General features: G+C 45.6%; 57 protein-coding genes, 1 pseudogene and 2 riboswitches (1 of these 60 cut by a window edge). Of the genes and pseudogenes, 23 read left to right on the top strand and 35 right to left on the bottom strand.

Translation table 11 applies throughout. The annotated features are described in order from the left end of the window. A protein-coding gene (locus AC5JL3_RS34090; RefSeq protein WP_496078682.1) for a TspO/MBR family protein crosses the window boundary here: on the top strand, positions 1 to 361 show its 3' portion. Its footprint begins 116 nt before the window's first position; 361 of the gene's 477 nt are visible here — the last part of the coding sequence; the start codon falls outside the window, past its left edge; it ends in the stop codon at positions 359 to 361. 32 nt (positions 362 to 393) lie between these two features. Here AC5JL3_RS34090 and AC5JL3_RS34085 read toward each other — a convergent pair whose 3' ends face one another. Both AC5JL3_RS34085 and AC5JL3_RS34080 read right to left on the bottom strand, forming a co-directional pair. Continuing rightward, entirely contained in the window at positions 394 to 1,092 is a 699-nt protein-coding gene (locus AC5JL3_RS34085) for a pentapeptide repeat-containing protein (protein ID WP_496078681.1), read from the bottom strand. A gap of 89 nt (positions 1,093 to 1,181) precedes the next feature. Next, the gene (locus AC5JL3_RS34080; protein ID WP_496078680.1) at positions 1,182 to 2,627 is read right to left on the bottom strand and encodes a choice-of-anchor Q domain-containing protein; all 1,446 of its coding nucleotides are present in this window, start codon (positions 2,625 to 2,627) and stop codon (positions 1,182 to 1,184) included. Between the two features lie 501 nt (positions 2,628 to 3,128). Between AC5JL3_RS34080 and AC5JL3_RS34075 the strand changes: the two genes are divergently transcribed. Continuing rightward, positions 3,129 to 3,932, top strand: a complete 804-nt coding sequence (locus tag AC5JL3_RS34075; RefSeq protein ID WP_496078679.1) for an efflux RND transporter periplasmic adaptor subunit — start codon at positions 3,129 to 3,131, stop codon at positions 3,930 to 3,932. Here the strand turns inward: AC5JL3_RS34075 and AC5JL3_RS34070 are convergent. Beyond that, on the bottom strand, positions 3,929 to 4,960 hold the full coding sequence (locus AC5JL3_RS34070) for a DUF4351 domain-containing protein (RefSeq protein ID WP_496078678.1): 1,032 nt from the start codon (positions 4,958 to 4,960) through the stop codon (positions 3,929 to 3,931). The genes AC5JL3_RS34075 and AC5JL3_RS34070 overlap by 4 nt on opposite strands. 114 nt (positions 4,961 to 5,074) lie before the next feature. On the opposite strand from AC5JL3_RS34070, the gene AC5JL3_RS34065 reads away from it, so the two are divergent. The 4 genes and pseudogenes from AC5JL3_RS34065 (at position 5,075) to AC5JL3_RS34050 (ending at position 7,455) form a co-directional block, all read left to right on the top strand. After that, entirely contained in the window at positions 5,075 to 5,800 is a 726-nt protein-coding gene (locus AC5JL3_RS34065) for a Uma2 family endonuclease (RefSeq protein ID WP_496078677.1), read from the top strand. A gap of 146 nt (positions 5,801 to 5,946) precedes the next feature. Continuing rightward, a complete protein-coding gene (locus tag AC5JL3_RS34060; RefSeq protein WP_496075661.1) occupies positions 5,947 to 6,774 on the top strand; it encodes a sulfotransferase family protein in 828 nt (275 codons plus the stop codon). Between the two features lie 96 nt (positions 6,775 to 6,870). After that, a pseudogene (locus tag AC5JL3_RS34055) lies at positions 6,871 to 6,927 on the top strand (hypothetical protein); the annotation flags it as partial. A gap of 24 nt (positions 6,928 to 6,951) precedes the next feature. After that, positions 6,952 to 7,455: a WD40 repeat domain-containing protein gene (locus AC5JL3_RS34050; RefSeq protein ID WP_496078676.1), complete on the top strand. Its 504-nt coding sequence runs from the start codon at positions 6,952 to 6,954 to the stop codon at positions 7,453 to 7,455. A 118-nt stretch (positions 7,456 to 7,573) separates the two neighbouring features. Here the strand turns inward: AC5JL3_RS34050 and AC5JL3_RS34045 are convergent, their stop codons facing one another. After that, positions 7,574 to 8,176: a hypothetical protein gene (locus tag AC5JL3_RS34045; RefSeq protein ID WP_496078675.1), complete on the bottom strand. Its 603-nt coding sequence runs from the start codon at positions 8,174 to 8,176 to the stop codon at positions 7,574 to 7,576. Positions 8,177 to 8,287: 111 nt separating this feature from the next. Here AC5JL3_RS34045 and AC5JL3_RS34040 point away from each other — a divergent pair, with 111 nt between their 5' ends. Together AC5JL3_RS34040 and AC5JL3_RS34035 are read left to right on the top strand one after the other, a co-directional pair. Then, a complete protein-coding gene (locus AC5JL3_RS34040; protein ID WP_496078674.1) occupies positions 8,288 to 8,743 on the top strand; it encodes a sensor histidine kinase in 456 nt (151 codons plus the stop codon). A gap of 76 nt (positions 8,744 to 8,819) precedes the next feature. Further along, positions 8,820 to 9,704, top strand: a complete 885-nt coding sequence (locus AC5JL3_RS34035; protein ID WP_496078673.1) for an alpha/beta hydrolase — start codon at positions 8,820 to 8,822, stop codon at positions 9,702 to 9,704. Here the strand turns inward: AC5JL3_RS34035 and AC5JL3_RS34030 are convergent. Both AC5JL3_RS34030 and AC5JL3_RS34025 read right to left on the bottom strand, forming a co-directional pair. Beyond that, positions 9,693 to 10,601 (bottom strand): YihY/virulence factor BrkB family protein, encoded by a 909-nt coding sequence (locus tag AC5JL3_RS34030; RefSeq protein ID WP_496078672.1) that lies wholly within the window; start codon positions 10,599 to 10,601, stop codon positions 9,693 to 9,695. The genes AC5JL3_RS34035 and AC5JL3_RS34030 overlap by 12 nt on opposite strands. Positions 10,602 to 10,797: 196 nt before the next feature. Next, positions 10,798 to 11,034 (bottom strand): hypothetical protein, encoded by a 237-nt coding sequence (locus AC5JL3_RS34025; protein WP_496078671.1) that lies wholly within the window; start codon positions 11,032 to 11,034, stop codon positions 10,798 to 10,800. A gap of 202 nt (positions 11,035 to 11,236) precedes the next feature. On the opposite strand from AC5JL3_RS34025, the gene AC5JL3_RS34020 reads away from it, so the two are divergent. After that, positions 11,237 to 11,851: a Uma2 family endonuclease gene (locus AC5JL3_RS34020; protein WP_496078670.1), complete on the top strand. Its 615-nt coding sequence runs from the start codon at positions 11,237 to 11,239 to the stop codon at positions 11,849 to 11,851. A gap of 59 nt (positions 11,852 to 11,910) precedes the next feature. On the opposite strand, the gene AC5JL3_RS34015 is transcribed toward AC5JL3_RS34020, so the two are convergent. Next, complete coding sequence (locus AC5JL3_RS34015) at positions 11,911 to 12,534, bottom strand: Eco29kI family restriction endonuclease (protein WP_496078669.1); 624 nt, start codon at positions 12,532 to 12,534, stop codon at positions 11,911 to 11,913. Between the two features lie 24 nt (positions 12,535 to 12,558). Beyond that, positions 12,559 to 13,749, bottom strand: coding sequence for a DNA cytosine methyltransferase (locus AC5JL3_RS34010; protein WP_496078668.1), 1,191 nt, complete (start codon positions 13,747 to 13,749; stop codon positions 12,559 to 12,561). A 200-nt stretch (positions 13,750 to 13,949) separates the two neighbouring features. Between AC5JL3_RS34010 and AC5JL3_RS34005 the strand changes: the two genes are divergently transcribed. Next, complete coding sequence (locus tag AC5JL3_RS34005; protein ID WP_496078667.1) at positions 13,950 to 14,843, top strand: hypothetical protein; 894 nt, start codon at positions 13,950 to 13,952, stop codon at positions 14,841 to 14,843. A gap of 20 nt (positions 14,844 to 14,863) precedes the next feature. Continuing rightward, entirely contained in the window at positions 14,864 to 15,307 is a 444-nt protein-coding gene (locus tag AC5JL3_RS34000; protein WP_496078666.1) for a hypothetical protein, read from the top strand. 97 nt (positions 15,308 to 15,404) lie between these two features. Here AC5JL3_RS34000 and AC5JL3_RS33995 read toward each other — a convergent pair whose 3' ends face one another. From AC5JL3_RS33995 to psaC, 3 genes are all read right to left on the bottom strand, one after another. Then, positions 15,405 to 15,530 carry a hypothetical protein gene (locus AC5JL3_RS33995; protein ID WP_496078665.1) on the bottom strand — a complete coding sequence of 42 codons (126 nt, stop codon included), beginning with the start codon at positions 15,528 to 15,530 and terminating at the stop codon, positions 15,405 to 15,407. A 123-nt stretch (positions 15,531 to 15,653) separates the two neighbouring features. Beyond that, positions 15,654 to 17,570, bottom strand: a complete 1,917-nt coding sequence (gene glmS, locus AC5JL3_RS33990) for a glutamine--fructose-6-phosphate transaminase (isomerizing) (RefSeq protein ID WP_496078664.1) — start codon at positions 17,568 to 17,570, stop codon at positions 15,654 to 15,656. Positions 17,571 to 17,895: 325 nt separating this feature from the next. Then, positions 17,896 to 18,144 carry a photosystem I iron-sulfur center protein PsaC gene (gene psaC / locus AC5JL3_RS33985; RefSeq protein ID WP_190432475.1) on the bottom strand — a complete coding sequence of 83 codons (249 nt, stop codon included), beginning with the start codon at positions 18,142 to 18,144 and terminating at the stop codon, positions 17,896 to 17,898. Between the two features lie 407 nt (positions 18,145 to 18,551). On the opposite strand from psaC, the gene AC5JL3_RS33980 reads away from it, so the two are divergent. Together AC5JL3_RS33980 and AC5JL3_RS33975 are read left to right on the top strand one after the other, a co-directional pair. After that, positions 18,552 to 19,085 carry an Hsp20/alpha crystallin family protein gene (locus tag AC5JL3_RS33980; RefSeq protein WP_496078663.1) on the top strand — a complete coding sequence of 178 codons (534 nt, stop codon included), beginning with the start codon at positions 18,552 to 18,554 and terminating at the stop codon, positions 19,083 to 19,085. A gap of 261 nt (positions 19,086 to 19,346) precedes the next feature. Next, the gene (locus AC5JL3_RS33975; protein ID WP_496078662.1) at positions 19,347 to 20,120 is read left to right on the top strand and encodes a sporulation protein; all 774 of its coding nucleotides are present in this window, start codon (positions 19,347 to 19,349) and stop codon (positions 20,118 to 20,120) included. A 610-nt stretch (positions 20,121 to 20,730) separates the two neighbouring features. Here the strand turns inward: AC5JL3_RS33975 and AC5JL3_RS33970 are convergent. From AC5JL3_RS33970 to AC5JL3_RS33915, 12 genes are all read right to left on the bottom strand, one after another. After that, positions 20,731 to 20,916 carry a chlorophyll A-B binding protein gene (locus AC5JL3_RS33970; RefSeq protein ID WP_496078661.1) on the bottom strand — a complete coding sequence of 62 codons (186 nt, stop codon included), beginning with the start codon at positions 20,914 to 20,916 and terminating at the stop codon, positions 20,731 to 20,733. Between the two features lie 44 nt (positions 20,917 to 20,960). Then, complete coding sequence (locus AC5JL3_RS33965) at positions 20,961 to 21,140, bottom strand: chlorophyll A-B binding protein (protein ID WP_496078660.1); 180 nt, start codon at positions 21,138 to 21,140, stop codon at positions 20,961 to 20,963. Positions 21,141 to 21,203: 63 nt separating this feature from the next. Further along, positions 21,204 to 21,383 (bottom strand): chlorophyll A-B binding protein, encoded by a 180-nt coding sequence (locus AC5JL3_RS33960; protein ID WP_496078659.1) that lies wholly within the window; start codon positions 21,381 to 21,383, stop codon positions 21,204 to 21,206. A 238-nt stretch (positions 21,384 to 21,621) separates the two neighbouring features. Further along, positions 21,622 to 22,341, bottom strand: coding sequence for a universal stress protein (locus AC5JL3_RS33955; RefSeq protein ID WP_496078658.1), 720 nt, complete (start codon positions 22,339 to 22,341; stop codon positions 21,622 to 21,624). Between the two features lie 136 nt (positions 22,342 to 22,477). Beyond that, positions 22,478 to 22,604, bottom strand: a riboswitch (cyclic di-AMP (ydaO/yuaA leader). A 57-nt stretch (positions 22,605 to 22,661) separates the two neighbouring features. Then, entirely contained in the window at positions 22,662 to 23,501 is an 840-nt protein-coding gene (locus AC5JL3_RS33950) for an ABC transporter ATP-binding protein (protein WP_496078657.1), read from the bottom strand. Between the two features lie 101 nt (positions 23,502 to 23,602). After that, the gene (locus AC5JL3_RS33945; protein WP_496078656.1) at positions 23,603 to 25,024 is read right to left on the bottom strand and encodes an ABC transporter substrate-binding protein; all 1,422 of its coding nucleotides are present in this window, start codon (positions 25,022 to 25,024) and stop codon (positions 23,603 to 23,605) included. 102 nt (positions 25,025 to 25,126) lie between these two features. Continuing rightward, entirely contained in the window at positions 25,127 to 25,981 is an 855-nt protein-coding gene (gene ntrB, locus AC5JL3_RS33940; protein WP_496078655.1) for a nitrate ABC transporter permease, read from the bottom strand. A gap of 103 nt (positions 25,982 to 26,084) precedes the next feature. Continuing rightward, positions 26,085 to 26,241, bottom strand: a riboswitch (cyclic di-AMP (ydaO/yuaA leader). 293 nt (positions 26,242 to 26,534) lie between these two features. Then, positions 26,535 to 27,785, bottom strand: a complete 1,251-nt coding sequence (locus tag AC5JL3_RS33935) for a pentapeptide repeat-containing protein (protein ID WP_496078654.1) — start codon at positions 27,783 to 27,785, stop codon at positions 26,535 to 26,537. Next, positions 27,778 to 28,428: a hypothetical protein gene (locus AC5JL3_RS33930; RefSeq protein ID WP_496078653.1), complete on the bottom strand. Its 651-nt coding sequence runs from the start codon at positions 28,426 to 28,428 to the stop codon at positions 27,778 to 27,780. Before AC5JL3_RS33930 ends, AC5JL3_RS33935 begins: the two co-directional genes overlap by 8 nt. Beyond that, positions 28,425 to 28,625, bottom strand: a complete 201-nt coding sequence (locus AC5JL3_RS33925; protein WP_496078652.1) for a hypothetical protein — start codon at positions 28,623 to 28,625, stop codon at positions 28,425 to 28,427. Before AC5JL3_RS33925 ends, AC5JL3_RS33930 begins: the two co-directional genes overlap by 4 nt. A gap of 136 nt (positions 28,626 to 28,761) precedes the next feature. Further along, entirely contained in the window at positions 28,762 to 29,532 is a 771-nt protein-coding gene (locus AC5JL3_RS33920) for a pentapeptide repeat-containing protein (protein WP_496078651.1), read from the bottom strand. After that, the gene (locus tag AC5JL3_RS33915; RefSeq protein WP_496078650.1) at positions 29,525 to 30,199 is read right to left on the bottom strand and encodes a hypothetical protein; all 675 of its coding nucleotides are present in this window, start codon (positions 30,197 to 30,199) and stop codon (positions 29,525 to 29,527) included. The genes AC5JL3_RS33920 and AC5JL3_RS33915 overlap by 8 nt, the downstream gene beginning before the upstream one ends. A gap of 253 nt (positions 30,200 to 30,452) precedes the next feature. On the opposite strand from AC5JL3_RS33915, the gene AC5JL3_RS33910 reads away from it, so the two are divergent. Next, complete coding sequence (locus AC5JL3_RS33910) at positions 30,453 to 30,896, top strand: DUF4332 domain-containing protein (protein ID WP_496078649.1); 444 nt, start codon at positions 30,453 to 30,455, stop codon at positions 30,894 to 30,896. Between the two features lie 27 nt (positions 30,897 to 30,923). Here the strand turns inward: AC5JL3_RS33910 and AC5JL3_RS33905 are convergent, their stop codons facing one another. Continuing rightward, positions 30,924 to 31,538 carry a TetR/AcrR family transcriptional regulator gene (locus tag AC5JL3_RS33905; RefSeq protein ID WP_192219160.1) on the bottom strand — a complete coding sequence of 205 codons (615 nt, stop codon included), beginning with the start codon at positions 31,536 to 31,538 and terminating at the stop codon, positions 30,924 to 30,926. Between the two features lie 545 nt (positions 31,539 to 32,083). On the opposite strand from AC5JL3_RS33905, the gene AC5JL3_RS33900 reads away from it, so the two are divergent. The 3 genes from AC5JL3_RS33900 (at position 32,084) to AC5JL3_RS33890 (ending at position 37,258) form a co-directional block, all read left to right on the top strand. Continuing rightward, positions 32,084 to 33,781 carry a sodium/glutamate symporter gene (locus AC5JL3_RS33900; protein ID WP_496078648.1) on the top strand — a complete coding sequence of 566 codons (1,698 nt, stop codon included), beginning with the start codon at positions 32,084 to 32,086 and terminating at the stop codon, positions 33,779 to 33,781. A 257-nt stretch (positions 33,782 to 34,038) separates the two neighbouring features. Then, positions 34,039 to 35,637 (top strand): M16 family metallopeptidase, encoded by a 1,599-nt coding sequence (locus AC5JL3_RS33895; protein ID WP_496078647.1) that lies wholly within the window; start codon positions 34,039 to 34,041, stop codon positions 35,635 to 35,637. A gap of 136 nt (positions 35,638 to 35,773) precedes the next feature. Beyond that, entirely contained in the window at positions 35,774 to 37,258 is a 1,485-nt protein-coding gene (locus tag AC5JL3_RS33890; protein ID WP_496078646.1) for a M16 family metallopeptidase, read from the top strand. Positions 37,259 to 38,223: 965 nt separating this feature from the next. Here AC5JL3_RS33890 and AC5JL3_RS33885 read toward each other — a convergent pair. Both AC5JL3_RS33885 and AC5JL3_RS33880 read right to left on the bottom strand, forming a co-directional pair. Continuing rightward, positions 38,224 to 39,003 carry a photosystem II electron transport protein, Sll1252 family gene (locus AC5JL3_RS33885; RefSeq protein WP_192219156.1) on the bottom strand — a complete coding sequence of 260 codons (780 nt, stop codon included), beginning with the start codon at positions 39,001 to 39,003 and terminating at the stop codon, positions 38,224 to 38,226. Between the two features lie 123 nt (positions 39,004 to 39,126). Further along, complete coding sequence (locus AC5JL3_RS33880; RefSeq protein WP_496078645.1) at positions 39,127 to 39,642, bottom strand: hypothetical protein; 516 nt, start codon at positions 39,640 to 39,642, stop codon at positions 39,127 to 39,129. A 343-nt stretch (positions 39,643 to 39,985) separates the two neighbouring features. Here AC5JL3_RS33880 and serA point away from each other — a divergent pair, with 343 nt between their 5' ends. Continuing rightward, positions 39,986 to 41,569: a phosphoglycerate dehydrogenase gene (gene serA / locus AC5JL3_RS33875; RefSeq protein ID WP_496078644.1), complete on the top strand. Its 1,584-nt coding sequence runs from the start codon at positions 39,986 to 39,988 to the stop codon at positions 41,567 to 41,569. 125 nt (positions 41,570 to 41,694) lie between these two features. Next, complete coding sequence (prmA, locus tag AC5JL3_RS33870) at positions 41,695 to 42,585, top strand: 50S ribosomal protein L11 methyltransferase (protein ID WP_496078643.1); 891 nt, start codon at positions 41,695 to 41,697, stop codon at positions 42,583 to 42,585. Positions 42,586 to 42,678: 93 nt separating this feature from the next. On the opposite strand, the gene AC5JL3_RS33865 is transcribed toward prmA, so the two are convergent. The 4 genes from AC5JL3_RS33865 to AC5JL3_RS33850 all read right to left on the bottom strand — a co-directional run bounded on the left by AC5JL3_RS33865 (position 42,679) and on the right by AC5JL3_RS33850 (position 46,610). Further along, positions 42,679 to 43,671, bottom strand: a complete 993-nt coding sequence (locus AC5JL3_RS33865; RefSeq protein WP_496078642.1) for a Gfo/Idh/MocA family protein — start codon at positions 43,669 to 43,671, stop codon at positions 42,679 to 42,681. Between the two features lie 179 nt (positions 43,672 to 43,850). Beyond that, positions 43,851 to 44,558 (bottom strand): ROK family protein, encoded by a 708-nt coding sequence (locus AC5JL3_RS33860; protein WP_496078641.1) that lies wholly within the window; start codon positions 44,556 to 44,558, stop codon positions 43,851 to 43,853. Between the two features lie 308 nt (positions 44,559 to 44,866). Continuing rightward, on the bottom strand, positions 44,867 to 45,772 hold the full coding sequence (locus AC5JL3_RS33855; RefSeq protein WP_496078640.1) for a S1 RNA-binding domain-containing protein: 906 nt from the start codon (positions 45,770 to 45,772) through the stop codon (positions 44,867 to 44,869). 88 nt (positions 45,773 to 45,860) lie between these two features. Further along, positions 45,861 to 46,610: a dienelactone hydrolase family protein gene (locus tag AC5JL3_RS33850; protein ID WP_496078639.1), complete on the bottom strand. Its 750-nt coding sequence runs from the start codon at positions 46,608 to 46,610 to the stop codon at positions 45,861 to 45,863. Between the two features lie 739 nt (positions 46,611 to 47,349). On the opposite strand from AC5JL3_RS33850, the gene AC5JL3_RS33845 reads away from it, so the two are divergent. Next, the gene (locus AC5JL3_RS33845; RefSeq protein ID WP_496078638.1) at positions 47,350 to 48,333 is read left to right on the top strand and encodes a GntR family transcriptional regulator; all 984 of its coding nucleotides are present in this window, start codon (positions 47,350 to 47,352) and stop codon (positions 48,331 to 48,333) included. Between the two features lie 68 nt (positions 48,334 to 48,401). Here AC5JL3_RS33845 and AC5JL3_RS33840 read toward each other — a convergent pair whose 3' ends face one another. Next, positions 48,402 to 48,554 (bottom strand): hypothetical protein, encoded by a 153-nt coding sequence (locus tag AC5JL3_RS33840; protein ID WP_496078637.1) that lies wholly within the window; start codon positions 48,552 to 48,554, stop codon positions 48,402 to 48,404. Positions 48,555 to 48,615: 61 nt separating this feature from the next. Between AC5JL3_RS33840 and AC5JL3_RS33835 the strand changes: the two genes are divergently transcribed. Both AC5JL3_RS33835 and AC5JL3_RS33830 read left to right on the top strand, forming a co-directional pair. Further along, complete coding sequence (locus AC5JL3_RS33835) at positions 48,616 to 49,284, top strand: nitroreductase family protein (protein ID WP_496078636.1); 669 nt, start codon at positions 48,616 to 48,618, stop codon at positions 49,282 to 49,284. A 363-nt stretch (positions 49,285 to 49,647) separates the two neighbouring features. Then, complete coding sequence (locus AC5JL3_RS33830) at positions 49,648 to 50,610, top strand: DMT family transporter (protein WP_496078635.1); 963 nt, start codon at positions 49,648 to 49,650, stop codon at positions 50,608 to 50,610. Positions 50,611 to 50,749: 139 nt separating this feature from the next. Here AC5JL3_RS33830 and AC5JL3_RS33825 read toward each other — a convergent pair whose 3' ends face one another. From AC5JL3_RS33825 to AC5JL3_RS33810, 4 genes are all read right to left on the bottom strand, one after another. Continuing rightward, entirely contained in the window at positions 50,750 to 51,400 is a 651-nt protein-coding gene (locus tag AC5JL3_RS33825) for a Uma2 family endonuclease (RefSeq protein WP_496078634.1), read from the bottom strand. Between the two features lie 87 nt (positions 51,401 to 51,487). Beyond that, a complete protein-coding gene (locus tag AC5JL3_RS33820; RefSeq protein WP_496078633.1) occupies positions 51,488 to 52,204 on the bottom strand; it encodes a hypothetical protein in 717 nt (238 codons plus the stop codon). A 327-nt stretch (positions 52,205 to 52,531) separates the two neighbouring features. After that, complete coding sequence (locus tag AC5JL3_RS33815) at positions 52,532 to 54,751, bottom strand: pentapeptide repeat-containing protein (RefSeq protein WP_496078632.1); 2,220 nt, start codon at positions 54,749 to 54,751, stop codon at positions 52,532 to 52,534. Positions 54,752 to 54,786: 35 nt separating this feature from the next. Beyond that, complete coding sequence (locus AC5JL3_RS33810) at positions 54,787 to 55,134, bottom strand: hypothetical protein (protein WP_496078631.1); 348 nt, start codon at positions 55,132 to 55,134, stop codon at positions 54,787 to 54,789. A gap of 350 nt (positions 55,135 to 55,484) precedes the next feature. Here AC5JL3_RS33810 and AC5JL3_RS33805 point away from each other — a divergent pair, with 350 nt between their 5' ends. Then, on the top strand, positions 55,485 to 55,910 hold the full coding sequence (locus AC5JL3_RS33805; protein WP_496078630.1) for a hypothetical protein: 426 nt from the start codon (positions 55,485 to 55,487) through the stop codon (positions 55,908 to 55,910). Positions 55,911 to 55,990 lie beyond the last annotated feature (80 nt).

The following is a 55,990-nucleotide window of genomic DNA, read 5'->3' as shown; positions in this document are numbered from 1 at the left end:
GCTATTCTTCGAGCCAGCTATCCCGTTCATCTGGACGATCATTTTTGCATGTGGCGCACTCTCAGCTATCCTCGTCTGGGAAAGTGACCCTGGAAGCCTTAATACATGGCTGTTTATGGGAGTTTACTTGCTAATAGAAGTTGTTACGGTTGCCTATATTCCTGTGACATTGAGAACGAAAAGCCTGACAGCTGGCACAATCTTAGGCGGCTTGGGTGCCATCTTAGGGATTTTGCTGACATTGGCTGTGTCCCCAATTTCCGGAACAGCCGCTCTATTGCTCCTCCCTTATGTGCTTTGGAGTCCAATTGGTACCTATACGACTAGAGAGATGATTGACCTAAATCCTGATGCTGCATAGTATTATCAGGCATCGTCGTTTTGCTTGAGTTGTTAAGCGTTGTGGACTGTGCCATCAGGTAGGATTACTCCAGACAAGTTAGCACCTGTTAGCTTAATCATAAGTCTGTCTTTGGTTCCAATCTTAGCTCCCCTTAAGTCAGCACCACTGAGGTCAGCACCACTGAAGTCTGCGCCAATTAAGTTAGTTTCTCGTAAGTTGGCATGACTTAGATTGGCTTGAAATAGATTGGCTCTAAAGAGATTCGCTCTCTCTAAATTTGCCCCAGTAAGATTTACCTTATGTAAAAAGGCATCGCTGAGGTTTGCGTTACTAAGATCGGCGTTAGTCAAGTTTCTGCCTGACAAATCCTTTTCTTTCAGGTCAGCATTCCGAAAATCAGCTCCACTTAAATCAGGATTTGGAGGTTTCGGTTGGGAGTAGGACTCAGAGGACGATTGCTTCTGCTGTCGGGGTGGTGTTTTGCGATCGCTTGCTTGAGAACGCTTGGCTGAAGGTTGCGATTTGGGCGTTTTCGTTCGTTGATGCTGTTGAAGCGATCGCAACTGATCACGCGCTTGGTTGATTTCCTTGAGTTTTTCTTGCGCCTTGTCTCGTAGTCTTTTGTTATCTTCAGGAACGCGATCAGGGTGCCAAATAAACGCCAAGTCCTTATATGCCTGGTTCACTTCAGCCAGTGATGCTCCAGGCTCTAACCCCAATACTCTGTAGCATTGATCTAAATCGTCCATCAACACTATCCTACCAATTCGTTGTGGTTTGAGGAGTGTTTTCGAGGCAAAGGCATACCTTTGCCTCGAATGGCTAGCAACATCTTAAATTATTCCGCCTCAAAAGCACCGATGTCACACGCGCCGCCCTGGGGTCTAGCAACACCTCGTTGATCAGTTGCAGGACAGGCGGCATTGTTCGCCGCATCAATCGCTGGACTACCTGGTAGTAGTGCCACCGTCTCAGTCGAACCTCCATTATTAGCGAGAGAAGCAAGAAGTGGGTCAGCGATGGGGATACCTGCACCGCATTCAGCGTCATTGGGATTGTTAGCAGCAAATTGCAGATTGTTGCCACCATTAGTTAAGGCATCCAAGCAATTATTTTTGATAATCGAGTTACCACCATTACTTGCCGTGTTGTTGGCAATGATCACATTGGTAATCGTGGTTGCTGTCCCTCCAAAAATTCCCCCACCTTCAAATCCCGCAGAATTATTTGCGATCGTGCTGTTGGTAATATTGATTGTGCCACCCGTTCGCATAATCCCGCCGCCTATTCCACTTCCATCAGCACTAATCGCTTGATTCCCAAAAATTGTGCTGTTGGTAATATTCACTGTTAGACCGTTACCACTCCAAAGACCACCCCCCTGACTACTCGCTGTATTTCCAGAAAGGGTGGTATTAACAAGACTAAGGGCAGTATTTGCGCCCCCACCAACGCTGAAAATTCCTCCACCGAATCCTTGATTACCCGTGCCAGTCACGCTATTACCAGACAATGTTGAATTTTCAATTGTGTTGGTATTGTTGTTATAGAGTTGACTAAAGATCGCACCTCCTTGAAGAACAGCCGTGTTATTGGTGAAGCTACTACTGCGGATAATAATTTTTCCGTTATCCCCCTTAGCCCCATCAATGAAAATTGCACCACCACCGCCCCCTGAGCCAGAACGAACGGATTGATTGCCTGTAAATGTACTGTTAACAACAGTTAAATCACTCAATAAGTTGTGAATGGCACCACCATTTCCAGCTTGATTTCCATCAAAGGAACTCCTCTCGATAATTGCCGTTCCCTCACTTTGAATATAAATTGCACCCCCACCATCGAATTCTCCCTGTTTCGTAGATATGTTATTGCTAAATGTGCAATCAACAACTCTTAGCTTTCCTTGAAACCCACTGGAAATACCGCCTCCCTGGTCAGTTGTAAAACCATTGGCAATCGTGAGGTTCTTAACAGTAAATTCGATGCCGTTTTGAGTGGAAAAAATTCGATTTCGTCCTCTACCACTCAGTGTGATTAAGCTTTGACCATTAGTCATACCATCGATTAAGGTATTATTCGCAACTACCTTTTCTCTAGTTACTGGAATTGTGTGAGGACTTGCACCGCAATTGAAATAAACATTGCCACCACCCGCTAAAGCTTTATTCAAAGCCGCTTCTGTACAGCTTGCAGGTGTTCCTGTGCCAACTATCCCAGCAGCAGAAGCAGGTTGAGCTGAAGTAATGGTTAATGTAAGACTCACGCCTAGGAGAGTGAGCATAGGAAGCCATGTTCTTGTGGTAAAACTAGACTTCCTTAAAGTTTTAGGATTGAATGTATGCACAGACTAATTTTTGAGTGTGAAGTTGATTGAAACTAGAAGCTTTAATAAGGATAGAACGCCAGACCTAACTTCAAGGATATATAGCAAGCCTTTTTGAATAAAAAGATTATGGTACTTTTGTACTAAATTCGTGCTGATCAGTGATGTCTATTGGGATGGAGCTAGTGTCACCACAAGTACGGGAGAGCCGGATTTCCTACTAATGAGGTAGGAACATTTCATCGTGATTTCATTTTTGGGTGGAAAACTGGCTAGTAAGTGCAGATGCGGTACTTCAAGAGTGAAACTTGTAAATGCTCTTTAGTGAGCCACCACCTCTGTGAAACATAAACACCTAGTGCAGTGTGGCGGAAATAACTACGCAGTTGAAAAAGCTTAAAAAGCTTACCTTACAAGTTTTCTTTCATAAAAGCCTTCGAGGAGGCGGGCGGTAAGTTGATGACGATTGTGAATGACAATCGTGTTTTTGCCACGGCGAATATCTATGAAAAAGATTTAGACAAAGTCAAGACGGGTCAACGGGTGAGCGTGAAGGTCAGTAGCTTGCCTAACCGTACCTTCAGTGGACGGATTGCAACCATCGCCTCGGTGGTAGAAGGGGAAACGCGGGTGGTGCCAGTAAAAGCCGAACTAGACAACCCTGGCGGAGTACTCAAACCAGGGATGTTTGCCGAACTAGAAGTCCTCATAGACCGGATGGCGACAGCTATTTTAGCCATTCCTACTTCAGCCGTGGTTGAGGCGAACGGCAAGAAACAAGTCTATCTCCAAAATGGCAATGCCTATCAGCCTGTTGAAGTCACGTTAGGTCAAACGTCCGGGGACATGGTTGAGGTAAAAACAGGTCTATTTGAGGGGGATTCGGTAGTTACCCAGCGTGCGCCTCAACTTTATGCTCAATCATTGCGGGGTGGTAGCACCACTAAGGCGAATGATTCACATGACGAGGCTCCTGCACGATCTCAGGCGACTGATTCTAACAAGAGTAGTTCTCAACTGCCTTGGTGGTTGGTCATTTCTGCTGGGGGAGGGGTTGCCGCGATCGCATCCGGTGCTTTCTGGTTAGGTCGCCACAGCAAACCTCAGCAGACATTAGCATCCAACGCACTTGTTTACAATACCAGCAACGATTCTACATCTCCCAACGGAAAAGCTGAGTTGCCAGAATCTGACAGGGTTGGTGAATTTTCTGTCCTTGCTCAAAGCGATCGCCATCAGTCTGAAAACAATCGTCATCACTAATCGCTTACTTCTTGCTGCTGCAACCAAGCCACTAAATCAGCTACTTCGGAAAAATCCAACAACGCTATTCCCAACGTTTCCAACGAAAGAGTGGATAACCTGCGAATGCGATCGCTCAGTGATGAGTCAACTTCACCTAGCCGTTGAGTGAGTTGGCGTAAAATCAAAGCTACCTCTACTTCCCGCCTCTCCTTTTGTGCAAACCAAGCCATTAAATCAGCCATGTTGGAAAAATCCAACAGCGCTACTCCCAATTCTTCCAATTGCTCGGTGGATAACCCCCGAATGCGCTCAATCAATAATGAGTTAATCTCACCCAGCCTGCGTGTTAGCTGGCGTGTAATCAGATCTACCTCTCCTTCCTGCTTTCCTTCCCTCCTGCCTTGTTGTAATCCTCGTTGCAAGATGTCTTGATAAATAACAGACTCGCGCATAATTTCCTCCCGAAAAAACTGGCGAATTAAATCTTTCTCAAACCGCAGTCCGGCTAGAATCTCAGCACAACCAGTAATATTTTGTCGCTGTCCCCTGTCAGGAATTGTAGCGGTTCGTTCAGCTACCTGCGCCAGCAATGCTTGAGGGGAGTCGGTTTGCGTCAAAGTCGCTAAGGGCAATAGTCCTGGGTTAGCGAGAAATGACGCAGAATCTTGCTCCCATAGGCGAATCACCCGGTATCGATGAGATGTAGTCCGGTCTTGATACTCTTCAGTAAAGACTATCTCATCGTTTGTGGCTTGCAAAAAAATTACCACCTGCTCGACATCACACCGATATTGTCGCTTCAATCTCACGGAATAATCGAGCATCCGGAAGGGAATTGGCGGATTAGATGCAGGTAGAGTTTGAAATTCTATGTGTAAGATTTGGTTAGCGGTTCGTAGGAAAGTAACTGCGTCAGCTCGAATCGGTTCTAGAGTCAGTTCTGTTTTAAGTACTTGAATGTTTTGCGACTGAACTGAAAGCAGCCAGTTAGCAAACTCGTCTGGATATTGCTCAGCTAAATATTTACAAGCGTTGTCGTAACTCAACCCTGATATTTCCTCTTACTCCTCCACAATCCGCACTTTACCTGATGAATCCTACCCATGCGCCAACTCATTGCGATTTAAGGTATAAAAACACCATGCTAGGGAGCCAGCACCATGTCAACTGAAGCGAAGACAGAACAGAAATCCCTGATAATCGAGGATTGGTGGGAACCTCCAAAGCCGCCCACTGATTTAATTTTCGATGATGGGGAACCGATGGAGAGTAACCGCCACCGCATTGCGATGAATGTCCTGATTCGGTCAATTAATCAGGCTTTTGCTAACCGCGATAACTTTTTTGCGGGTGGCAATATGTTTGTTTATTACAGCAGCACTCAGGCTCGTAACCGGGACTTCAAAGGACCCGATTTTTTTGTAGTGCTAGATGTGGATGGCACAAGGGAGCGTCAAGGCTGGGTAGTATGGGAAGAAAATGGTCGTTACCCGGATGTAATCGTGGAACTGATGTCTCCTTCTACGGCAGAGGCAGACACGGGAGTTAAGAAAAACATTTACGAGCAGATTTTCCGCACTCCGGATTACTATGTCTTCAATCCTTTTGACCCCGATTCCTTGCAAGGGTGGCATTTCGATGCAAATCAACAGTATCAGCCAATTACACCCAATGAGCAAGGATGGTTGTGGTGTCAGCGATTAGGTTTATGGTTGGCAACTTGGGAAGGAACGATTGATCGAGAAACGGCGGTGTGGTTGCGGTTTTATGATCAGGCTGGCAATCTGGTTTTGTTACCAGAGGAAGCAGCAAATGCGCGATCGGAGCGTTTAGCGGCTCGATTGAGGGAATTGGGAGAAGACCCAGATAGTATAGAACCTATTTGACATCTGCTGTAATTTTTAGGAATTAGCCCAATCAACGCTATCCCGTTATTACAACCGTTTTCCTAATACCGCGAGTGTGAGTTATCGGTATTAGATATGGTGAAATCCGTCACAATTGATAAGTTTACCTTGATCACAACAGTTCAATGCTCAATAAACAGGTTATCTACGTCACGGGGCTACCTCGTGCCGGGTCAACCCTGTTATGTCAACTTCTAGACCACCATCCAGAGATTGACCATTCCGGTCATAGTTCCCCCTTGTGCCAAACGCTCAACGGTTTGCGCTACCATCTGAGCGACCAACAGTTTTTACTGGCACAACTCGACGTAGACTTTGACCACACCTATCAGCGTTTGGTAAATGCCTTTCGGGGTTTTATCAATGGTTGGTTTGCACAAACCGCTCAAACCTGGGTGGTGGATAAAAATCGGGGTTGGTTGCATCATCTCGAAACCGTGAATTTACTCGACCCCAACTTTCGGATGCTCGTTTGCGTGCGGGAACTCGGACAGATTTATGGTTCGATTGAAACCCAACACCAAAAAACGCTCCTGCTGGATTTTCCCGACCATTTAGCAGAACTCTCGCGCTGGGAACGAGCCGAAAAACTCTTCGATAAGACAGGGGTAATCGGAGGTCCGCTGAGTTCGATTGAAGCGTTGCAAGATATTGATACCCGCTTACAGCAACACCTGTACTACGTGGTGTTTGAACATCTAGTCAGTGAACCTGTTGCTGTTATGCAGAGCATTTATCAGTGGTTAGGGTTACCGAAAGCTAAGTTTGACCCGCAAAACTTACAAACCAAACCCCACGAAAGCGATAGTTACTATCGTTTCAAATATCCCCACAAAACTAAACAACAGATTCGCTCCCCCAGCCATCACTTGATTCCTGCCCGCATTCAAGGGAGCCTAGAGCAAAGATTTGCTTGGTTCTACAACACCTTTTACCCGAACCAACCCAGCTAAACTTATGTTGCCTCTAGTAACAACGACGTTACATTCAAGTCGCTCACTGGGGAAAGGTTACACACCCTTGAGAGTGGTTACGGGGATAAGTCTGTTGCGTTCAGTCGGGATGGACAGGTTCTTGTCTGTGGAGGTGAGGATCATACTATTAAAGTCTGGAATTTCCATACTAGGGAATTGCTACGCATCCTCAAAGGGCATTTGAATTGGTTTTATTCCTTTGCCATTAGTCCAGATGGACAGACTATCTTCAGTGGCTGTGGGGACAAAACCATTAAAGTCTGGAATCTCTATACTGGGGAATTGCTGCAAGTCCTCAAGGGACATTCTTACGAGGTTAATTCTCTCGCTATTAGTCCAAATGGGAAGATTTTAGTTAGTGGCAGTTGTGACAGAACCATCAAAATCTGGGATCTGTACACTGGGGAACTACTGCATACCCTAGAAGCGCATTCAAACCGGGTTTATTCTGTCAAAATTAGCCCGGATGGACAAACAATTGTTAGCAGCAGTGAGGACAGAACAATCAAACTTTGGGATTTGTACGGTGGGGAACTGCTGCGAACTCTAGAAGGACATTTAGGGGCGGTTTATTCCGTTGCCATCAGCTCAGATGGGCAGATAATTGTCAGTGACAGTAATCGGGAGATTAAAGTATGGGGTATATGGCAGCAGTCATAAAACTCAAATGAAAACTGCTATAAAAATAGAATATGCGATCGCACTCTACAACGAATAGAATCTGCGCTAGCGGAGCATCCCGTTAAGGTTATCGCTCCCCTACAGACACACCTAACTATCAACGCCCTCCAACGCCACTCGCTAAAATTCCCAAAATTTTATTCACGTCTGTTAGGTAATATTCAACCAAATCAATCTCAACCACTTTCCCTTTGAGTTTTAAAAATTTCCAGTTCGTTCCCGAAGTGACAGTACCATAAATTACAGAAATCTCATTTCCCTCACGTTCGTTGAATATCTGAGCCGCTACCATTTCCGCTACACATTGACCCAATCCAGCAAGAATATCTTCTTTTTTCGCTTCTACCAGCATCATTACGGGCGCACTGACAAAAAGCCGTTCCGAGCTACTACTAATGATGAAGTCACAAAACCCAGTCAAGCCTTTTTCTGAATCTACATTAAAATCAATTCCCGAAAAGAGGCTAAATTGAGACTGTAACTGTTTTCTGACCTCGATTAAGATTGGGGCGATAATCATTTCAGACCGAGCTTTTTCACTATTACTCGCTAGGGCTAACGGTACATTGTATCGGAGAGTTTCTGCTAAATACTCACTGCTTTCTAACTCTGGTACTGCTGCAAAAATATCCGTGTCTTCAGAAGTTGTTAAATTAAAGTATTTCTTGACTTTTGCTAAGGTGAATTCACTGTATGGCATATTAATAAGCAGTAAATGGTTGAAGTATCGACTCCGGACATTCTGAGTTAGAGGATTAATTTGCTAAAGGAGCGAACGTAACATAGCCCTCTGCCAGCACTCTCCAAATCAGTGACACTAACTTTTTTGGTACAAATACATCATCCACTGAACGTTATGGGTGATGAGGAGCAGTTTTATCGCCTGATTTCTAACCTGATTATTAATGCTATCCAATACACCCCTGCTGAGGGTCAGGTAACAGTTGTCTTAGATCACAGCGATCATCAGGCTCTGATTCAGATTCAAGATACAGGTATTGGTATTGCACCTTCTGAGCAAACCCAGATTTTTGATCGCTTCTATCGAGTGAATAGCGATCGCTCTCGCCACACGGGTGGCTCAGGATTGGGGCTTGCGATCGCAAAAGCAATTGTTCAGGCACACCAGGGCGGCTTACAAGTGCATAGCGAATTGGGCAAAGGTAGCACGTTCACCATTCGATTACCCTTGGGAGTTACATCACCTCTTTACAAAGAAAGGCAGAAGGCAGAAAGCAGAAGGCAGAAGGGAAGAAAAACTTTCTGATTTTTACCCCTAAGGGTAGTTTTTTGGCACTCCTAATTACGCGAATGGTAAGGAACAACTAAAAACCGTTGATTATATGTTCGACTACTCCACCACAACAGCCGCGATTGTTGAACAAGCTAAAACCCGTGAGGACGCACTACCAATCCGGAACGAAAAGTGCCGCTCGAAATTTTTTTTCCAACCCCATCCCACCCCAAAAGTTTTTCTATTCTTCCATGGATTTACGGCTGGTCCCTATCAGTTTGAGCCACTAGGGGAAGCCTTATTTCGGTCAGGCTACAACGTCCTCGCTCCCTTGCAACCCGGTCATGGAATAGCAGGAGATTGGGATGGTGATAATCCCCCGCCTCTGCCAGAAGACCCTCAAGTTTATCTAAAGTTTGTACAAGAGTGGTTCCAACAAGCGAAACTCTTAGGAGAACAGGTGATAATTGGAGGCTACTCTACGGGGGGTATTTTAGCCGCTTGGTTAGCCTTCAAATATCCTGAGCAAATTTATCGAACTTTACTCTTTGCTCCCTATTTAAGTGGTAATAATCTGCTAGTAGATTGGCTTGTAGAAACTCTTCCGTTTTACTACGAATGGCTCAACAAAGATAATCCAGGAAACTTTGGTTATAAGGGCTTTCGCATTCCTGCTGCACGAATTTTTCTAGATATGGGACAGGAGATTCTTGAGCGAACAAAACATATTCCTACTACCCCGATGTTGATTATTTCTAGTGAAAAAGATGGAGCAACAAACCGTCATGAGCATCAAGAGTTGTTTGAATCTGTACTCAAGTATCAGCCAAAATCCTGGTATCACTGCTTTGACAAAGAGCTAGATATCCCGCATACGATGATGACCGAAGCTGAGGGAAATCACTATCTTGATCAACTCATCAATCTAGCAAAAACTTATGTTGAAAGCGATCTAACCTGGGCTGAGGTACAGGAAAAAGGCTTACCGCTCTGATTTCCCACAGGAGGTTTTAGGAACTGGCATTGCATACTCTGCCGGAACAATTTCTTCTCCCCATCTTCTGGTGTAAACCTGCGTAAATTCTGCCCCCAAAAACAAAATCTGAGCGGAATAAAAAACCCAAGTCAGAATAATTACCAAAGAGCCTGCTGCACCATAGGCAGAGGCAAAAGTAGTATGACCCAGATAGAATCCCAAAAGAGATTTGCCGATATTGAATAGCACTGCCGTGATGGCTGCACCCATCCAGACATCCTTCCAAGCAATCTTGGCATCCGGCAGAATTTTAAATATCATCGCAAACAACAGCGTGACAATGCTAAACGAAACAAGAGCATTGAGAATTTGCCACAAGTAGGTAAAACCAGGAATCAATCCCCTCAAATAATTGCCGAGAATCACAAGTAATGTGCTAACAACTAACGACACAAGCAGTAAAAACGCAATCACCAGCACCATCGAAAACGATAGAAGGCGTTTGCGAAGGAACTGCAGGATGCCGTTTTCTGGCTTCGCTTGCACTTCCCAAATTTTATTGAGTGATTTTTGGAGTTGCGTGAAAATAACACTTGCACCGAAAAGGAGGACACCAATATTAATCAATGTGGGGATAGGGCCTTGACTTGGATCGAGTTGACTGGCATTTTCAATCGCTGTTTGGATAAACTGAGCACCATCTGTGCCAATCACCTCCTGAATTTGCGTTACCAACTCACCTTTTGCCGCCTGTTCCCCAAATACTGCTCCTGCGATCGCAATTATGATAATCAACAACGGTGCTAGAGAAAATACCGTGTAATAGGCTAAAGCCGCTGCCATCAGTGAGGCTTGATCTTGCCTCCACTGAGACACCGTTACTTTCATCAGCCCCCAAATTTCTCCGATGCTCATCAACACAGGTTCCTGAGGTCACATTAGACTAAGCCCTAGATCATTTTCTCAATCACAAGCCCTTCACACTAGTCCCACAAGAGATACTTTCGTTTGACAAGATGGCGCTGAATCGCACGGCGACATCAATTTGACAATAGCGATGCCTCAGCGTTTATCGAGTGTTCAACCCGATTTAAGCGTCATTCGTTCTCACTTATCGGACTGTTACAGTTAAGGTCAAATTGCTCATACCCCAAACTTCAAAGAACTGACCAAATAACACTTCACTGGCAGATCTCATATCCCCATCGGGGTCAATAATTCCACCCTGGAGCAATTGCCCTCCATCAGTTTGCAAATCCAATCGCAATTCGCCATCATCACCTTTGTGAAGAATCAGGCTACCTCTTGCTAGGACTTGTCCCGCACGACTACTAATTGCACACCGCATTCCTTGAGTTCTCCTACTTCATCCACCGTAAATGGTACCCTCAAAAGCTGGACAATTAATTTGTGGAGAGGAAGCGCCATTTGTAGGGGCGCTCTAAGATGCGTCCCTACTATATCTATATATAGAGGTAGTGCGTAAGTCCTGACTAAAGAAGAATTGCTAGTTTTTCAGATAGAGCCTTGATTCAAAATGAGGTGAATCCATGACCCAAGCATTGCAACCGCAGATTACGTTTGACGAGTTTGTTGAGTGGCTACCAGAAACCTCTGAATGCCGCTATGAGTTACACAGTGGGGTAATCGTTGAGATGCCAAAACCGAGAGGTAAGCATTCAAAATTGTCAGGCGATTTAGCTTACAACGTAGGCACTGCAATTGGTCAGGCGAATTTGCCTTATTTCATTCCTAAAGAATGCATTGTCCGTTCTATGGATGGTAATTCTGGATATGAACCGGATGTAATTGTTCTGGATGAACCTGCACTGATTGATGACCCTGATTGGGAAAGTGGCTCTATCATTACACTCGGCAAATCGATCAAGATCATTGTGGAAGTTGTTTCAACCAATTGGCGGGATGATTACTTCACTAAGCTTGGAGAGTATGAAGCATTGGGTATCCAGGAATATTGGATTGTGGATTATGCCGCTTTGGGTGGGCGACGCTTCATTGGCAATCCCAAACAACCCACTTTCACTGTCTGTCAATTGGTGGATGGGGAATACGAGTTGCAGCAATTTCGAGAGAGCGATCGCCTAATCTCAGCTACCTTGCCCAACCTGGCGTTGACAGTAGATCAGGTTTTTACGGTTGGATAGTAGAGAGAAATCATACCATAAATATACTGTTTTGGGAAGTGTTAATCGACAACAAACCCTTAAGTACAGCCCAATTTCTCTTTTATCCGTTGACAGTGTTCTGCAATTTTGGCTACCAAAACATTCACATCAATCGAATTATTTGCTACAGAAAGCTTGGTTGCAAAAGCACGACCTGGGTGCAGTTGATCCCAGACAGAACGTTTCTGTCCAGCACGCCCACTGCCGGGGTCATGAATCCCTAATCCCGATATTTCCCAATTCCAAATCGGATTGAAGTGACGAATTAAAACCGCTTCCCCCCAGGAAACTAAATCGATGTCCATTGCCGCCACTTTGAACTGGAAATCCTCAACAGAAAGATTGTCTACAGCCTGAATCGATTTTTTATGCTCTGATAGACGACCATACAGGGTACTACCAATCGTTGTCCGCCCAGTCCGACGACCGCTAGGAGCTGCTTTTCCTACATAAATTGGCATACAGCAAGAATTTAAGTTCGCCTGTTTAATTAGCTCGTATATCGGAAAATCGCCCCGGTAATATAAAATATATATCCCCACATATTGGCTCAAGTCTGCCTTTAAAGCATTGAGTTCTTGAAGGTTATAGCAATCTTGTCTAGAGCAGAAAGCAATCAAACTTTCTGACAAATCGGGCGGGATTCTAAATATTTCTAGCATGGGGTAGATTCTATCAAGCGGCAGCTACACCTGAATCGTCCTTACTCTCAATAGATGCGTTCTGATACTAGAAGCAATCATCTCAGCCAAAGCGACCGGAACGGCATTTCCCAACTGCCGCATCGTCTGCGTCCAACAGTGAGGAAAAAAGTATTCATCTGGGAAAGTTTGCAACCTGGCAGCTTCTCGCACCGTGAAATAACGCACCTCCCCGGTGTGGAAAGCCAGCATATTTTCCCCGCCGGGAACACCATGTACTCCCGCCTTCAGGGTTTTGGCGGGTTGATCTAAGGGACTACCAGTGTGACCGGGGTACTTTCTAGCCCCCGGTATAACAACGTGGTTCAGTACGTTGCTAAAGCCTTCCTCACTGCCCGGAACTGGTAAATCCCAAATGGCATCCCGTACCGTGCGCCAGGGCTTTGTCACGGGCGGGAACAAGCTGGACTGGAGATTGTAGATGCGATCGCATTGTTTCTTCGGCACTTCTGGTCGCTCACAGAGAGGAACTCGATGCCGTTCCCAGTAATCACCCGTCACCCATTGCTCCCAAAGCATTGCCTCCTGGGAATGGGTTGGTGCTGGGAAAGACCACTCCACACCCAAGTCGGAGCGGAATCCTACAATGAAAACGCGATCGCGCTTTTGGGGAATGCCGTAGTCTGCGGCATTGAGATTGCGAAATACTACGCGGTAGGATAGTCCATCGTGGTGACCGACAGTATGGTGCCGTTCTAATCTTGATAGATGGTCTCCCCAATCCTCACCTGGCTTTTGCACAATATCGGGGTAAGTCAGTTGCAGGATAATGTACTCAAAATACTGGCTGAAAGAAGAACGCAACAGACCTTTCACATTCTCGACCAGGATAGCCTTTGGCTTCAGTTCTCGGACAGCCCGGAAGAACTGGGGGAACATATCTCGCGAGTCATCCCACCCCTGGTGTTTGCCTCCTTGGGAGAAAGGCTGGCATGGTGGCCCTCCGGCTAGGAGGTCGATTTCACCTTTGACTTGAAGCGTCGTAAAATCGAATTGAGTTACATCGGCTTGGAAGACAGGCCAGTCAGCTACGGACTGGATACCGCGCTGCTGATTAGAGCGAATTGTAAAGCAGGCATCTTTGTCCCGTTCGATCGCAGCTTGATGACGAAAGCCTGCCTTTGATATACCCAGCGCCAATCCCCCAGCTCCGGTGAAAACTTCGACCGAGTTCATTGTCAGGATTTTATTAGCCATTGAGTTTATCTAACTATATTGAAGCTTTTCTGAATCAGTCGGCAGGATACTCAGAAAGGAAACATGGAATCGTAGGACAGCTTCAAACCCACGACAGTATAATAATCCCTAATTATCCGAAGTTGTGTGCTTCGAGTCGAATCAAACCGTAAGAGAACACCTTACACACTACACACCTCATGAAAGACTATACGTGCATCTATTATCGATTCCATCACAACAAGGTTAGGGTTTTTTGCAAGCCGAACGGAAGGCAGGGCATAATCGTTCTGGAAGACATCCTTAAGATACTTTATCCAATCGAATGGGCATCAGTGTTGGAAGAAAAGGTAAATTTCGTAAGGAGCAAACTTGTTCCAATTTCGATTGAAGAAGACGGTCGTCCAAGGGAACTATACTCAGCCTATCCTGACGATGCAATGGAATTTTGGAGCTACTGTGATGATGCCAGGGATGAAGACTTGTATGAAGAAGTTGGGAACTGGTTAGAACATAAAGTATGCAGTCCAATCGAGCAAGGTATCGCTCACATGGCAGATACATTCTCAAGATTTGAAAGCATTTCTCGTTACGCTACAAAAACGATTGAGGAAGGCAATTCAGATACGATGGCATCTGTAAACGAATGGATAGAATCGCAGTATAAGATTGAAACCTCCTGGTTGAGAACGCAAATCGCTTTGATGTTCAAACTTCATTTGTCCTATGGATACGTCATTTTGGCAGAGGAGCGAGCGTCGAAAACGAATAGTGCGAATACGTATCCTTACAAATATTTTGGAGTGGTTGAGCCGGATATAAGCGATTTATTGTCCGGAAAGAACATTGAATCTATTGACAAGTTCAAGCAAAAGTTAAAGAAAAGCATGGATTCTCCTTCTTCCTATAACTGTGGAAAGGAAATCGTATCCGAAGCAGAAAGAGCAGGACAACTACTAACAACGAAAAGCGACGACGAAATCATTAAGGAGATATGGGGAACCACCGAGTCTTCATCCCCGAATCAGTACGTGTTACTTAAATGGTTCCTAGACGTTGTGAGGAGTCAACGGAGGGAGAGAAGGTGGGCATAGCGGAGAATGTGGAAGAAATAATGAGATCAAGCGGATTGGATTCGGTGAAGATTTACACGAACAATGAATCATCTGTTTCTGTTCAAGGTAAGTTAGGTGATCGCTTTACGTTGGTATTCAAGAAGGACATTTTGCAGGATAAAGAGTTCGTAAAACTCAATGATGGAAACGGAACAGGAACAGTAGTGCAGTGGAACGAATCTGCACCAGAGAACTTACCGCTAATTATTGAGACGGCAAAAGTATATGCCTTTCCCGATCAAGAGAAACCGATACTGATAAACAAGGAACCAATACAAAAAGAACCAATACAAAAAGAACCAATACAGAAAACTCTTCCTCGTTGGGTGATTCCCACTGCGATAGGTGCAGCAGTTCTTTGTGCTGGGATCAGTGGCAACTATTTGGGACAAGAGCTTTGGAAACACTGCCGAGGCTTTGATCGAGAACTGACTCAACCCTAGCCAAGAAGGGACATAACGAGAACTAAACTTTCAATGCTTGGTACTGACACCCTAAGAGCTGTAACAACTCAAGCCACAAGGCGTTCCTAACCACAAGTTAGTCTTCACCAGAGTCACCCGTACTAATTGCTGCACCTCTCAAATGTGGTTTGTGTCCATTCCCGTCTATACTGCCTATGAAAAAGACCTCTGGAAGCGATCGCTGTGCTATTGGTACGCACAACCGTTTCCAGAGATCGTACTCCGGCTGGAGAAATTGTTCAATCGTTTTTTAAATTGTTTAACCGTTTTCCAAATTGTCCAACCGTTTTTTCAGTCTACAGCCCCAAAAAGTAGCCTCTGCTGCCTATTCGACCGTGACCGACTTGGCGAGGTTGCGAGGCTGATCTACATCCAAACCGCGCCGTGCAGCAATGTGATACGCCAACAACTGCAAGGGAATCACGGTAAGAATCGGTGAGAGTAACTCTTCCACTGCTGGCACTGGCAACAAATTGTCAAACGTCTCCGCCGCATCTGGGTCATTTATCGGCGTTACCCCAATCAGACGAGCATCACGCGCTTTCGCTTCCTGGGCATTGGAGAGGACTTTCTCATAGACATTACCCGGCATTGCGATCGCAACTACTGGCACCTTAGCATCTAGTAATGCGATCGGTCCGTGCTTCATCTCACCCGCTGGGTAGCCTTCGGCGTGAATATAGCTGATTTCCTTGAGTTTAAGCGCACCTTCCAATGCGATCGGGAAGTTTATCCCACGTCCCAAAAAGATAAAGTCTTTAGTCTCGGCAAACTCATGCGTCAACTCTTCGATATAGCGCTCTTGGCTTTCTAAAATCAGCTCAATCTGCGCTGGCAACTGCCGTAAGCCAACCAAAATTTCCTTGATACGGGATGCTGGCAAACTTTGCCGTTGCCATGCCAAATCCAAAGCAAGACAGTAAAACGCAACTAGCTGGTTGACAAACGTTTTCGTTGCCGCAACACCAATCTCAATCCCTGCGTGTGTCTCAATAATATGCGGCACCAGCGTCCCAAGAGAGCTTTCCAGACGATTAGTAATTCCTAGGAGTCGTGGCTGATAGGGAGCTAGCAACTCTGCTCTACGCTTTTGTTCCATCTCCAACGCTGCCAGAGTATCAGCCGTTTCTCCTGACTGTGTAACACCAATCGTCAGGGTGTTGGGAGTGAGTGGTGCTGGTGCGTAGCGAAACTCTGAGGCATACTGCACCATTGTGGGAATCCCTGCTAACTGTTCGAGCAGGTACTTTCCGACTAAGCTAGCGTGCCAACTGGTACCACAGGCGAGGATCTGAATTCGCTCTAAGTTCTCATAGAGTGATGCTGGGATGCCTAGCTGAATCGGTGGCTGGAATGCCTGTGGCGGTGTACCATCATCTGTTTCCAAGCTCCAATCATTGTTGAGATAAGCCTCCAGACACGTCCGCACAACTCCAGGCTGCTCGTAAATTTCCTTGAGCATGAAGTGTCGGAATCCCTGCTTTTCAACGAGAACAGGATTCCAGTTGAGGGTACGAGGGGTTTTTTTTAGGCGATCGCCTTCTAGGTTATAGACTTCAATCCCCATCGGCATCAGCCGCGCTAGTTCACCATTGTCGAGAGGCAGAACAGCGCGAGTGTAAGGCACAATTGCTGGCGTATCTGAGGCGCAGAAGAATTCACCTTGACCAAATCCGACAACTAATGGTGCTTGTTGCCGTGCGCCAATTAATTCATCGGGGTAATCAACAGAAATCACTGCGATCGCAAAAGCTCCCTCTAACTGATTCACCGTCTGCCGCACGGCTTCTAAGAGAGGGCTAGCGTTTTGAGATGAGGTTGAGGAGTTAGCAAGATGTTCCGCGATCAAATTAGCAATCACTTCAGTATCAGTATCTGAGCGGAACTCATACCCCTGCTGTTTTAACCCCTCACGCAACTCTCGGTAGTTCTCAACAATCCCGTTATGCACCACCGCAATTCGCCCTGCGCTATCTGTATGCGGGTGAGCGTTGTATTCCTCTGGCTTACCATGAGTTGCCCAGCGAGTATGTCCAATGCCAAGTCGCGCTGGATTTTCCAGGCTCTCTAGCTTTTCACGCAAGTTGTGAAGTTTTCCCTTCGCTCGAACGCGGTGCAGTTCTCCTTCCCAAACCGTCGCGATTCCGGCAGAGTCATAACCTCGATACTCTAGTTTCTCCAACCCTGCCATCAAGATATCTGTAGCCGCTTGGGTGCCGATATAACCAACGATTCCACACATTTACAACATCACTCCTCGCTTCGCACCATGTTTTACAACCTACTTGCCTCTTGATAACACGTCAAGGCAAGAGGGAAGGAGTAGAGACTCCTCCAGAGACGAAAAGGTTGCAGTGTCTACGACTAGAGCAAATCTTTATCGAGCAAAAACTTTTCCCTAATTTTTCGATTGTCAACCCAATCCCCTTCACCAGAGGAATGACACTAAGACAAAAAAAAGAGGAGGCACAGGGCTTCCTCAATGAAATCAAAATCTAAACGCATCTTATCGACGCTTGCTATAGCAGCACCATAACCGTAAAAACTGAGAAGTCTTGACGGAATGGTTAGTATGCTAAACCCATACTGCGGGTAGTTTCAGCATTACTGAGGTATACCCGAATGCTCAGAAAGTCAGTAGGACAAGCCGTTTCGCACCGCTTGCAACCTACACAGTCTTCTGTGCGAGGTGATGAAGCAATTTGACCTGCTTTACAGCCATCCCAGGGAACCATCTCCAGGACGTCTGTGGGGCAAGCCCGAACGCACTGGGTGCAACCAATGCAGGTATCGTAAATTTTGACGCTATGAGACATTTAATAACGGCTCCAAACGAGAGTTCTCCACTCAATAAGCGAGACTCAGGATCAAGGGCTAGTTTACCGCAGCGCTTTCATCCCCTGAGACATGAGGTTACAGAACTTCAAACTCTTTAATGAACAGGAGGGGTGGGGTGATGAAGGGGTGAGTGATAGGGAAAGCAATACTAATACTCTTAATTAGATTGAACTGGGTGTTAGTAGGAAGTAGAAATCTTATCCCTTCAATGCTCTTTTCTTAACACGTAGGTTTTGCTTCAAGTAAACAGTACATCACTCAATAAGTCTGGTTAATTCTACCAACCAGATGCGGTTTCCCTAACTGACTCTAGGGTTTAGACTCGGCATTATAGAAGAGTGTGAAGTGAAGGTTGATGCACAAGAGCAAGAGAGGAAATTCAGCTATGGCACTGATTCGTTGGCAACCGTTCCAAGAAATGGAAACCTTACGCCGTCAAATGGATCAAATGTTTGATGAAATGATTGGAGTTAATCACGACACGTTTAGAACTTGGCAGCCTGCAATCGAAGTTCAAGATGCGGAAGATTGCGTAATTCTGCGGGCGGAAATTCCTGGCGTTGAAGGCAAGGATTTGGATGTTCGCGTAACTCGTGAAGCTGTTGCAATCACTGGTGAGCATCGCTATGAGAAGAAAGCTGAAGAAAAAGGCTTCTTCCGCTCTGAGTTCCGCTACGGTAAGTTTCAGCGTGTGATTCCTCTACCTGTTGCCGTTCAAAATGATCAAGTCAAAGCTGACTTCACGAATGGCATTCTGACGCTGACACTGCCTAAGGTAGAAGCGGCTAAAAATCGTGTAGTTAAGCTCAATCTAGGCCAGCAGCCTGCGGCAGGGATTGAAGCTTCTAGTGAGCAGCAAGCTAACACTGAAACTAACGATGTTTGGGAGTCCCAACCGACTGAGCCTGCTGCTGTATAAGACTAATTAAGCTGAATAATTGCTGTGCGTGACAGCTTGGTTTAATGACTTGCCGCTGAGATAACTCAGCGGTTATTTTTTATCTTTAAGGATATTTATAAGAGTAGCTAGTACAGCGGACGAGAAAGTTTTTCACCTGTCCTAATCACTCACAAAATCTCTTGCTCCTTTTGTAACTGGTGAGTTATTGCCGCAATTTGCGATCGCACACAGTCTTTTTCCTGTTGAACTAAGATGGTATCGCCGAGTGAGGACAAACCCATGTCAAGGTTCAAGAAGCTTTTAGCCAAGGTTGGAATCGGTGCAGCAACCGTAGATGCTCGTCTGTTCGATGATTTACTCGTTCCCGGTGAGCTACTCAATGGTGAAGTCAATATCACAGGTGGGGATGTTGAGCAAGAGATTGACGATATCTACCTGTATATTGGTACGCAATACAAACGGGAAGTTGACGATCGCACCGTGACTGAGGAGTGCATATTGGTAAAATATCGCCTCTCAGAACGCTTCAACTTACAGCCAAGAGAAGCCAAGGTTATCCCCTTTTCTTTCCCTCTTCCCTATGAGACACCGCTGACGATGCGAGATCAACCCGTTTATCTGCGGACTGGGTTGGATATTTCTACGGCGATAGACCCAAAAGACACAGATTACATCCAGGTGCGTCCACACCCGTTGATGCAGCAAGTACTCAACGCGATCGAGAACCTTGGCTTTCAACTCTATAAAGTTGATTGTGAATACAACCCGCATTTCGGGAGTCAGTATCCATTTGTTCAAGAGTTTGAGTTTCGACCTTTTGGCAATTACCGGGGGCGTTTGGATGAGTTGGAAGTCGTTTTCGCACTCCAGTCCAATCAGTTGGAAGTTTTCTTAGAAATAGATAAACGGGCGCGTGGCTTTGGTGGCTTTTTAGCAGAAGCTTTCGATATGGATGAACGCTACTTTCGCTTTCATGTAACACAAAATTACCTGAACTATCCGTTAGAATTGGAAACCAGAATTAATGACATTATCCAAAGCCATCTACATTAGGGCATTTCGGTAAAAGATTTATCAATCTCATCCAGGAGTCTGATAAATTTTTTAAGAGTAAGGTTAGTAAAGTAGTAGGGTACCTTATTTAAGGCACCCTATCAGTAGAGTTGTCATGTATAGCAAACGGCAGAGGACAGAGGGCTTTTATGCAGAAGGAAAAAGATTAACTGGTCTAGGTTTCAGTAATTGACTTTGTCCTAATTGCCTTGGCGACTGCTATAAGTCCTAGTATTTAAATTAAATAGTTGTCATTCACAAGTTATTCACAACTTCTGGCTAACTTAGTAAGTAATCAGGATTAAGCCTGAGTCGTAGCGTTAAGTTAAAACTTTATCTGTAAACCGCTAGCCAGCAATCTCGAAAACTGTTGACTAGCTTATGACTTACTAAAACCCAGATCAATAGGGTCTGGGTTTATTATTTGTACTGCCTCATCCCAGGTGGTTTCTTAGCAAAAGCTTTCGATATTGATGAACGCTACGTTCACTTTCAAGCGACACCAGATCACCTGAACTATCCGTTAGGTCACAGCGCTCAATAGATTTGCGAAAAACCTGAGGGCTTTAGTCAACCCCCAGGTTTTTACTAAATTCGAGACGCGCTTAAATTACATCAGTCCCCAGTAGTGCAATACACCCTGTCCAGAGAAGAATTCAATAGCGATCGCAATCACAAATCCGAGCATTGCTAGCCGCCCGTTCCAAATCTCTGCTTGTGGGCTAAATCCGCCTACCCAAGCGTTGCGTTGTTCGGGATTGGTAATAGGTGGTGTTGGTGTTGGTACGTTAGTCATTTGCTTTTCTCCTTACCTTGATTAATTAGTCAGTTCTATTCGACTTACATCAAGCCCCAGAAGTGCAGAACGCCTTCGTTTGAAAATAGCTCAATCCCGATAGCGATGACAAATCCCAGCATTGCAAGGCGACCGTTCCAGATTTCGGCTTGTGGGCTGAAGCCAAACTTAACAGCATTGCGATCTTCAGGATTGGTAATTGGTGGTGTTGGTACGTTAGCCATTGGTTTGATTCCTTTTATTGATTACTGTATTAAAGGATTGCTCTTGATACGGATGCTTTCGGCTTATAGAAGACCCCAGAAGTGGAGAACACCTTGGTTCGTGAATAATTCGGTCAGCAGTGCGGCGACAAAGCCAATCATGGCGAGGCGACCGTTCCAATTTTCCGCTTGGGGTGTGAAACCTGATTTCCAAGCATTGCGATCTGCTGGATCTGTAATCGGCGGTGTTGGTGCGTTTTGCATGGTTACTGATCAGCTTCCTGACGACTTGGTTGTTTCTTTTCGTCTTATATTAAGTAATGTAACGCAAATTTTGAAATTAAGCTCTCTGTCTGAAGTTATAGGCTGCCAAATTTGTGAAAGCAAAGCAGGATGAAGTCCCTCGTTCCTTAATAGATGCGAGAGGCACGAGAGAAATCGCCTATTGGTTTCAACGGCTGATTAGCCGGAGGAGTGTCAACGTAACAGTTGATTCCGGTAGTCAGCGTAAGTCCGAATTCAATCCAGTGGGAATACCCAGTACTGAACAGGGGAAATGGGTACCTAGTTGCTGAATGATCGGATGACTAACCGAATTACAACCCAAGAACAGTAGAGTTGCCGCTTCTGATTCAACAACTTCTCTCAGTTCACTTGCCACGTCACCAAACCGTAGATGCGCTTTGAAGGAACCCCGCCATTCTTCAGCCAAACAACGTGCTTGCCACAAAATTCGATCAGCCTGCTCAAATGAATCTGCTTGGCAAGAGGTGGCTTTGGGACGGCGTGATTTTACTGATTTCTTTGATGATGTAGCTAAGGCTTGGGGTTGGGTTTCGGTCAAAACAGATAGCTTAGACTTCTTTAACGATGTGTTTAACAACTCTGATGGCGACTGATGTTTTGACAAGTCGCTAGCACTAGCCGTGTTCAAGCCATCTGAATACTGATTCTTTTGATTTTCATCAACGACGTAGACAACTTGAACCGTGACTTGCTTTTGTGTAACCAAACGAGTTTGATGAGCAATCCACATCGTCAAGTCCAAAGCCGTTTGACTGCTAGGAGAGGCATTGTAGCCAACAACCAGGTTTACCGATTTTGTAGAGTTTGACCACTTGGCAGCCGCTGAAGCGGGTTCAGGCAGCAACACCATTTGTTCAATTAAATCATTGCGATCCATCGCGCCTTCAAGACGCACTAACATTGGCTTGATGTTCACTGTTTTTAACCTCTCTTAGAAGAAAACGATAGATAAGTGAGAGGTGGGTCAAGAACAGATACCTCAGTTGTGTCCCAGAACATAGAGGTATCTGTAAGGAGACTCCAATTGCTTTTTGTTACAAAAGCGATAGTCTTGGTACTCCTAGCATCGCCGACGGAGTTTGTTGACGGGCTAAAACTGGAAGATGCCTCTCTCATGCCGGAGATTAGCCCCAAAAATTGGTTCCTCCGCTCCCAACCGAAAGCTGACAGCTAAATTCTGTCAGCTTGTGATTGAATTAGGCTGCCCACTCAAAAATAAAGTTAAGGGATTGTACGCTACTCGTCTTGGTTGAAATATCGATCCAGGAAGTTCAAGGCATGGTTACGCAATTCAAAATAGTCTTTTGATTCGCGTAGTGCTTGGCGATCGCGTGGATGGGGAAAAGGTACCTCCAAAATCTCTCCGATTCTAGCATTAGGTCCGTTCGTCATCATCACAATGCGATCGGACATATACAGAGCTTCATCAACATCATGAGTTACCATCATTACCGCTTGCGGGTTGTTCTCCCAAATGTCGAGTACCTGTCGCTGCAATTTACCGCGAGTTAGTGCATCAAGCGCCCCAAACGGTTCATCCATCAGCAACATTTTAGGACGAATCGCTAACGCTCGCGCAATACCTACTCGTTGTTTCATTCCACCAGAAATTTCATCCGGATATTTATTCGCCGCTTGCGTCAAATTCACCATTGCCAGATGTTCGCTGACAATCTGCTTTTTCTCAACAGGAGAAGCATTTTTGAGTACTTCATCAACCGCTAACCGGACATTTTCGGTTACTGTCAGCCACGGCAGGAGAGAGTAGTGCTGAAACACCATCATCCTCTCTGCGCCAGGTTTACGAACCTCTTTGCCCTCCAGTCGTACCATTCCGGAAGTTGGCTTTTCCAAACCAGCGACCATCTTGAGTAGCGTTGATTTACCGCAGCCAGAGTGACCAATTAGAGATATATATTCATCATCAGCAATGGTGAGATTGACATTATCTAAAACAACCAGCTCCCCACCCTCTGAATTGGGGTAAGACTTTACAATATTTTCAATTTCGAGAAATCCTGCTCCATTAACGGTTCGAGAATTAGTCTTGTCAGAAAAAGAAGTAGATTTTGTCATAGAATGCTCCGCGAAGAAGTTTAAGGTTTAGGGTCTTAATTCAAAACTCAGCACTGACCTTTGAAAAGCTTGTATAAAGCGTGTATAAAGCTTTGATGAATTTAAGACATGAAGAACGATTTAGGAGCATTGGCTCTAATTTCAAAGCTGTTGAGATACCCGACTGGATCGCTAGGGTCAAACGCTTTGTTGTCGATAAAGAATTCAGCAGGTTCAACTTTGTAGTCTTCCTTAGGACATTCAATCCCCATTTCCTCAGCAATCTCTCGATACAAGTCAGTTTTCCAACCTTGACGCGCCTTTTGTTCGGCATCTTTGGGAAATTGATCGATTTGTCCCCAACGAGTTGCCTGGGTCATTAACCAGATAGCTTGTGATTGCCAAAGAAATGTGGAATGGTTGCCTGGGATGTTGGCAAGTTTATCAGGCAAATCAAAGAAAATGGTGCTGTAAGGGTCATTAGCCATGCGCTTTTGCCCATCAAAACCGCCGTAGTTGTATTCCCCAACAATTGCTGGTGCCGTGAACTTATCGATTGGGGCATCTTTCTTCTTCGGTTTAGCACCTGTAAAGGAGGGACTAGTAATATATTTGGCGACTTCAGGACGATTTTTGGGGTCACTGCAATACTGGCAAGCTTCAATCATTGCTTTTACCAGGCTTCGGTAGGTTTTGGGATTTTCCTCAATGAAGGATTCCATAACTCCAAGCAGTCTATCTGGGTGTCCGTACCAGATTTCCTTCCCTTGGGCAAAGGTAAAGCCAACACCTTCGTTACCAGCGATCGCTCTCGTGTTCCAGGGTTCTGCGACCATGTAAGCTTGCATCGCGCCAATCCGCACGTTATTGACCATTTGCGGCGGTGGGATGATGATGACTCGAAACTCCTCGGCTGGATTAATCCCAACAGAGGCAGATAAGTAGCGGACAAAGTACTCATAGATGGAAGAACTTAAAACCACAGCCCAGATGCGTTGCTCTTGAGGTAGGCTTTGAAAGTAGCCATGAAAATTCTTCCCAAATTCTTCTAAGTTGCCGTTGTAGTCTTGCCAAGGACGTAACCCAGAGTTCCACATGGCTTTGTTCATGGTCATGGCGTTGCCATGCCGATGAATGGTCATGGCAGCACATAACGACGCATGACGTGCCCCTTCCGCACCAATTCTGGCGTTGGTGACTGCCCCAGAGACAACGGGTGAGGCATCAAGACGCCCAAAAATGATGCCATCACGGGAGTTTGCCCAGCTTGCCTCGCGGCTGAGGGTGACGTTTAGTCCGTATTTGCGAAAGAAGCCTTTTTCCCAGGCGATCGCAAATGGCGCACAGTCATTAACAGGGACAAATCCTACTGTAAGATTGGGTTTTTCCAGGCTGCTAGGATCTACAACGGGTTCGACAGCTTCGGCAGTTTTCGAGAGTCCATAGGGTGCGGTAACTCCCTTAATGGCACAAGATGACAAGGCGAATCCTGCTGCCGATGCGCCCATTTGTTCAAGAAATCTTCGTCGGTTCAAAGAATTCATGGCGGTATTACTAATGTTGTTAGTTCTTATGATGAATGGCTAGCAGTAACGATTCAGCTATGACCGTAGCTGAAATTTACGCAATGTCAGTGAGGCGTAGATTTAGTTGGTAGTTGCAGTGGGTCGTCGGTGAGTGACTAGAGATTCAATTTTGCCCAAAATGTAGTCAAGCACTAGCCCCGTTACACCAATCACAACCACTGCCAAGAACACGGAACTCAAGTTTAAGCGGTTCCATTGATCCCAAACGAAGAAGCCGATGCCAATACCACCGGTGAGCATTTCAACAGCGACGATGACTAGCCAAGCAATTCCTAAACTAATCCGCAAGCCAGTGAAGATGTAAGGTAAGCTTGCCGGCCAAATGATTTTTGTAATCTGTCGCCAACGAGGCATTTCTAGAACGCGGGCAACATCCAGATAATCTTTTTGAACGCTGGATACGCCGAGTGCTGTGTTGATAATCGTCGGCCACAACGAGGTGATAAAGATAACAAAAATTGCTGAAGGTTCTGCCAGGTTGAAGATGGCGAGTGCGATCGGTAGCCAAGCCAAGGGTGATACAGGCTTAAAGACTTGAATCAGAGGATTGAGAGTTAGCATCGCTGCTCTGGACATCCCAATCAGAAATCCCAAAGGAATTGCCACAGCCGCACCCAACGAAAATCCCAGTAATACCCGCCGCAGACTTGCCAGCAATAACCAACCGAGTCCTAAGTTACCAGGGCCTTTCCGAAAGAACGGGTTGGCGTATTCTGCGCTATCGAGAAGTGCTTGAAGCGGGGTGGGCATTAATTCTGTTAAGAATGTTGCAGTAAACCACCACAGCAGAATTACTCCCAAAAACCCTAGGGCAGGCAGCAAAACTACATCTCTTACAAGTACTGGTTTTGCTTTTTTCCAGGTAGCTTGTCCAGCGACAGCGACGATCGCTGCCAAATTTAGCTGAAACAACATATTGCAATGCCTCAGACTCAACAACAGGTACACAAAACTGAGCAGTACCAGCCGGAGAAACTGACAAAATCAAGACATTGCTAAAAAATGCCGATCTTTTCAGAGGTCTCCTCTCAATGCCTACGGAGTTAGCTGACGGGCTAGGGCTGAGAGATGCCCCTCTCTACTTACTTAAAAGTTGGAGAATACGCCCCCAAGAATGGTTCCCCCGTTCCTTACTTCACCTTGCTTACAGATGAACGTGTTGGCGAAGCTTTTGGATTAGGCTGACTTACTCTAGTTAAGGATGAAGAATAACACAGTTTTTCCGGATTCTTGTTCTTTCTAAAGAAATAGTTAACATTAACCGTTTATGCGGCTCAAACCCCCTTAGGGATTGAATTATAGCTCTTCAGCAGTCAGCTTAAGAGCGGTCAGCTTTCAGTCGAATAGGCTCCGGCTAGGGCGCATAGCCTCCCGTCGATGTCCTAACCTAGGTGGCGGCAGTTATACAAGAGAATTAACAAAATCGGCATCCCGCCCTTCAATTTCAAATAAGTGATCGCTAATTGAGTTACGTCTCACTAGCATCAAGCGAATCTTCAAAGATTGCCCCTCGCCGGGTCAAATCCAGCTTTGCTTCCTCAGAAATTCCTAAGTTGTTTCCAAATACAGTATTTTTCACGCTAGCACTACTTAAATCAGCGTCAATGAGGTTAGCCCTCAGCAACTTAGAATGGCGCAAGTTAGCTCTCACTAATCTTGCTCCTTGAAGGTTGACCATAGATAAATCGGCACGGCTGAGGTCAGCATCTGTCAAATCTCGTCCTTCTGCTCCCTGATTGACAATTTCCCAAATTAGATGCCATTTAGCATCAAGTTGTGTCGCCTCGTTGATTGTTGCCCCTTCAAGCAGTGTCGTACTCAAGTCAGCACCGTTAATTATTGCTTCCTCTAGATTAGTATTGCGCCAATCGGCACTATGAATCGTTGCCTCCTCTAGGTTTGCCCGCCTCAAGTCTGCTCCTTGAAAATTTGCCTCGCTGAGGTTGGCATGGCTCAAATCTGCTCCCTGAAGATTTGCCTCGCTGAGGTTAGCATTACTCAGGTCAGCACCCTTTAGGTTTGCCTCGCGGAGGTTAGCGTTACTCAAGTCAGCCACTTTCAGGTCAGCGACTCTCAAGTTTGCCTTGTCAAGATTTGCTTCGCTGAGGTCAGCGACTCTCAAGTCTGTTCCCCTAAGGTCAGCACCTGTTAAAACCGCACCACTGAGGTCAGTACCCCGGAAGATAGCTGCGCTTAGATCAGCCCCTTTTAAATTTGCTCCACTCAAGACGGCCCCACTTAGATCAGCTCCTTTCAGATTTATCCCGTTCAAATTTGCATCACTTAAGATCGCATCACTTAGATCAGCCACTCTAATGTCAGCACCACTAAGGTTGGTATGGCTGAGGTTGACATTAGTGAGATTCGCATGGCTGAGGTTAACTTGGCTGAGGTCGGCTCCCTTGAGGTTTGCTCCTCGAAAGTCGGCATGGCTCAAGTCAGCCTGATTCAAAATTGCCTCGCTCAAAATTGCCGCCCTTAAGTCAGCGTTATTAAGGCTGATATTACTGAGGTTTGCCCTGCTCAGGTTGGTACTGCGGAGGTTAGCGCCACTAAGGTTTATCCCTTGGAGGTTTGCCTCGCTCAGGTTGCTACCTGCAAAATCTTCAGCCGGATTTAGGTCAGCTATCCTCGCTAATTCCAGAAAGGCTTGGGTTTGGCACTCCATCACTCGCTGGGTCAGGTCTTGAACTTCTAGGCAAAATTCTTCATTAGTCATATCGTAGTTGTTGCCGACTGAGATAAGGCTTTAGTTTTCGCTTGAGCAACAGTTGGGCAATTCCTCTTTCTAGGACTGCTAGCTGGTTTCGGCTAATGTTTGGCGACCACAGTCCCTGCGTCTGTGTCAGATAGACATCTTTCAGTGAGACTTCAAATGTTGCTTCTATATAGCAAGGTAAGGCGATCGCTTTTAGGGTTGCTAACTTTACATTGTTTATTGAGCCGTTCAAAATTGGCTCACCTGTTTCTACTTCAAACACCCAGGCGGGATTCTGCTGTGAACCCTTCGTCGTTACTTGAAAGGCAACCAACTGAGACGGATTGGTTTTGTCTTCAGTGAGTTCTGTCCCCCTTTTCCCTAAACTGTTATCTTCGCTCTGGATAACAGAACTTTCTACAGTCTTTTGTGCTTGATTATCTTGAGAGTCTTGCTCTTGTTGGCGGTGAGAAAGTTTTAAGGAACCCGATAACTCACGAAACTCATAGGGAATACTACCGTTTTTCAGTCTTAGCTTGAGTTCTCCACCTTTTAAGCCAAATTTAACGTGACCCCCAATTAGAGGCTCACACTGCTCGTTGAAGTTAATCGTTAAGTACAGGTCAATCTGACCAGGCTGAACGGGAGTTCCTTGTAGTTTCATGGATAGGCAGCCTGGACATCGGTTCTCAAGCGAGCTTTCCTGAGCCGATGAGGGGAGAGGTTGTTGCATTGCCAAGCATCAAATAAATCGTTCAGTTGGTTGCCTACCAAGCTAGCACGAGGCTTCAGTTCAAAAGTGTTATTTGTTGTTTGTTCTTCGTTATTAGTATTACTAGACTCAAACAACTGTTCAGTCATTTGATTAACTACTTTTATAGTTCCTGAAGATGTTGTTACGATTAATCAGTCTCGCAGAATATGGCACTTTATCTAGATAAAATCTGTGAAGAAGTTGTGAAGTAATTTCTGCTGTCAGCCTTATTTAAAAAACAACTCAAAATCCTGGCGTGATTAGAGTTGAATCTTCAAAAATTGCCCCTCGTCGTATCAGGTCAAGCTTCATTTCATCAGAAAGCCCTACGTTATACCCAAACCTAGCCTTTTGTACATTTGCACGACTCAGGTTAGCATTCCTTAGATCAGCACGACTCAGGTTAGCACCGCTTAGCTGGGCACTACTTAAGTTAGTGTTCATCAATTTAGCAGCAACTAAATTCGCACGGATTAGGTTGACACCAATTAATTTTGCCCCAATCAATTTTGCACTAATTAATTTTGCACCTCTAAGGTCAGTACCACTCAAGTCAGCACGGCTCAAGTCAGCACTACTTAGGTTGGCACTCACCAAATTGGTACTAATTAAATTAGCACCACTGAGGTTAGCACCACTGAGGTTAGCACCGCTTAGGTCAGCACCGCTTAGGTCAGCTCCAATCAAGTCAGCACTAATTAGCTCAGCGCGGCTTAGGTTGGCACTAATCAAGTTAGCACCACTGAGGTCAGCAAGGCTGAGGTCGGCACCACTCAGGTTAGCAAGACTAAGGTCAGCATCACTCAAGTCGGTTTCATTCAGGTTTGCCCCCCTCAAGTCAACACCACTTAGGTCGTCGCCACTTAGATCTTCACCACTGAGATCGACACCAACAAAATCTTCAGTAAGATTTAAATCAGCAATTTCCGCTAGCTCAGAAAAGCTCTCTGTTTTTGCTCCCATAATTTGCTGGATAAGGTCTTGAACTTCCAAGCGAAATTCGTCATTAGTCATATCGTAATTGTTGCCGACTCAGATAAGGCATTAATTTTCGCTTGAAAAAGTGACGAACAATCGCTCTTTCGATGATTAGACGGCGTTTCTTGCTGATGTTTTGTGGCCAGAGTCCTTCAGCCTCAGTCAGACAGACATCTTGTGGCAAGACATGAAAGATTGCTTCCACATAGCAGGGTTTGGCTTTTACATTGATAGTTGCTAGTAAGGCGTTTTTGAGTAACCCTTTCAACACAGGTTCACTTGGCTCTACTCCAAAAACCCAAACTGGAATTTCTTCTGAACCTTTAATTCTTGTCTGGCAAGTAGTGAACTGAACATTATCAGGTCTCTCGGTTGTTTTTTTGGGACTGGGGTTTGTTTTTTCTTCGAGTTTCCCCTTACCCATGGAAGCTTCTCTATCACTTTGATTTTCAGAGTCTTCTTGCTGTTGCTCCTGCTGGATGGCAAGCTTACAGGAGCCAGATAAGTGACTCGATGACAAGGAAATTTTGCCATTCTTCAACTTGACGCTCAGTTTGCCACCTTTTAGTCCAAATTTAACGCGACCCTCAAGCAACTGCTCCCGCTGTTCGTTGAATTGGATAGTCAAGTGCAGATTAATTGGTGTTGTTGTCGTAGATTGTGACGGTTTCTGCGTCTGACTCGGAATGGTTTCCAATTTCATGAATAAGCAGCCTAAGCACTTGTTCTCAGGTTCTTGCGGAGGCATTGCGGAGACTGGTTTTTGCATTGCCAAGCACCAATCGTTCAGGTTGTTGCCTATAAGCTACCATGATGCTTTGAGCTGTTGCTTATCTATATTAGAGAACTCGGTATCACAAGCTCTCGGCGGATAACGATACATTCTCCATCTGAAAGGATGAAGGCTTCTCTTTTGCCAGAATATTAAATTATAAATAAATTTTGAGGGAGTCGGGATGTATCCCAAACAAAAAACTCATTGCCGTGCTATCCAAGCTTGTGATTGGTCGATTGAGCAATTGCCTGGATTAAGTGTTCAAGACCAATCAAAGCTTAGAGAATTGGGCATTACAACAACAAAACAACTGCTACAAGAAGCCAGCACATCACAATCACGACAAGCACTGGCAAGTCAGTTGTCAATAAAAGTTCAGTACGTGAACAAATGGGTTGCTCTGGCAGATTTAGCGCGTGTCTCCGGTATCGGTTGCCAATATTGTGGGCTATTGTTACACGCTGGGATTTGTTCTGTAACTCAGCTTGCTCAGACTCCTACCCATAAATTGCATCAACAAATTTTACGGCTGCAAGTGGCAACCCTGCAACGCCGTGACCTCTGTCCTCCTGTGGAGGAAGTAGCAGGATGGATTAAACAAGCACGAATGTTGGTGGTTAGTTGAGGGTTGGTGGTTGATGGTTGTTGGTAACTAATCTTTTGCTAAGACGCCATTGAGGAAAATATCAGCAATTCCTTCTGCCATTTCTTGCATTGCTTGGGGGGAGGCTCCTGGCTCCATAATGGTTTCATGACTGAAACCCGCAACAGCAAACATTCCTAAGAACACCTGCGCGACTATCTTGGGGTTGGTGCGACGATAGATGCCTCGATCCATCGCTGTTTGGAAGAAGGCTTCTGCAACATCGGTCATTTTCATGATCACGTCTGACTGAATGCGATCGCGTAATTCTGGATGAAACTGCGCTTCCATAAAGCAAACCTTCATCATGTCAGCGTTTTCACGCATCCGCATCATGCGTCGCCGCATCACTTGGGCGACAGCTTTATAGCTACCCATCTCGCTGAGTTCTGTCAGCAAATCCGTGAGAATCTCTACCCAGCCTTGCGTTGCCACTTCGATTAAGATTGCTTTCTTATTCTCGAAATGGCGAAACAGCGTGCCTTCTGCGACACCAGCCGCTTGAGCCAAATCGCGAGTAGTTGTACCGTCATATCCCCGACGTGCAAACAAACGTTGCGCTGCCTGGAGGATGCGGTTTCTTGTCTCCGTCTCTGACTGAGGAGGCCGATTTAAAATTCGCATCGAAGTATAAAACAAAAGTTGTAGCGCTATTGTGCAACAGCTTGTCTAATAATTGGCAAAAGTGTCATAGTTCCTCACAATTTCCTCCCCAACACAAGGGAGTAGGGAAGGAAGAGAACCCTTCTCCTGAGTTCTGCCTTGGATTAGATACAAATTGAGCTTTATCCTATCTAATGGAAGAAGATAAAGAACCCTATTTTACTATATGAACTCAAACTATCAGCTAACTAAAAAAGTCTGTATTCATTACCCTGCTGTAGGTTTAGATACTTTAATTGCATCATTAAAGCCTTAATCTTATTTTAAGCTTGTTAAGCCGCTAACAACTTAAAAGAGAGTAAGCTCTCAGGAAAAAAACACACAGCACCAACGAACTGAATTAAAAAAGCTTTAGTCGAAGTGACTATTAGTAACTGTAAGGTTCAAAAAGTAAAAGCTTTAATACCTTCTTTTTTAGGACTATTAGCTACTTAATGCAGAAACACGGGTCTTGTCTAGGAGAGCTTTTGGTCGCTTAACAAGTCTGCTGTTTAGATGCATTTCAGATGAAGACAGCATTTTTTATAAGGGAGAAAGCCGTGTTTAATATCAAAAACATATCTCTTATTGTCAGTCGGATTAGGCAGGTTATCAGACAGCCTGTTGAACAGTTACGTTTGTGTAGCAGGCTAATACAACAGTCAAGCACTTGGTTAAATCTCCCTTTACCCGGTTCAATCATTTGTGGAGCTGGATTTTTACTCTTGGGGCCGTGGGGGTTTAGTGTGCTTGCCCAGGAAGCTGCTGACCAAAAGCCATCATACGATTTTCAGGATGTGTTTCTCGCCTTTGTGCTGTTGGGTTTTTTAATTCTGGTTGGGCGGTTAATTAGACAGAGTATTCCCTTATTGCAAGCGCTGTTTCTACCTAGCTCAATTGTCGCTGGGGTAGTTGCTTTGCTATTAGGACCGAGTGCTTTGGGTGCGATCGCTTCCTCGGTAGCTGGCAAAGAGTTTTTCCTTGCCAATGGCATCTTTCCTCCAGAGGTGCAAGCAGTTTGGTCAGCAGTACCTGGCGTCTTTATCAACATTGTCTTTGCCGCAATTTTCTTGGGAGAGTTTATCCCCAGTCCACGAGAGATTTGGCGGGTTGCCGCCCCTCAAGTTGCCTTCGGTCAGACCATCGCTTGGGGGCAATATGTGGTTGGACTGTTACTCGCCATAACTGTACTAACGCCAATTTTTAAGCTTGACCCGATCGCAGGAGCATTGATTGAAATTGCCTTTGAAGGAGGACACGGAACCGCAGCCGGGATGGCTCAGACGCTCACAAATCTGGGGTTTGAGGCAGGTCCAGACCTCGCTCTTGGCTTAGCAACGGTTGGGATTGTTACGGGTGTGCTTGCTGGCGTCTTCTTAGCGAATTGGGGTCGCAAAAAGGGCTATATCCCCACAGATTATCAGGGTGACGTAGAGCTAGAAGAAGCCAGCGATGGTCATCCAGACCAAAGTCCTGAAGCCAAGGCAGCGAGAGCTAGACGAGCGCGTACCCTGCTCATCGATCCCATGTCCCTACACTTTGGCTTTGTGGGACTTGCGATCGGTATTGGCTGGCTCATCTTACAAGCACTGACCTTTATTGAATCAGTTACCTGGAATCGAGGCGGAAACGGACTTGAGATTTTATCTGCCATTCCCCTCTTTCCCCTAGCACTAGTTGGTGGAATTATTGTGCAGATTGTCCTGACGCGATTGGGGCGCAGTTATCTCATCAACCGTCAGTTGATGAACCGCATTGGTGGGGTGGCATTGGATGCCACAATCGTGACGGCACTCGCCTCAATCTCCCTAGCTGTTCTGGGCAGTAATATTGGTGCGTTTTTAGTCCTCTCAATCGCTGGCATTCTCTGGAACGTCATTGTCTTTATCTACCTGGCTCCGCGTATGATCCCAACCTACTGGTTTGAGCGTGGCATCGGTGATATGGGGCAATCAATGGGTGTTACAGCGACAGGTTTGTTGCTAATGCGGATGGTTGACCCAAGCAATCGTTCTGGCGCTTTCGAGAGTTTTGCTTACAAACAGCTATTCTTTGAACCGATTGTTGGCGGTGGCTTATTCACTGCTGCCGCACCGCCATTAATTAATCGATTTGGGCCAATTCCCGTCTTACTACTTACAAGCGTTATTCTTGCCTTCTGGCTTATCTTTGGTTTGTTGAACTACAGACAAATAACTAGCTCAATGGAGGCTAAGCAAGGATAACTTCAGGATAGTTATTTCCGCCACGCTGCACTATAGCAATTCTTGTTGAGAGTGAGGTACATCTAAGTTTCTTGCCAATTCCCAATTCCCGAAAACCCAGAAATTTGTACCTCATCCACATGAGAACCGCTATAAATCTATCAACCGTTGTGAGCTAGGAGAACCACCACCCTCACAACGGCTGATTTTTTTTGTCACGATAGACCAATAGCTCAAGAAATTCTTAGGCTAATAACAGTGCCGATCGCTACCGTTTTATGAGTCAGTTGAGTCAATTTATTTTGTATTGCAGGCTTTTTACTGCCCGGTTAAGAAAACACCGATGGCAATCTGTAGTTGTGGCTTGCCTAGGAGTTGCAATTTTTGCTTGGGGAAGCTTGCCTACGGCAGCTTTTGCTCGTACCGACATACCTACGGCTACCTCTGAGTCGATCCAGCCTTACTTAGACAGAGTTATCCAGCAAGTCACTGAATTTCAGTTGGATAATGGCATGAAGTTTATTGTTCTGGAGCGACACCAAGCACCTGTCGTGTCTTTTTTCACCTATGCCGATGTTGGGGGTGTCGATGAGCCTACTGGAAAAACGGGTGTTGCTCACTTCCTAGAGCATTTGGCATTTAAAGGTACAACCCGCATTGGCACACAAGATTATCAGGCGGAAAAACCTCTGTTAGACCGATTGGATGAGTTATCCAAACAAATTCAAGCGGCTTCATCGGCGGGGAAAGAAGCAGAAGTCACGAAGTTACAGGCGGAGTTTGCCAAAGTTGAAGCGGAGGCAAGCAATTTAGTCAAGCAAAATGAGCTTGGTCAAATTGTTGAGCAAGCTGGAGGCGTTGGCTTGAATGCTGCAACCTCTGCGGATGCGACGGTATACTTCTACAGCTTCCCTTCAAATAAGCTAGAGCTATGGATGTCTCTAGAGTCGGAACGTTTCCTAGACCCTGTGTTTCGCGAATTCTACAAAGAAAAAGACGTGATTTTAGAAGAACGTCGTCTGCGAACAGATAACTCTCCCATTGGTCAGATGGTTGAAGCATTTCTCGATACAGCGTTTCAGGCACATCCCTACCGACGTCCAGTGATTGGCTACAACCAAGACATCCGCAACCTTACTCGTGAAGATGTTCAGCAGTTTTTTGACACTCACTATGTTCCTAATAATTTGACAATCGGGGTTGTGGGTGATGTCAATCCAGCCCAAGTGCAGCAGCTAGCTCAAACTTACTTTGGACGCTTCAAAGCTGGTGCGGCACCACCGGAAGTAACGGTTACTGAACCACCCCAGCAACAAACACGGGAAGTGAAGTTACAGTTACCTTCCCAACCTTGGTACTTGGAAGGATACCATCGACCCGCCATCGACCATCCCGATAATGTGGTTTACGACATCATTGGCAGCCTGCTCAGTAATGGTCGCACGTCTCGGCTCTACAAGTCTCTGGTGGAGAAGCAACAGGTTGCGCTTTCTGCTGAGGGATTTAGTGGTTTTCCTGGTAATAAGTATCCGAATTTGATGTTGTTGTACGCCCAGACAGCACCGGGGCATACGGTGGATGAAGTGGCGACAGCATTGCGTAATGAAATTGAACGACTCAAGACAGAACCTGTTTCGGCTGTTGAGTTAGATCGGGTGAAGACACAGGCGCGTGCTGGACTATTGCGATCGCTTGATTCCAATTCCGGTATGGCACGAAATTTGGTGGAGTATGAGGTGAAAACAGGCGACTGGCGCAACTTATTCAAGGAATTAGAAGCGATCGCTGCTGTTACCCCAGCCGACATTCAGCGCGTCGCTCAAGCGACATTCCAGCCAGACAATCGTACTATCGGCCGTCTTTTATCAAGTCAGTAGTTAGTTGTTAGTTGTTAGTCGTTAGTCGTTAGTCGTTAATGGCTACTGGCTGATGGCTGATGGCTAATAGCAATGTTTGCGTAGTAAAGCAGTGCCATTTGGTACACCGCAAACAATTAGCAACGAAAAATTAGCAATGAACAATCCAAAATCCAAAATCAAAAAACCAAAATTCCTGCGCTGGCTGGGGCTACTGCTGCTGACAATGCTACTGGTGGTTGTGTCGCGTGTCCCAGCAGTGGCAGCGACACCACGGCACTACACAGAGTTAGAGTTCGCTCCGGTACCAGAGATTCAGATCCCAGAGTACACGCGCTATAAGCTGGACAACGGGATGGTTGTGTATCTGATGGAAGATCATGAACTGCCCCTAGTTGGCGGTACTGCCCTGATTCGCACAGGCGATCGCCTTGAACCAGTCGATAAGATTGGCTTAGCAACAATGGTTGGCGAAGTGATGCGTACTGGTGGTACAAAGCAGCACTCTGGCGATGAACTGAATGCGCTTTTAGAACAACGGGCGGCTTCTGTGGAAACTGGCATTGGTACGGCATCAGGTAGCGCTAGTTTCAGCGCCCTGACAGAAGACTTAGATATGGTTTTTGATTTGTTTGCTGAGGTGATTCAAGAACCCGTCTTTGCCCCCGATAAGCTGGAGTTAGCCAAACGCCAACAGGCAGGGCAAATTGCGCGTCGGAATGATGACCCTAATGATATTGCGGGTCGAGAATTTCAGAAACTGATCTACGGTGACACTAGCCCTTACGCCCGTACTGTAGAGTATCAGACTCTCGATAATATTACTCGTGACGATGTAGTGGCGTTCTACGGGCAATATTTTCATCCTGAAAATATGATTCTGGGAATCATTGGGGATTTTGATTCTGCCAAAATGCGATCGCGCATTCAGGAGCAATTTGGCAATTGGAAATCTGCCTCAAAGCCATCACAGCCGACTATGCCAGAGGTATCCCAGGCAAAGCAAACAGGTGTCTTTCTGGTGAATCAGCCCCAACTTACCCAAAGTTATGTCCAGATGGGACATTTGGGAGGACAGTTCAACAGCCCTGACTATCCGGCGTTGGATGTCTTAAATCAGATAATGAATGGATTTGGCGGACGTTTATTTAACGAAGTGCGATCGCGCCAAGGGCTTGCCTATTCTGTGTATGGATATTGGAGTCCTAGCTTTGATTTTCCAGGTACGTTCATCGCTGGTGGACAAACTCGCTCAGATGGTACAGTCCCTTTAATTAAAGCGGTTCTCGCAGAAATTGAGGAACTTCGGACAATACCTGTGTCACAAGCTGAACTTGCCTATGCCAAAGATCAGGTACTCAACTCATTTGTGTTCAACTTTCAAGACCCTGCTCAAACGTTATCGCGGTTAATGCGTTACGAATATTACGGGTACCCAGAGGATTTTCTGTTCCAGTATCAAAAAGGTGTCCAAGCAACGACTGTTGAAGATGTCCAACGTGTCGCACAAAAATACTTACAACCCGACAAAATTGTGACTCTGGTCGTAGGGAATGCAGCAGCGATTCAACCACCGCTTACGAGTCTCTCCGCCAACGTGACTTCATTGGATATTACGATTCCAGACCCCAAGAGTAGTTAATAAGCTTGCTCAGCATTCAAGTAGCATCTATAGCAAAAGGCTCTTATGGAGAGGGCTTTTATGCAGAAGGTTGAGTACTAGTACGTGGTTGTTTAGACTGTTGAATCTGTCCTAACTTTTATGGCGACAGCTATAAAGAGTTCTACTATAGCGAAGGGTGGGCAATGCCCACCCTTCTCCTTTTTCTTTACCCTGCTGTCATTGATCTGGTACGGCAGAACAAAACTTGGGATTAATTTCCGTGATAACGTAGAAAATCATACTTTGTCATACTTTTTATCCAAACAGCGTTCTAGAAGTTGAATTCTGTATAGATAGGCAAAAAGCCTAGGATTAAGTATTAGTTTATTTGTAGAGCTAAAGATAGGCTGGTTGAGAAATTCCCAGATAGGAAACCGAACTTTGACGAGTTTTGGAGCCATAGAAGGAAAGTGATAGAGAAGAGAACCAGTTTGAGAAAGCTTGGTGCTTTGCGTTAGCTGACCAATTTGGGTGCTTAGTTAAACTTGCCACACTATCTCGTAGATTTTCTTGGTGAGAATTACGGAATAGTAAAATAGTTTTTTGGCAATGTCTGTAGTTTCACGGAAGGGAAGAAGGCTTCACTGCAAAACTAGGCAGTCTGTATAGTTACAGACCTTGGATTTGGGTATCAATCCTGGCACAAGTTAGTAAAGTTGTTGCCACATTAGTCATGAATATTGCAATATGTAAATACTGAGTCTACGCCTTGACAAAGTGATTGCCTCCTGACACATATCTAATTCACAGTCAGTCCAAAATAGTTGTGTATTTGCACCACAAAGTCTGGTATATGAGTCTGCTACATACTAGCACGGATAAATCCTTGTCGAGTAGGTTTTGGGAGATAGCACATCCTCCGAAAGAAGGATTTACTAGAGAAGAACCGCAATTTCGGTTCTTTTAGTGAACCACTACTTGGCTTTAGGTCAGTACTAAAGGTTTTAGATAAATCTTGTCAATTGCACGCGGTAACGTTCTTTCTTGGTTACAGCGACTTCCCCAACTTCCAAGCGTCCTTTACCGCGAATCGCAATCAAGTCTCCTGTTTTGATGAGGTAACTGGCTTGGCTAACATCTTTCCAATTGACTCGGACATCGCCAGCCGTAATCAAATCAGCCATTTTGCTGCGGGAGACACCAAAGCCTGCCGAGGCGATCGCATCTAGGCGCAGCGATGCCTCTACCGTTGTCATCTCTTTTTTCTTCGGTTCTCGAATCTTTAGTTCACTCAAGTCAATGCGTCGAGTTTTCACGGGTACAGAGCGAACTTGATTGAGTTGCGTCTCCAAAAACTCTGCCATTTCGGGAACGACAATGACCTGTGCCCCTCGTTCTCCTAAGACAATGATGTCGCCAGTTTTTTCTCGGACAATACCGCAGCCTAGCATTGCCCCTAGGAAATCTCGATGGGTTGGCGGGTCAAAAAGAAAGTTACCCGCAATATCCAAAGCCACGACTTCTACCTGAGATTGCTCTAGAGGGAGTTCTGAACGCGCGATCGCTACACGTTGTCGTTCGGCTTGCGGATAGCCTCCCCAAGCCAGCAGTTGTACTTCCGTCAAACGTCCAAACTGCTGTTGGATTTCGGCTATTACTGGCGGTGAGAGAAAATCACTCAAGACAACTTCCCACGTCTTGATTGCCTGATCAGCTTGGTCGATGACACGGGCAACAGTATCTCGATTTTCGACTCCTTTGAGTAAATCTTCTCTCGGCAGCATTCGTAATCGCTTTTGTAAAATACTTTCTTGATTCTACCTAGGCATAAGCGATCGGGGATGAGGGCTTGGGCATAGTGATTGGTGACTGGGGATTCGGAGAAAGAGACTTTTGTTATGTACGGGTTAGACACTCGCTGGGTCAATATAGCCTTGAATAGTCTCAGGCTCGAATTGGCGTAGGATTCGGGTAGCTTGCCGAGTCAAACTCTCCGAACCTTTGACGACAATTAAATATTTACCTTCATTAAGCCGATTGCGGTAAGGTAAGGCATCACCACCACCAAATACTAAGCCAACACCGCCACCGACAAAAAAGCTGCCCATTGCTGCTGCGATCGCACCAAATACGCCACCGATGATATGGTTACCGATGCTCCCTGCCCATTCAAACACTTCTATCCCTGTTTGGAGGTTAAAGGCATAGCCAGCTACAAATCCAAAGGGAATTAGCCAGTAAGCAAGTAGACGGCTTTGCTTTTGCGCTTCTAAGCCGGGGTCAATTAAACCAAATTCATCAGCACTTTTGTACCCTCTACCCAGAATGGAGATTTTATCCAACGGTAAGCCTTCTTTCTCCAAGGCTGAGTAAGCTTCTTCTGCTTCTATACGGTTTTGCAATACGGCGATTAAATAGTTCATTGCTCTATCTAACGATTAAATCGGAATCCGGCTTCCAAAGAGTACGGTAACAGCTTTCGTCTCATAGTGCCCAACCCCCAATTCCCAATTCCCAATTCCCAATTCCCATGAAACTTAAAAACTTTTAGATAATCAGCGGTTTAGCACCTCCTTTGCAGTTAAAATAGCCTCCTGCGGTACTACCTTGATAGTGAGGTAAAAGTATAGGTGTATCAAAAAACGCCTATTGCATTTAACCGCGATCGCTTGTCGTATTACCTGTAGCGCTCTTGGATTGGATATGATTCGCTCATTGAAGGACAGGGCGTGATGTGTGTAACCCCTTTCAACCCCTCTGCTGGTAATGTCTAAGGTTCTCGTCTCCGACACAATTGATCAAGCCGGAATTGATATTCTTTCTCAAGTTGCTCAGGTTGACATCAAAACCAATCTACCGCCTGAGGAGCTAATTGCGATTATTCCGGACTATGATGCCTTGATGATTCGCTCTGGTACACGAGTTACCAAAGAAATCATTGAGGCTGGTAAACAACTAAAAATTATTGGACGCGCTGGTGTTGGTGTTGATAACGTCGATGTGCCAGCGGCTACCCGTCAGGGAATTGTTGTTGTTAATTCTCCTGAAGGGAATACAATTGCCGCTGCTGAACACGCACTGGCAATGATGCTGTCCCTATCTCGCCATATCCCTGACGCTAATCAGTCCGTCAAAAACAATCAATGGGATCGCAAAAGCTTTATCGGGACAGAAGTTTATAAGAAAACATTGGGTGTCGTTGGGTTAGGGAAAATTGGTTCCCATGTTGCAACAGTGGCACGAGCGATGGGAATGAGGTTGCTGGCGTATGACCCGTTCATTTCTCTGGAACGGGCAGATCAGATAGGCTGTCTCCTCGTCGATATGGATATGCTTTTGCAGCAATCTGATTACATCACGCTGCATATGCCGAAGACACCAGAAACCACTCATCTAATTGATGCCGAGGCACTGGCGAAGATGAAGCCCACGGCTCGAATCATCAACTGCGCCAGAGGCGGTATTATTGATGAGCAAGCCCTGTTTGAGGCATTGGAAGCAGGTAAGATTGCGGGCGCAGCATTGGATGTGTTTGAGTCAGAACCACTGGAAGATTCTCCGTTGCGATCGCTTGGGAAAGAAATGGTTCTCACTCCCCACTTAGGAGCCTCAACCGCAGAAGCGCAAGTGAATGTGGCAATTGATGTCGCTGAGCAAATTCGTGATGTTCTTTTGGGCTTGCCTGCACGTTCAGCGGTTAATATTCCAGGACTCTCGCCAAATGTCCTCGAAGAACTCAGACCCTACATGCAGTTGGCTGAAACCTTGGGTAACTTGGTGGGGCAACTATCGGGTGGACGAATTGAGATGTTGAATGTTCACCTCCAAGGGGAACTGGCAACGAATAATAGCCAACCGTTAGTAGTTGCTGCGCTTAAAGGCTTGCTGTCTCAAGCACTGCGAGAGCGTGTTAACTATGTGAATGCCAGCATTGAGGCGAAAGAACGGGGAATTCGTGTGATTGAAACGCGGGATGCCTCGATTCGAGACTACTCTGGTGGGTCATTACATTTATCTGCGATCGGTTCCTTGGGCGAACATTCGGTAACAGGGGCACTGTTGAGTGATGGTGAAATCCACATCACCAGTGTTGATGAGTTCCCGGTGAATGTTCCTCCCAGTCACTATATGCTGTTTACCTTGCACCGCGACATGCCAGGGATTATTGGGAAAATCGGCTCTCTGTTGGGCAGTTTTAATGTCAATATCGCTAGTATGCAGGTTGGTCGCAAGATTGTCCGGGGTGACGCTGTAATGGTATTGAGTATTGATGACCCGTTACCGGAAGGAATTTTGTCAGAGATTACGAAGGTTCCGGGAATTCGAGATGCTTACACGGTAACTTTGTAGTTGTTTAGTTGTTGGTGGTTAGTTGTTAGAAGCAAGATTAGCAGAGTTACCTGTCGTTCTATAGCTAAGGGATAATAGCTAATTTCTAACAACTAATAACTAATAACTAATAACTAACAACAAATATGGCAAATAGCTGGTGGGAAATTCAGATTCTCTGCGACCCAGCGTTGGAGGACTTAATCTTCTGGCGATTGGAAATGTTTGGCTGTCGCGGCACATCAAGTGAAACGAAAGGGCATTTGCAACTCATCGGAGCATATTTGCCCCAGATGCAGGTACAGTTGTTGGATTTGGCAGCGCTTTCTCTGTGGTTGCGTCAAGATGCCCTAACGGTAGGAATGCCAGTGCCAGTAACGCAGTGGCACCTGATTGATGAGGAGGACTGGGCAAGTAGTTGGAAGCAACACTGGGAACCGCAAGAAATAGGCGATCGCTTATTGATTTACCCAGCTTGGTTGCCAATACCAGACTACTCAGAACGATTGCTGTTACGCCTTGACCCTGGTGCGGCATTTGGAACAGGGACTCATGCGACAACTCAGTTGTGCTTAGAGGCGCTGGAAATGCGTGTTACTGAGGATAGCAACTCTGTGATTGCGGATATTGGCTGTGGTTCTGGCATTCTCTCAATTGGGGCTGTGTTGTTGGGGGCGAAGAAGGTTTATGCGGTAGATACTGACCCCTTAGCCGTACAGGCAGCCAACAGTAACCGCGACTTAAATCAAATTACTGAAGAGCATCTTGTGGTAGGGAAGGGGAGTGTTGAGCTATTGCCGCAGCTTACTGATGGTAAACCTGTTAATGGGATTCTCTGCAATATTTTGGCAGAGGTGATTATTGATTTAATCCCAGCCATCACTGAGATCGCTGCGCCTGAGTGTTGGGGAGTCATGAGCGGTATTTTGTTAGACCAGGCAAAACCAATTGCCGATACCCTAGAACAACACAACTGGATTGTCGCAACGCTTTGGAGGCGTCAAGATTGGTGTTGCTTTAACATTAGGCGGTCTTGAATGGTTGTTGGTTGTTGATTGTTATCGAATTTCATCAATGAGTGCTACAAATTACCCTCTGCTTCCCCTACCACAACAAGAGGAGACAGAGGTTTAAGGCCAAAAAGCGATCGCTTCTCCCATATCAGCAGACTGACGTGCTGCATCTGCCACTTTCAGGGCATATAAACTAGCTGTGGCTGATACATACAGAGGTTTTCCTTCAACTAAGTAATCCAACACCATGCCTGTGTCCTTTCCAAACAAGCCACGTCGTCCACCAACTTCAATGGGTATCCGTTCTTCTCCCCGAATCAGACTACCTTGATCACCTTCAAAAACCAGTGTTCCTTGCTCACCATGCACCTCAAAGTTGCGTAAACCTTGCCAGAATACTTCCCCTTTCCCATAAGTGACTTCTGCAATGAGATTATTGGTAAAGCGCAATTGAGTGGTACACAGACAAGCCTTGTAATAATCAGCAGCCTCCCAAAACCGAGACTGACAACTCACTGTTGTGACATTGCCGAACAAGTCAGTAAATCGTTGAATTCGGGAAAGGGCACCACTAAAGGGAAAGCCAAATTGTTCTGGGTGATAAGTCCAGCGCCTTGGTGCAGGATGCTGAGGCATGATAGTGATGTAGCGGGCATAGAATGGATTACCAATCTCTGGTAAGGCTTGCCGAAGTGCTTGATGTAAGCCTCCTAATAACTCAATATGCTCAACATGAAGTAGCTTTCCTTGAGCTTCGGCAAGAGCAATCAACGACTCAGCTTCTACGGGGTCGAGGGAAAGAGGATATTCGACAACAACGTGCTTCCCAGCCTCAAGGGCAGCTTGTGCGATCGCACCATGGTCACGATTAATAGTACAAATTATCACCAAGTCCAAATCAGGATGCTCAACCAACTGCTGCCAGGAATCTAGAGCAATCGCTTCGTGGTTCCTCGCAAACTCTTGAGTTTTTTCAGGTGTATGACCACTAACCGCCACTAAACGCGATCGCGAATCGCTCTGCAAGGCTTCCGCCCGCAGCTTCGCGGCAAACCCAGTCCCAACAAGACCAGCTCTAATAGGAAGAGAAGGAGTATTAATCTGCGTCACTAGTAGTACAAAAAAAATTGGAGGTCATCTACTACCATTTCATCATTAGACTATTCAGGGCAAGTTAGCTTTGTCAGGAATCAGATTCACAATTTCCCAGTTCGGCTTGGTAGAGGGTTGTCTAGTCGTGTCAGCTTAACCCCCCTGCTTCCCTCACTCCCTCACTCCCTCTGCTCTTTCTAATTCCGCCACAAAGCAATACCACCCAATAACCCAGATATATTAGGCACAATTTTGACATTGGGTGGTAGCTCGATGGTGATTTTCTTCGTTTCACCACCACCAATGTAGAGGTAGTCGTAGTTAAATAGATGCTCAAGTGAGGTGATCGCTTTTTCTAAGCGACTGTTCCATTTTTTTTGCCCCCCCTTCTCCAACGCCGCACGCCCTAGCTGCTGCTCATAGGTTTCCTCTTTACGAAACTGATGATGCCCCATTTCCAAATTTGGCACCAGCTTCCCATCTAAGAATAGAGCAGAGCCAAAGCCTGTACCTAGAGTAATTACTAATTCCACCCCTTTCCCAGAAATTGCTCCCAATCCTTGCATATCGGCATCATTGATTACACGGGTTGGCTTATCTAAACGCTGAGATAACGCCGTTGCCAAGTCAAACCCAACCCAATCTGGATCTAAGTTCACGGCTGTTTCTGTAACACCACCACGCACTACACCAGGAAATCCCACTGATACCCGATGAAACTCACCTTGTCCTGCTGCTAAAGAAGCGATCGCATCAATCACAGCAGTTGGCTTCGGGGGTTGCGGTGTTTCTACACGACTACGTTCTGTCAAGGCATTACCAGCTTCATCTAAAACCATTGCCTTAACGCCACTGCCGCCAATATCTACGGTAAGAGTGCGGATTGAGCCATCTGCTTGAGCCATTAGATAGTTCCCTCTTTAAGCCTAAGATCTGCTTTTCCTACCAGTGTAGGGGGCTTTATAGAGCGATCAGCTTTCAGCTAATGAAGAAAGCCTACCCTGTGTTCAAACGCAAGGTTAAACCTGACAAAGATTTATAACTTTATCCTCACCCAAGCTGTGGCTTGTGGGTAACTTTTTTTCTAGCTGATAGCTCAGAACTTACGCATTTCCTTTACATCTTATGTGAAAGCGGGGCAACCACGAGGGGATTGCCCCTACATAGGGTATTCGTGCGTAAGTCTTGAGCTGATAGCTGATAGCTGAACGCTTTATTGCTGCATTACTTTTTGTTTTGCTTTCTCGGAACGTGCTTCAGCACTATCCATCACCTCAGCCATCTTTTCTACCATTTCACCAGGATAGTTTTCAAAAACTCTGGTAGAGAGAGAAATGCGACCTTTTGCTTCATCTAAGTCAATAATCATTGCCTTAATTGGCTGACCGATCTGGAATACAGTAGGCAAAGATTCAATAAAGCTTTGACTCACCTGCTTGATGTGCAGCAAGCCTGTAATGCCATCAAAATCAACGAAGAGACCAAAAGGCTTGATCGACACAATCTTGCCTTCCACTAACTGCCCCAACTCTAGCTGATTGAAATTAGCAGAGCGAGTAGCTTCGCGCTGGGAAAGGACTAGCTTTTTGCGATCGCGATCCACTTCCAGAAATGTGCCAGTGAGGGTTTGACCAATTAACGACTCTAAGTTTTCTCGCTCACTCAGATGCGATCGCGGAATGAATCCACGCAATCCTCGTACATCCACCGTGACACCACCTTTATTCACAGCAGAAACACGCACCTGTAGTGATTTACCATCCTCCTGTAGCTGTGCTAACTCGTCCCACACCAGCTTCTCTTCCAACTGACGCCGTGAAAGCGTCACCTGTCCATCCGCATCCTGTTCCTGAATAATCAGGAAATCCATCTCCTCCCGCAACGGCAGTATCTCAGCCCAATCTCCTGTCAGTTTTACTGAAACTTCATTGATTGGAACATACGCCAAAGACTTGCCGCCAATGTCAATATACGCGCCATCATTCTCGTAGTTATGTACCCGACCACGCACCACTTGTCCCTGTTTAAACTCGTAGTCGTGTTGTTCCAAGGCTTTAGCAAAGTCATCCATCGTAAACGATGAACTGCTGGCTTGAGAACGGGTTGATTTTGAATTCATGACAATTACTTTGCAAAAACGAAGAAAAAAGAGTTGATAATTACCTGCCTAGGTAAGCAAGCGTGAGACAAAGATACAAGACACCAACCTAACGAAGTTCCTGCCTAAACAACTGCTTCACTTGATCCCAGGCATCAAAGGCGGCTGCCTTATTGTAGCTAGCCCGTTGATCACAAAAGAAGCCGTGGTCTGCTCCTTCATAGCGAAAGATGCGGTGAAGTACTTGGTGCTTGTTGAGTGCGTCTTCGATTTGGTCTACCTGTTCAGCAGGGATACTAGCATCTTCCATCCCAAAGAAGGCGTATAGTGTCTTGCCTCCCCTAATGTCTTTGGTTCGCCTAATAGTCGGCTCACCACCACCCGGAGTCATGGTCGTAATCCCAGCACCATAGAAAGAAGCTACAGCCGCAATATCGGGTAGGGTTGCGGCCAGATAGGCAACATGACCGCCAAAACAAAAGCCAATACAGCCGATCGCATCTGTTTTTGCTGGTGTCTGGCTGATGAGATAATCAATGCTGGCTTTGATGTCACTGAGTAGTTCTTCTGCGTGGGTTTGCTCTTTATATTTCTTGCCAACTTGAATGTCTTCGGGAGTGTAGCCAGTTTCAAATCCAGGAGCTTGCCGATGGAAAAGTGCAGGTGCGATCGCAACATAACCTTCTTTTGCGAATCGTTCGGTGACATCACGGATATGGCTATTTACCCCAAAAATTTCCTGCAGTACCACAATTCCTGGAGCTGATTCTACCCCCACTGGCATTGCCAGGTACGCTGGAATTTCTAGATTGCCATTGGTAATTTTGACTGAATCTGTTTGAATTTCTCTATTCGCCATAATAAGGATGTGATGGTTACTCGACGCTCTGTTGATGTTAGAGCGGCTAGCCTCTATCGAGTTATTGGCTTGCTAAGCGCTACAGGAACTTAAGTCTAATTTTAACTCTAAGCTACCCTCTGTTTCTAAAACTTTAGAATTGAATTTATTTTTCAAGTGTATGCTATTAATCAATAGCGGTTTTCAGCAGTTTTATTGCACAATCATTAAATAAATTACTCAATTATTTGAATTGTGTAAACATTGGCTTTATTAAGTAGATCTGCATGGAATAAATTATACAATAAGCTAGTGATTTATTGGACTTTACTAGTCTTTGGATAAAATTTGTGTAAACTATTAATTCAATTTAAATTAACTTGCTTATCAAGGTTTTGAATTTGAGAATAGTAAGTTAATAGCATAGAGTAGCCACGGCTGAAGTAAGCTGAAAAAGTTTAATATTGAAGTAAGTGGATATAGATAAACCTCACTGGAGGCTTGTCCGTTTGACCCACTACCAACCAGTGACTCATTCCTACCTACGTTTATTTACAGCTCTTACTTACCCTCGCCCCTTGTTCTTAACTTCAGCTATGATGCTTTGTCACATAGGTTGGGTTTGTAGCTGGCCAATCCTACAGAAACCTAGTGCTGAGTAAGAATAAGCGCGACATTAGACAAAATAGTTATTGTAAATAGTGCCCATGATAGAACTACCACTCTTATTGATTTACCAGTTCGCTTTGGAGACTCGGTAATGGTTCAGTATCATATTCAGCCAGACAGCGAAATCCCGGCTTCTAAGCAGCTATTTGACCAAATTCAGTTTGCGATCGCCTCCCGCCAATATCCCCCTGGTCATCGACTGCCAAGTACGCGGCAGTTGGCAATGATTACAGGTCTACACCGCAATACGATTAGCAAGGTCTATCGGCAACTAGAAGAAACAGGTTTAGTAGAATCCCAAGCAGGCTCAGGCATTTATGTTAAAGCACAAGGTCATGAAGGTGGTACACAACGCCAGTCTCCTATCCTGAATCAATATCCTGAAGCCTATAAAGTTGTGCAACAGAGCCTTGATGACCTACTAGGACAAGGTTGCTCCCTCAGCGAAGCAAGAGAATTGTTTCTAGCGGAAATTGACTGGCGATTGCGCTGTAGTGCGCGGGTACTTGTTACCGTTGAGTCGCGAGATTTGGGTGCAGGTGAATTGATGGTGCAGGAACTTGAACAAGCCTTAGGAATTCCTGTGCAGTTGGTGCCGATGGAGGAACTCTCCGAAGCACTGGATCTAACAAACTCTGGTACGGTGGTAACTAGCCGCTACTTTATTGGACAAGCCGAAGCGATCGCAGCTCCCAAATCGGTTCGCGTTATCCCCGTAGATATTTACGACTACGCCAAAGAAATCCAAATTATTCAACGCCTACCCAATAATAGCTGTCTGGGTGTCGTGAGTCTGAGCGTCGGTATTCTACGGATTGTGGAAGTGATCATCCACAGTCTGCGGGGCGATGACATCCTCCTAATGACAGCACAGGTTAAAGATACCTACAAACTCAACGCTCTGGTTCGCAGCGCTCAGACCATCATTAGCGACCAGGCAAGTTATCAAACAGTCAAAGCCACAATCTTAGCAGCGAGAGAGGACATTATTCGTCCCCCCGAACTCATCCTTTGTGAGAATTATATCGGCAGCAAGTCGATTAACTTGCTCAAGCGCGAATTGGGTTTAGGTTAACGTCACTTCCAGTCAGCAGATCAGTAGGTGGATGAGTTGAAGTAAAACGGTTTTTTGTTGACAGTTCATCAGGTCGCGGCGAGGAAGCCCCACTTTTCACACAGGTCGAGTGGGGAGGAACACCGCTCTGGGACTGGGATAACTTCTTGCTCGAACAAGTGGGGTACAAGCCCTTTTGATTCGTCCCAATCGCCAGTTCCCAGTTGACCGTTAACAGTCAAAGCAACATGCTAGGTTTATTTTTGCACCCACCTACTTAACTACTGGTGAAGAGGAAAGACGATGACAACTGAAATGCATTCAACACTGGGATTAAAGGAAAGTATTGAGCAGCGTCGTGCTGCTAGAGCGTTCCGTAGTGACCCAATTCCAGAGGAGCTTTTAGGAGAAATTCTGCGGTTAGGTGTCCGCTCACCGTCTGGTTATAATCTACAGCCTTGGCGCTTTGTCGTTGTGAGGGAGCAAGAGAATAAGGAGAAGCTAAAGGCTTGTGCCTTCAACCAACGGCAAGTTGGTGAAGCACCAGTAGTCTTAATTTGCTGTGGTGACAGACGAGTGGGAGACTCAGACTACATCGAATCAGTTATCCAGATGGGTATGGAGACGGGTGGGGTAAACGAGCAGTTTGCGAATGTGATGCGTGAGCAAATCCCTGCTTTGTTTGAATACCATCCCTGCTTTGAAAACGTTGAAGCTTGGACAAACCGCCACACGATGCTAGCTGTTGCTCATATCATGATTGTGGCAAAGAGTTTTGGTGTCGATAGTTGTCCAATGGAAGGGTTTGTCAGCGCTCAAGTGAAAGAAGCCTTTCAGATTCCAGAGGAAGTCGATGTCTGCTGTCTGCTACCACTAGGTTATGCGACTGAGCCATTCAAGCAATATGGTGGGCGCTTTGAGATTGACCAGGTTTTCTTTGCTGAAAGTTACGGTGAGTATTTCGAGCTATAGGAACATCAAGAGACTTCTTGCAAAGGTACTTGTATTGAGGTGGTGTGGTACGAGCGATCGCATCTCTATCAAAACCGCTAGGGTAGAGAATAACCAGACTCTACCCTAGTTAGTATGCTTACATCACACCCTGAGTTATTCCGGAAGACTAGAGTGTAAACTACCCCTCCTGATTGACAGCGCCTAAAGGCTTGCCAATACAGAAGGGACTTTTGGTAGCCCTGGTTCTATTGCACAAGACAACAGTTCCGGGCTTCTAGGCGGGTTGACAGAGCCGCCGCTTAGTAACCCACCTCAAGAATGTACAAGATCGCTGCCTCTGTGGGTAGCAAAGGTAGAGACAGTTGTTACCAGAGGTGCCTGATGGTCAAACCATCGAATGAACGTAGCAAGCAGCAGGAGACAGATCGTGTTGTTGCGTCAACGAAAAACGGTTCTACAGCTAGTCAATCTTTGACACTGATCTACCTCAAGTTGACAGGGATGACAGTTATTTGGGGTGGGACATTTATTGCAGGACGAGCAGTTGTTCAAACGGTAGGGCCATTCTCAGTCGCTTTCTGTCGTTATGCGATCGCTACATTGCTCCTACTCCTCCTCTCGTTCAAACTTGAAGGAGGACTGCCACGGTTGCGGCAACATCATCTATTGCCGATTGTCATGCTGGGCTTGAGTGGCATCTTTGCCTACAATGCCTTCTTTTTCTTGGGATTGCAGACTGTTCCGGCAAGCCGAGCTTCTCTAATTGTCACGATTAACCCAACCGTGATTGCTCTGTGTGCTGCCCTCATGTTCAACGAGCGGCTCACTCCTATTAGGTTGACTGGAATTGGTGCGGCGCTTTCAGGAGCGGCTATTGTGATTAGCCAGGGAAATCCTCTTGCAATTCTGGCACAGGGAGTTACGGCGGGAGATTTGTTCTTGCTTGGCTGTGTTGGGACTTGGGTGATTTACACGCTAGTTGGAAAGCAGGTTATAAAAACGCTGTCTCCCTTGGCCGCCACAACCTATGCTTGCTTAGTAGGAACGCCTCTATTTTTAATCCCTGCTATTCGAGAAGGACTCCTACAAAACTGGCAAACCTTTTCTTTTACAGTTTGGTTAGCAATTCTGTATCTTGCTGTTTTGGGAACAGTGGCGGCGTTTTGCTGGTACTACGAAGGACTAAACGCGATCGGGGCGACAAAAGCCTCCATTTTTATCAATCTTGTGCCCGTGGTTGCAGTATTCTTTGCAATTGTCTTACTGAACGAACCGCTTACTCCTGCTTTAATTCTTGGTGGAGTCCTCGTAGTTGTGGGTGTTTCACTAACCAATCGTAAATAGTCAATCTTTGTTAATGCGACGAACCTACTGTTGAAAAAGACTTGATGAATGTGGTTGCACTATTAAAAAATAAGCAATGGTTGTTAGGTAATCTTAAAAGTTGTCGCGCCTATTTCAAATTAGAAATTTGTTGAGCAAACTAGGTCGCTGCACTGCCATTTTTACCCTCATTTAGAAGTGCTAAAGTTTGCTCTAGCAAGGAAATAGGTAATCCTTCGAGTGTTAACGATTGAGTACAGTCCTTATACTTGCAATTTTGCTGCAACTGAAATGCAATTACCCGTTGACCCCGAACATCAACTACCCAATACTCAGGAATTCCAAAATCCGCATAGAGTTGTTTTTTCTCATCTAAATCAGTTACCAAAGTAGTGTCTGCAATTTCGCCAACTAAGTTAGGAACTCGCCACTGAGTTAAATCAATGCGACGTGATTCTCCTGTTTTCCATCGGGGATAATCTTCACCTAAATAAAGCGCTAGATCGGGCGCTCCTGCTTTTGTATTGGGCTTTTCTATCAAGCAACGCCCTAGCGAACTAAATACCTGTTCTGGTTTCTGGCTGAACCAGATAAAAAACAACATAGTAAATAGATCGCTGATAGTCGCGTGATTAATTCCTTCTCCACCCATGTCAATAACTAAAAGATAGCCCTGATGAAAAAACAGCCTTACTCTCTCTGTCGTTGGATCGTCACGGTAGGTTAAGTAATCTTCCCAAGTAGCAGGTTTCCATATATGTAAAGTCTTGGTGGGGTTTGTCTTGATGACTGTAGGGATTGAGGCAGTCATGGCACTGACGCTGATTAGGGTTGTAGAGAAATTATAGCGATCGCTCTAGCGAGTCAGATGAATACGCAACTTAATGTTAGGAAATAATTATTGAGATAGCTTCCTTCTTATATATGCAATACTTCCTTGCTGATTCCAAAACTCAATAAGTATTGTCAAAATTCTAAAAAAGTGAGCAAATTCCTGGATTTCCCTTTCTGCATAAACTTCCAGCTTTTCCTCCTTTTCTTCACCATCAATAACAATTCTCCATGTGGCTTCAATAGAGGGAGCTTCCCTTCTATAAGTCATTTTGAATGTAATCTTTTTGTCATTATTCTCGTCATATGCGAAAAAATCAACCCCAGTATACTGAAAGGTAGCTCTTTCCACGAGCAAAACTAAGGCAGATACTAAATCAAAATAAACTTCTATATCATCAATCTTAGGAACTCTATATTCATGCTCAATCTTATTTCTTATAGTATTAAATCTACTGAGAGATCTAGATATTAAAACTCCCGCCTCTTTTAAAAAATCTGCCTTTTTATCAAATTTCAGATTTCTTCGACTGAATAGTTTAGCTAGATTAAATGTATAAAAAAATGTATCCATTTGACACTCGATCGACCTCTTGAGATGAGTTATACAATTAACTAAACTTACTGATGTGCCTTTGTTCAGCTCTTGTTCTGCGAACTCAAGATAGTCATGGGAATACAAATCAAAATCAGGAACTTCGTTAAAAGGAGCTACTAATGAATTCCCCTGAAAATCCTCTAAGTTTTCAAGGATGATAGCTCTCAGCTTTTCAACCTTTTCCATGAGATATTAATCTTTAGCATTTGTTAAAAAAAATCAGCAGTGCTTCTCATCAGTTTACGGCAAAGGCTGCTGATTTCTCTACAAACAACTTCAAAGCCCTGCCCTGAGGCTGACAAGTTTGGTAATCAAATGTCTGTTTGTTCATACTAAACACAGCTAGAGGTAGTGACTACTATTAAGGCGCTCGCCAATAGGCAGCTACATCTCATCTAAGATGGCTCAAAACTATGCGATCGCCTTTTCAACTACCTGTAATCTTGGGATTGAATATTCCGCAAACGAACTTCAGAACGCTTAAACCTGTGAAAAAATTGTTACCTTCTTCCATTAAGGACATTGAGGATGTTGCCCACCATTAGCGCAGATAAATTTGATTTGCTTGGCATCTAAATTCTTAGCTTTGGCAAAATTAACACCCTTCACGCGAGCAGCCGTTGCGGCAGATGGTGGCTTTTCTAGGAATTGATTCGACTGTCCTGGTGTTGCAGCAGCAAAGGTGACTCCCAGAAAATCAGCTCCCGTTAGATTAGCCCCCTGCAAGTTTGTTGCACTCAGATTGGAGTTGCGGAGGTTCGCATTCTGCAACTGGGCATTGCTAAGATTTGCCTCAACTAATTTAGTTGCGCTGAGGTCAGCCTCTCGGAGATTAGCATTGCTCAAATTCGCTCTCGAAAGGTCTGCGCCTTGCCAGTTTGATTGACTCAAATCAGCATAGGAGAAGTCTCCTCCCATGGCATTAGCCTGTCCTAAACGTGCGCCATGCAGATTGGACAAGCCTAACTTTGCCTGTCCCAAATTTGCACCAGTCAGGCTGGCATTTTCGAGCATGGCTTGTTGCAAGTCAGCGCCAATGAGCTGTGTGCTGCTGAGGTTTGCCCCTCCCAAATGGCTGTTAGATAAGTTTGCTTGATTGAGAGTTGCCCGAACGAAATTGGTGCGATTCATTGGGACATTGCTGAGATTTACACCTGTGAGGTCAGCTTCTTTGAGGTCAGCACCGCTCAAATCGGCAAGTGAATCATCAAAGGTACCAAAGCGTTGGTCTTCACCAGCACCGTAGAAGCGGCTGTTGCGTAGACTGGCATTGGATAAGATTGCAGAGCGAAAGTTGATGCCGGATAAGTCAAGGTTATCTAAAACTAGAGTGAATTGAGCTGCCCCACTATTCACTTGCCCTAGGTTAGTGCGGCTGAGGTCAGCGTTGTGGGTTTGACCTGCGTAGACTGTGAGAATTTTGGCAATTGCTCGACTCGTTGCTCGTTGTCGTAAGGCTACTACCTGCAACTCTTTTGCCGCACCTCGCCGCCTTAGCGTCTCTTGGTCATTTTGTAGGGATTGATTTAAGCGTCGCAAAGCTGGTAATGATTTTGGTCCTGTACTCACCAACGCTTGCTGAATCGCATCAATCAGTGTGGGTGTCTTTTCCTGACCTAGCATATCAACCAGCAAAGGAACGGCACGCGAATCATCCAGCCGTGCTAATGCCAAGAGTGCGCCTCGTCGTTCCTCTACAGCCGTTGGGGAAGTCGAGCTTAACTGTTTAACTAGCGCCAGAAATACTTCGTTGTCCTGTTGCTTAAACTCACGTCTATTTGCCTGACTTTGGATGTAGATTTGGGTACCGACAAAGGTGCCTAGTACAGATGCCATTCCTGCAAACGCGATAATCAACAGCGTTAGACCCGGATAGCGGCGCATCCACAACCACAAATTGAGCGATCGCCGATTCGGTTGTTGTGAAGTCAGTACAATGGTTGTAACCGTTCGCTCAGATCTTTGACTCGTGGATGTATCCTCAGATGGCGACTGCCAACCATTTTCTACTTCCAGCGTGACAAATTGCTCATGCCCTCGCCTAGAGTGAAAACGTTCAGAATAAGGTGGTACACGACCCGCCTCAACGACATAGGTTCCTGCCAGTCGGTCGTGCAAGGTACGCCGTCGAGGGTGAAACAAGGCACTTGCACTCTCAGCTAAGAGCATTAATCCCGCTAGTCCCAGCAAAATCCCAATATCAGGAAAAGCTCCCGTATAGCGCCAGAGTAGATATGCTGTTCCAACTGGTAATCCCCAACGTCCTACTCCCTCACGCCAAACCACACGCAGCAATCCTGGCGCTGTCCCATAGGCAGTGACAACTTGAACTCCCAACCAGTCTTTTGCCGTCGTTTTCCCTGTTTTTCCCAGCCGATAGAGCTGCCAGCTTACTACTACCACTGGCATGACCAACGCACCACACCAAAATAAATTAGTCAAGGGTGCGACTTGCCGAGTGTGTAGCTCACGTAATGGGTAAGCTAGCGTTTTCGCGATCGCTTCCTCTGTAGAAGCTAGCACTGGGTTCAGGGGAACGGGTTGAGCCGTCGAGTGCTCTTTGGCATACAACCCAATACTGTACGGAACTAACGCACTCGCGGCAACCAGCGAGACTTCCATTAGAACAGCCGCGCAACGTCGGGTTACAAGGGGTAACGCCAAGTGGAGTCGCAGCGGAAACGACTGACCAACCTCTTGACTTTTGCTTCTTTTAATGCTGGGGCTAGCCATACTCAGATCTCACGCCACGCTGAAAGAGTTTGCACTTACTTCGATGACTTGGAGGTAACGAAGAATTTATACACCAAGTACAGTATTACTCCCAAAATGGCAAGACTGATTAGGGAAGCGACCAACTGTAGCACACTTCTCAAAATCGCAAACCCAACAACTGCCGCGACAATACCGACAGCCACTTTCCCCCCACTCGGAAGGCGGTTAAACCAATTGGCAACCTGACTCAACACAGATTTCTCCGGTTGAGAGTGATTAACATTACGAGTTAGAAGCGGCTGCCCCAACTGGTTATCAACCGTTGGTATTCGGTCTTTATCCAATTCCGTTTCTAGCTCCTGAAGTCTACGCTCGTAGTCTCGATTTTCTTGAGGATTCATCTTAAGGTTCGCTGCTTGCCTGGGACTCAAGTTTGGTTAGATAACTATTGCTATCACAACCAACGGAGCATCTGGTGTGATTGTAACGTGCGTTAGCTTAACAAAATTCTTTAAGTTCAGTGAAATATTTATAAAGTGTAGAAAGCTGTAGAGCCTGATGTCGATAGTGACAGTTATGAAAGAGGAACAGCTATTCTCTCAAATGTTAAGTAATTTAGGACAATTGTATTAGAAAGACTGGAGGCAGAACCAGGGGATGACACGGTTAATAACTTGATAGGAAGTGGTACATCCCGCCCCGCTTCCTCCTCGTATTAAGACTCGACGAGGTTTTTAGCGGTAAGAATGCAATGAAAATACTTAAGTCCTCGATCGCTATTCCCGCCGCATTGGCGATGCTCTTGACGAGTGCTGGTGCCGTTCGCAGTCAGCCGATACAAATTACGCCAGGGTTCCAGCCTGATCCAATGGTTGTTACAGGCACCTCTGGCGGCTCACAATCAGGTAAAGGCTGCGGTATGACAGGAGCAACACCCAATCATGTCGTTAGATTAGACAATAACTTCAACTACTTGCGCTTCAGTCTACAAAGTACAGGTCAACCGACGCTGTTGATTGAGTCGCCTAGTGGAAATTCCTGTTTGCAAGCCGATAGTTTCTCTGGAGGCACGATTCAAGCACCAGGCTATTGGGAGAAAGGCACCTACTCAATCTATATAGGCGATCGCGCTGGTGGTCAAAATCCATACACGCTCTCGATCACTCAGACTCGTTAATCTGTTGGTTGTTAGTTGTTGGTTATTAGGTGATTTCCGAGAAAGAAGATACCAATTAAGCAGGTTGGATAAGAATGTCC

Source organism: Symplocastrum torsivum (genome assembly GCF_059505465.1).
Note: the sequence above shows the minus strand (reverse complement) of the source record. Positions and strands in the feature narration are given on the sequence as shown.

Excerpts from the sequence above, each read along its gene's own strand:
- AC5JL3_RS34085 (WP_496078681.1), bottom strand. The coding sequence starts at position 1,092 with ATGGACGATTTAGATCAATGCTACAGAGTATTGGGGTTAGAGCCTGGA.
- AC5JL3_RS34080 (WP_496078680.1), bottom strand. The coding sequence starts at position 2,627 with ATGCTCACTCTCCTAGGCGTGAGTCTTACATTAACCATTACTTCAGCT.
- AC5JL3_RS34075 (WP_496078679.1), top strand. The coding sequence starts at position 3,129 with ATGACGATTGTGAATGACAATCGTGTTTTTGCCACGGCGAATATCTAT.
- AC5JL3_RS34065 (WP_496078677.1), top strand. The coding sequence starts at position 5,075 with ATGTCAACTGAAGCGAAGACAGAACAGAAATCCCTGATAATCGAGGAT.
- AC5JL3_RS34060 (WP_496075661.1), top strand. The coding sequence starts at position 5,947 with ATGCTCAATAAACAGGTTATCTACGTCACGGGGCTACCTCGTGCCGGG.
- AC5JL3_RS34045 (WP_496078675.1), bottom strand. The coding sequence starts at position 8,176 with ATGCCATACAGTGAATTCACCTTAGCAAAAGTCAAGAAATACTTTAAT.
- AC5JL3_RS34035 (WP_496078673.1), top strand. The coding sequence starts at position 8,820 with ATGTTCGACTACTCCACCACAACAGCCGCGATTGTTGAACAAGCTAAA.
- AC5JL3_RS34030 (WP_496078672.1), bottom strand. The coding sequence starts at position 10,601 with ATGAGCATCGGAGAAATTTGGGGGCTGATGAAAGTAACGGTGTCTCAG.
- AC5JL3_RS34025 (WP_496078671.1), bottom strand. The coding sequence starts at position 11,034 with ATGCGGTGTGCAATTAGTAGTCGTGCGGGACAAGTCCTAGCAAGAGGT.
- AC5JL3_RS34020 (WP_496078670.1), top strand. The coding sequence starts at position 11,237 with ATGACCCAAGCATTGCAACCGCAGATTACGTTTGACGAGTTTGTTGAG.
- AC5JL3_RS34015 (WP_496078669.1), bottom strand. The coding sequence starts at position 12,534 with ATGCTAGAAATATTTAGAATCCCGCCCGATTTGTCAGAAAGTTTGATT.
- AC5JL3_RS34010 (WP_496078668.1), bottom strand. The coding sequence starts at position 13,749 with ATGAACTCGGTCGAAGTTTTCACCGGAGCTGGGGGATTGGCGCTGGGT.
- AC5JL3_RS34005 (WP_496078667.1), top strand. The coding sequence starts at position 13,950 with ATGAAAGACTATACGTGCATCTATTATCGATTCCATCACAACAAGGTT.
- AC5JL3_RS34000 (WP_496078666.1), top strand. The coding sequence starts at position 14,864 with ATGAGATCAAGCGGATTGGATTCGGTGAAGATTTACACGAACAATGAA.
- glmS (WP_496078664.1), bottom strand. The coding sequence starts at position 17,570 with ATGTGTGGAATCGTTGGTTATATCGGCACCCAAGCGGCTACAGATATC.
- psaC (WP_190432475.1), bottom strand. The coding sequence starts at position 18,144 with ATGTCTCATAGCGTCAAAATTTACGATACCTGCATTGGTTGCACCCAG.
- AC5JL3_RS33980 (WP_496078663.1), top strand. The coding sequence starts at position 18,552 with ATGGCACTGATTCGTTGGCAACCGTTCCAAGAAATGGAAACCTTACGC.
- AC5JL3_RS33975 (WP_496078662.1), top strand. The coding sequence starts at position 19,347 with ATGTCAAGGTTCAAGAAGCTTTTAGCCAAGGTTGGAATCGGTGCAGCA.
- AC5JL3_RS33970 (WP_496078661.1), bottom strand. The coding sequence starts at position 20,916 with ATGACTAACGTACCAACACCAACACCACCTATTACCAATCCCGAACAA.
- AC5JL3_RS33965 (WP_496078660.1), bottom strand. The coding sequence starts at position 21,140 with ATGGCTAACGTACCAACACCACCAATTACCAATCCTGAAGATCGCAAT.
- AC5JL3_RS33960 (WP_496078659.1), bottom strand. The coding sequence starts at position 21,383 with ATGCAAAACGCACCAACACCGCCGATTACAGATCCAGCAGATCGCAAT.
- AC5JL3_RS33950 (WP_496078657.1), bottom strand. The coding sequence starts at position 23,501 with ATGACAAAATCTACTTCTTTTTCTGACAAGACTAATTCTCGAACCGTT.
- AC5JL3_RS33945 (WP_496078656.1), bottom strand. The coding sequence starts at position 25,024 with ATGAATTCTTTGAACCGACGAAGATTTCTTGAACAAATGGGCGCATCG.
- ntrB (WP_496078655.1), bottom strand. The coding sequence starts at position 25,981 with ATGTTGTTTCAGCTAAATTTGGCAGCGATCGTCGCTGTCGCTGGACAA.
- AC5JL3_RS33935 (WP_496078654.1), bottom strand. The coding sequence starts at position 27,785 with ATGACTAATGAAGAATTTTGCCTAGAAGTTCAAGACCTGACCCAGCGA.
- AC5JL3_RS33930 (WP_496078653.1), bottom strand. The coding sequence starts at position 28,428 with ATGAAACTACAAGGAACTCCCGTTCAGCCTGGTCAGATTGACCTGTAC.
- AC5JL3_RS33925 (WP_496078652.1), bottom strand. The coding sequence starts at position 28,625 with ATGACTGAACAGTTGTTTGAGTCTAGTAATACTAATAACGAAGAACAA.
- AC5JL3_RS33920 (WP_496078651.1), bottom strand. The coding sequence starts at position 29,532 with ATGACTAATGACGAATTTCGCTTGGAAGTTCAAGACCTTATCCAGCAA.
- AC5JL3_RS33915 (WP_496078650.1), bottom strand. The coding sequence starts at position 30,199 with ATGAAATTGGAAACCATTCCGAGTCAGACGCAGAAACCGTCACAATCT.
- AC5JL3_RS33910 (WP_496078649.1), top strand. The coding sequence starts at position 30,453 with ATGTATCCCAAACAAAAAACTCATTGCCGTGCTATCCAAGCTTGTGAT.
- AC5JL3_RS33905 (WP_192219160.1), bottom strand. The coding sequence starts at position 31,538 with ATGCGAATTTTAAATCGGCCTCCTCAGTCAGAGACGGAGACAAGAAAC.
- AC5JL3_RS33900 (WP_496078648.1), top strand. The coding sequence starts at position 32,084 with ATGAAGACAGCATTTTTTATAAGGGAGAAAGCCGTGTTTAATATCAAA.
- AC5JL3_RS33895 (WP_496078647.1), top strand. The coding sequence starts at position 34,039 with ATGAGTCAGTTGAGTCAATTTATTTTGTATTGCAGGCTTTTTACTGCC.
- AC5JL3_RS33890 (WP_496078646.1), top strand. The coding sequence starts at position 35,774 with ATGAACAATCCAAAATCCAAAATCAAAAAACCAAAATTCCTGCGCTGG.
- AC5JL3_RS33885 (WP_192219156.1), bottom strand. The coding sequence starts at position 39,003 with ATGCTGCCGAGAGAAGATTTACTCAAAGGAGTCGAAAATCGAGATACT.
- AC5JL3_RS33880 (WP_496078645.1), bottom strand. The coding sequence starts at position 39,642 with ATGAACTATTTAATCGCCGTATTGCAAAACCGTATAGAAGCAGAAGAA.
- serA (WP_496078644.1), top strand. The coding sequence starts at position 39,986 with ATGTCTAAGGTTCTCGTCTCCGACACAATTGATCAAGCCGGAATTGAT.
- prmA (WP_496078643.1), top strand. The coding sequence starts at position 41,695 with ATGGCAAATAGCTGGTGGGAAATTCAGATTCTCTGCGACCCAGCGTTG.
- AC5JL3_RS33860 (WP_496078641.1), bottom strand. The coding sequence starts at position 44,558 with ATGGCTCAAGCAGATGGCTCAATCCGCACTCTTACCGTAGATATTGGC.
- AC5JL3_RS33855 (WP_496078640.1), bottom strand. The coding sequence starts at position 45,772 with ATGAATTCAAAATCAACCCGTTCTCAAGCCAGCAGTTCATCGTTTACG.
- AC5JL3_RS33850 (WP_496078639.1), bottom strand. The coding sequence starts at position 46,610 with ATGGCGAATAGAGAAATTCAAACAGATTCAGTCAAAATTACCAATGGC.
- AC5JL3_RS33845 (WP_496078638.1), top strand. The coding sequence starts at position 47,350 with ATGGTTCAGTATCATATTCAGCCAGACAGCGAAATCCCGGCTTCTAAG.
- AC5JL3_RS33835 (WP_496078636.1), top strand. The coding sequence starts at position 48,616 with ATGACAACTGAAATGCATTCAACACTGGGATTAAAGGAAAGTATTGAG.
- AC5JL3_RS33830 (WP_496078635.1), top strand. The coding sequence starts at position 49,648 with ATGGTCAAACCATCGAATGAACGTAGCAAGCAGCAGGAGACAGATCGT.
- AC5JL3_RS33825 (WP_496078634.1), bottom strand. The coding sequence starts at position 51,400 with ATGACTGCCTCAATCCCTACAGTCATCAAGACAAACCCCACCAAGACT.
- AC5JL3_RS33820 (WP_496078633.1), bottom strand. The coding sequence starts at position 52,204 with ATGGAAAAGGTTGAAAAGCTGAGAGCTATCATCCTTGAAAACTTAGAG.
- AC5JL3_RS33815 (WP_496078632.1), bottom strand. The coding sequence starts at position 54,751 with ATGGCTAGCCCCAGCATTAAAAGAAGCAAAAGTCAAGAGGTTGGTCAG.
- AC5JL3_RS33810 (WP_496078631.1), bottom strand. The coding sequence starts at position 55,134 with ATGAATCCTCAAGAAAATCGAGACTACGAGCGTAGACTTCAGGAGCTA.
- AC5JL3_RS33805 (WP_496078630.1), top strand. The coding sequence starts at position 55,485 with ATGAAAATACTTAAGTCCTCGATCGCTATTCCCGCCGCATTGGCGATG.